The organism is Rhizobium sp. R693, from assembly GCF_002211315.1.
Lineage (GTDB): Bacteria > Pseudomonadota > Alphaproteobacteria > Rhizobiales > Rhizobiaceae > Rhizobium.
The window spans coordinates 169,236-225,506 of sequence record NZ_LOKY01000034.1 but is presented as its reverse complement, the minus strand read 5'-3'; the positions used below and the strand labels follow the sequence as shown (position 1 = coordinate 225,506).

Below are 56,271 nucleotides of genomic sequence, written 5' to 3'. Positions count from 1 at the left end.
AGGACTCCTGGAAGCGCGTCGAGAAGGTGCTGACGTCGATCGCCGCCAAGTACAACGGCGATCCTTGCGTTGCCTGGCTCGGCAATGACGGTGCCGGTCACTTCGTCAAGACGATCCACAACGGTATCGAATATGCCGACATGCAGATGATTGCCGAGATCTATGGCATCCTGCGCGACGGCGTCGGCAAGAGCGCCAAGGACATCAGCGGCATCTTCGGCGAATGGAACAAGGGTCGCCTGAATTCCTATCTGATCGAAATCTCCGAAAAGGTGCTGGCCGCGACCGATCCGCTCGCCGGTGGCTCGATGGTCGACATGATCCTCGACAAAGCCGGCCAGAAGGGCACCGGCAAGTGGTCGGCGATCGAAGCCCAGAACATGGGCATTCCGGCAACCGCGATCGAGGCTGCCGTCGCCGCCCGCAGCCTGTCGTCGATGAAGACCGAACGCGAAGCCGCCGAGAAGATCTTCGGCAAGCCGGAATACAAGTTCCCGATCGCTTACGGACCGGAACTCAACAAGGATCTGGAACTGGCGCTGTTTGCGGCCAAGATCGGCGCTTACGCGCAGGGCTTTGCGGTCATGGCGGAAGCATCGCGCGAGTTTAACTGGTCGCTTCCGATGCCCGTTATCGCCAAGATCTGGCGTGCCGGCTGCATCATCCGCTCGCAGTTCCTTGACGAGATCACCTCGGCCTTCACCAAGGCGCCGGATGCGGCCAACCTGATCGTGACGCCTGCCTTCTCCGAGATGGTCAAGGAATCAATCCCGGCGCTACGCCGTGTCGTCACGGCGGCCCTGCAGGCCGGCCTGCCGGTTCCGGCGCTTACCTCGGCGCTGACCTATTTCGATGCCTATCGCCAGGGTCGCGGTACGGCCAACCTGATCCAGGCGCAGCGCGACTTCTTCGGCGCGCACGGCTTCGATCGCCTCGACGGCAAGGATTTCCACCACGGCCCTTGGGGCAGTGGCGCGTCAACGTTCTAAAAGCTGCTGAAAAGGCCGGCCGGGTGGTTTCGGGCCCGAAGGCGTCGCTTCAGAAGCGAATATCCTCGATCGGTCGAACCAGGATGCGGGCGTTGCCAGCATCGAAATCGTCAAGCGTTTCGTTGTGATGCGCAACGATATCAGCGAAGTTCAGTGTTCCCGAATCGGCCGTCGCGTGGCCGTCGGCAACCAGCGTGACATCATAGCCAAGCGAGACCGCGCGCCTGACAGTCGTGTCGACGCAAAACTGCGTCATGCAGCCGCCGACGATCAGGTGCGTGACGTTCCGTTCTGCCAACCTGTCGGCGAGGTCCGTTTGGAAAAACGAGTCTGAGCTCTTCTTGTGAACGACGGTGTCACCCTTGTCCGGCGACAGTTCCGGCCGGATGGCCCAGCCGTCGGTGCCGACCGCCAGTCGATGACCTGGGTCGCCATCGTGCTGGACGAGGATAACAGGCGCGCCCGCGCGGTGGGCCTCGTCACGAAGTGATTGCAGCCGCGAAACGGTCTCGTCCAGCGCCGCATCGATGATGGGTTGGCGATCGGGCGTGCTCTTGCCTCTGAGAATGGCGTTCTGAACGTCGATGATCAGCAGTGCCGTCGTCATATCCAGTGCGTCTCCGCTGTGATTGGTTGTGCCTCTGCCGCCATCAATAAGGGTTGGCGTGGCGATGTCTACCTGCTCTTCCAGACAGGCTGGCTGATGCTTTGCAACAGTTCCGGTTCGACGCCGTCGATGCGGGCGATGACTGCCTTCGCCATTTCGCGTCCTGCATGGCGGACGTCCTCGTAGGCGGTGATGATCTCGGGACGGATCCAGTTGAGGATCGGCGCCGATTCCTTGGAGACCATGTCGACATCCCGGCCAAGCCGCTTGCCGGCGGCCTCTATACCGGCGTTGACGGCGATGGCGGCGCTTCCGGCCGAGCAAACGATTCCATCCGGTGCGTTCGATGCGCGCATCATGACTTCTACGGCGTTGCGGATTTCCTCCAGCGGATTGTCGATCGTGACGCGCAACGGCACTTCCTCGGCGCCGTAGTCATGTAGTCCGGTCTGAAATCCGATCCGCGTGTGCGTGTAATAGGTCAGCTTGCTTGGAGGCTGGAGCAGGGCGATGCGTTTGCGTCCCCGTCCGACCAGCTTCTCGACAGCCTGATGGGCGAAAGCCTCGTTGTCGAAGTCGTGAAACGGATGGGTGAGACCGGCATCGGTGCGCCCGTGCGTGGCAAAGGGCATGTTGTGCTCGGTGAGCAGGCGGACTCGGGGATCGTCGGGCTCGATGCGGGAGATGATGACGCCGTCGGCCGACCCTGTTTCCAGGATGTAGCGCACGGGCAGCATCGGATCCTTGCTGTGCGAATGCGGCGTGACGACGATGTGATAGGGCGTGCCGGTCAATACCTCCGAGATGCCGAACACCATCTGGCTGCTGAAACCCATGATCTCTTCATCAATGCTGAGTACCAGCGCAATGACGTTGGTCTTGCCGGTGCGCAGGCGTACGCCGGCCCTGTTCGGCTGGTAGCCGAGCTGGCGGGCGACCATGCGAACCCGTTCCTTGGTTTCCGCGCCGATGTCAGGAGCATCCTTGAGCGCGCGCGACACTGTCGTCACGCCGAGCCCGGTCATGAAGGCAATTGTTTTCAGTGTTGGCCGCTCGCGAGTTGCCTCTGCGGTGGCTCCTGCAAAATTCGCTTTGTTTTCCATCCCTCTAGGCCGTCCTGCGCAATTTGGTCCCGCTTATAGTGTCTTTTCGAAGCGCTGTAAGCACAAAGAACGCTAGCTGCTCCTCCTCTGAAGAAGCAAAATCTGTAACGATACAGTTGAAATGTCGAGGGTCTTTTTTCGCGATGGTGTTGTCTGTGCTCGCAATGGTTGAAATTGTGAATTTTGCCCGGATTTTTTGCAGGTGCGAGTGAACGATTAGACGGTCGCTCTAAGCCTATTATAAATAATACATATAGATCAATAGTATATGTTTGATTGTGCAGCTGCTCAATCGGTCGCTCATCATTATGGCATGCTGTCGAAAAACGCTGCGTTTTGACAGGCAATGGTAGCAAATGGCAGCCAAAGGGAAAATTATCGAGGCGGGCTGTTGCACCCAAATATCGATTGAACTAAGTTTTTCCGGCAACGTTTCAGTGAGGGAGGAGAACTCATGAATTTTCGTTTGATGGCGGCTGCGCTTGCCGCTTCCGTCGTGTTGCCGCTCGGTGCGGCCAACGCGACCGATCTTGAAGTCACCCATTGGTGGACATCCGGCGGCGAAGCTGCTGCCGTGGCGGAACTCGCAAAGGCATTCGATGCGACCGGCAACAAGTGGGTTGACGGTGCAATCGCCGGTTCCGGTGGTACCGCGCGTCCGATCATGATCAGCCGCATCACCGGCGGCGACCCGATGGGTGCCACGCAGTTCAACCATGGTCGCCAGGCGGAAGAGCTGGTCCAGGCTGGCCTGATGCGCGATCTGACCGATGTCGCCACCGCCGAGCACTGGAAGGACATCATCCGTCCGTCAAGCCTGCTCGATTCCTGCACGATCAACGGCAAGATCTATTGCGCCCCGGTCAATATCCACTCCTGGCAGTGGCTGTGGCTCTCGAACGCGGCCTTCAAGAAGGCCGGCGTCGAAGTGCCGAAGAACTGGGATGAATTCGTCGCCGCTGCTCCGGCGCTTGAAAAGGCCGGCATCGTTCCGCTCGCCGTTGGTGGTCAACCATGGCAGGCCGCAGGCGCATTCGACGTCCTGATGGTCGCGATCGCCGGCAAGGATACCTTCCACAAGGTATTCAAGGACAAGGACGCCGAAGTCGCTGCCGGTCCCGAGATCGCTAAGGTCTTCAAGGCCGCGGATGATGCGCGTCGCATGTCGAAGGGCAGCAACGTTCAGGACTGGAACCAGGCAACCAACCTCGTCATCACCGGCAAGGCCGGCGGCCAGATCATGGGTGACTGGGCGCAGGGCGAGTTCCAGCTTGCTGGTCAGAAGGCCGGTACCGACTACACCTGCCTTCCGGGCCTTGGCGTGAACGAGATCATCTCCACCGGTGGTGATGCCTTCTACTTCCCGCTGCTCAAGGATGAAGCCAAGTCGAAGGCGCAGGATGTCCTCGCCAAGACGCTTCTCGATCCCAAGACGCAGGTTGCCTTCAACCTGAAGAAGGGCTCTCTGCCGGTTCGCGGCGACGTTGACCTCGGAGCCGCGAACGACTGCATGAAGAAGGGCCTCGATATCCTGGCCAAGGGCAATGTGATCGAAGGCACGGACCAGCTTCTGTCGGCTGATAGCCAGAAGCAGAAGGAAGACCTCTTCTCCGAGTTCTTCGCAAATCCGTCGATGACGCCGGAAGCCGCTCAGAAGCGCTTCGCTGAAATCATCGCTTCTGCCGACTGATCGTCGCATTCCGATGCTGTTGCGATCCGGCTCCGTTTGACGGAGCCGGATTTGCCCGGAACTCCCATCGTGATCCGGGTGGCGGCAGCGCTCGAGGCTGACGCGCTGATGCGCAATCGCCGGTCTCGATATGGGAGTGAGAGGAGGAGGCGACCGTCAGACGGTTCGCCGCTCTGGATCACAGAGGAATTGCGATTCAGGAGGAATTACAATGACGGGTCAAGCGAAAGCAGGCCGGCCAAATCAGTTACTGCGCAATCTGAATTCGAAGATTGCTTCCATCCCCATGATCCTTACCGCCCTTGTTATCTTTCTCGGCGGCACGGCTTGGACGGTGGTCTATTCATTCACCAACTCGAAGCTCCTTCCTCGGTTGAGCTTCGTCGGTTTCGATCAGTACAAGCGCCTCTGGGCTGCTCCGCGCTGGATCGTTTCGATTGAGAATCTGGCCGTTTACGGTGTTCTCTCCCTAATTTTTAGCCTCGTGATCGGCTTTGTCCTGGCGGCTCTGATGGATCAGAAGATCCGGTTCGAGAATACGTTCCGTACGATCTTCCTGTACCCATTCGCCCTGTCGTTCATCGTGACGGGCCTCGTCTGGCAGTGGGTGCTCAATCCCGAGTTCGGCGTGCAGTCCGTCGTCCGCTCGCTCGGCTGGTCGAGTTTCACCTTCGATCCGCTCTATACGCCCGAAATCGTCATCTATGGCATCCTGATCGCCGCGCTTTGGCAGGGAACCGGCCTTGTGATGTGCCTGATGCTGGCCGGTCTGCGTGGCATCGATGAAGATATCTGGAAGGCTGCGCGCGTCGACGGCATCCCGATGTGGAAGACCTATCTCTTCATCGTCATTCCGATGATGCGGCCGGTGTTCATCACGACGCTCGTCATCATCGCGAGCGGCATCGTCAAGGTCTACGACCTCGTCGTGGCGCAGACATCAGGTGGTCCCGGCATCGCGTCGGAAGTGCCCGCCAAATACGTCTACGACTACATGTTCCAGGCTCAGAATCTGGGGCAGGGTTTCGCCGCCTCCACCATGATGCTGATCACCGTCGCGATCATCATCATTCCCTGGGCCTATCTGGAATTCGGAGGGCGTAAACGTGCCTGATGCTATTGCTCTCAAGACCGCCGATGGCCGCGCGTCCGGCAAGTCCGCCTCGGGGCCGAGTGGCCCGAAGCCCAAGCGGGTCATTTCTCCGCGCAACATCATGCTCTACGGCACGCTCTTCGTTGCCGCAGCATATTACCTGCTTCCGCTCTACGTGATGATCGTCACGTCGCTGAAGGGCATGCCGGAAATCCGGCTTGGCAATATCTTCTCGCCGCCGGTCGAAATCACCTTCGAACCCTGGGTAAAGGCCTGGGCAACTGCCTGCACCGGGCTCAACTGCGACGGTCTCTCTCGCGGCTTCTGGAATTCGGTCCGTATCACGGTTCCCTCGGTGATCGGTTCGATCGCCATCGCCTCGGTGAACGGTTATGCGCTCGCCAACTGGCGTTTCAAGGGTTCCGAGCTGTTCTTCGCGATCCTCGTCGTCGGCGCATTCATTCCCTATCAGGTAATGATCTATCCGATCGTTATCGTGCTGCGTGAAATGGGGATCTACGGGACTCTAACCGGCCTGATCATCGTGCACAGCATCTTCGGCATGCCGATCCTGACGCTGCTGTTCCGGAACTACTTCGCATCGCTGCCGCAGGAACTCTTCAAGGCGGCTCGTATCGACGGGGCAGGATTCTGGCAGATCTTCTTCAAGATCATGCTGCCCATGTCGCTGCCGATCTTCGTCGTCGCCATGATCCTGCAGGTCACCGGCATCTGGAACGACTTCCTGTTCGGCGTCGTCTTCACCCGGCCGGAATATTACCCAATGACCGTGCAGCTCAACAACATCGTCAATTCTGTCCAGGGCGTGAAGGAATACAACGTCAACATGGCCGCAACGATCCTGACGGGTCTGGTGCCGCTCGTTGTCTACTTCGTATCGGGACGACTTTTCGTCCGTGGCATCGCCGCCGGCGCAGTGAAAGGCTGATCCATGAATTCCAGTGTTTCCATCCGCGATCTGTCTTTGAATTTCGGCGCGATTAGCGTTCTCAAGGACCTCAATCTCGAAATCAATGACGGGGAGTTCCTCGTCCTTCTCGGCTCGTCCGGTTGCGGCAAGTCCACGCTGTTGAACTGCATCGCCGGCTTGCTCGACGCCTCCGACGGCCAGATTTTTATCAAGGGCAAGAATGTTACCTGGGAAGAGCCCAAGGATCGTGGCATCGGCATGGTGTTCCAATCCTACGCGCTCTATCCGCAGATGAGCGTCGAGAAAAACCTCTCCTTCGGTCTTCAGGTCGCCAAGGTGCCGCAACAGGAGATCGACAAGCGCGTGGCGCGCGCCGCGGAAATTCTGCAGATTCAGCCGCTCTTGAAGCGCAAGCCAGCCGAACTTTCGGGCGGTCAGCGCCAGCGCGTCGCAATCGGTCGCGCACTGGTACGCGATGTGGATGTGTTCCTGTTCGATGAACCGCTGTCGAACCTCGACGCCAAGCTGCGCTCGGAACTGCGCGTCGAAATCAAGCGCCTGCACCAGTCGCTGAACAACACGATGATCTACGTCACACACGACCAGATCGAGGCGCTTACCTTGGCTGACCGTATCGCGATCATGAAGAGCGGCATCATCCAGCAGCTTGCCGATCCGACCACGATCTACAACAAGCCGCGCAATCTCTTCGTTGCCGGCTTTATCGGTTCGCCGTCGATGAATTTCCTACGCGGTGAGATCACCAAGCAGGGGGATCAGACGTTCTTTGCCGCGAACGGCGTGAACTTTTCGCTGGCGCACTACGACACACCAGAAGTGCTGCAGGCGGGCCGCAAGGTCATTCTCGGTGTTCGTCCGGAACATGTGAAGGTTAACGAGAACCTCGGCGCTGAAGTCCACGATGCTACGGTCGATATCGAAGAGCCGATGGGCGCCGACAACCTGCTGTGGTTGAAGCATGCCGGCCACACAATGTCGGTACGCATCAATGGCGCGCGCCGCTTCAGCCCCGGCACAGCCCTCAAGCTCGGCTTTGATATGTCGCTGGCGTCGATCTTCGATGCGGAAACCGAGCTTCGTCTTTAGACCGCAATGCGGGCGGAGCTATCGTTCCGCCCGTTCTTTTAATCGGCCATCTGGCCACCAAGTTCGGCTGCGGCTCGCTGGTGCGGGCATTCCCAAGCGTAGCCCGATCGGGATAATGTTATGACATCCTTGCCGAAAAACGGGTTCAACCTCGACCTCTCCGGATCGTGGACGCTTAGCTCCGCCGATGGGGACATCACGACGTCGATCACGCTGCCGGGCGATGTGCACACGGCGCTGCATGCTGCCAAGCTCATTCCCGATCCCTATTTCGGCCGCAACGAGGAAGTCGTTCAGTGGGTGGCGCATCGCGACTGGGTGCTTGAGCGCAGCTTCACGCTGTCGGAGCCTGATGGCGATTGGTATCTCGATATCGACTATCTCGATACCGTGGCTGCCGTCTTCATCAACGGCTCGCCGGTTCTGCTCGCAGATAACAGCTTTCGGCGCTATCGGCCTGATGTTGGCGGCCAGCTGAAAACCGGCGACAACATTATCCGTATCGTCCTGCATTCGAGCATTGCCGCCGGTGTCGACCGGCAGGCCAGGCAGCCCTTTTACATTCCATATCATCCCGGCAACTCGCCGATTGCGAATGGCAACATGCTGCGCAAGCCTCAGTGCCATTTCGGCTGGGACTGGAACATCGCGATTGGCCCCCTTGGGCTCTACGGCACGATCGCGCTGCGCAAACTCGAGACGGCTCGCATCGAACACGTGACGACGCGGCAGGTGCACAATCTGAACGGTTCCGTGGATCTGCAGGTTACTGCGACACTGTTTGCGAAGAACCCCGGTATCGTGCCGATCCATTTCTCGCTTGATGGTGAGCGCGTTCGCCTGGACGTCGGCGTCGGAGCCGGAGAAACGGTCGTCAATCATGTTTTCGAGATCGAGAAGCCGCGGCTCTGGTGGCCTTCCGGCAGCGGCGAGCAGGCGCTTTATGCACTGACGGTCGATCTGCCAACGGATGCGGTGACCAAGCAGATTGGTCTTCGCACCCTCGAACTCATCACGACGCCTGACGCTGCCGGTAGCCGTTTCGCGCTGAAGGTCAACGGCCGCGAAATCTTCTGCCGCGGTGCCAACTGGATCCCCGCGGACGCGCTCTTCTCGCTGTCGTCGCCCGAAAAGACCGAGGACCTTTTGCAATCGGCCAAGTCCGCCAACATGAACATGATCCGCGTTTGGGGCGGCGGTTTCTACGAGCATGATCATTTCTATGATCTTTGCGACCGGCTCGGCCTGATGGTCTGGCAGGACTTCATGTTCGCCTGCAATCTCTATCCGTCGACCGAGGACTTCCTCGACAACGTCACGCTTGAAGTCGACTATCAGGTTCGCCGCCTGAATTCGCATCCGTCGATCGCGCTCTGGTGCGGCGATAACGAACTGGTGGGCGCGCTCACCTGGTTCGAGGAATCGCGCAAGGACCGCGACCGCTATCTCGTCTCGTACGATCGCCTCAACCGGACGATCGAGCAGGCGATGAAGAAGGCGGCGCCGGATGCGATCTGGTGGCCGTCGAGCCCGGCTTCCGGCTATCTCGATTTCGGCGATGCCTGGCATGCCGATGGGTCCGGCGACATGCATTATTGGTCGGTCTGGCACGAGAACAAGTCGTTCGACAATTACCGCTCGGTGCGGCCGCGCTTCTGCTCGGAGTTCGGTTTCCAGTCCTATACATCGCTGCCCGTCATCAAGACCTATGCCGACGCCAAGGACATGAACGTCGCGTCGCCGGTCATGGAACTGCACCAGAAGAACGCCGGCGGCAACGAGCGCATCGCCGGCACGATGTTCCGCTATTTCCGCTTCCCGAAGGATTTCCCTAACTTCGTCTATCTCAGCCAGATCCAGCAGGGTCTCGCGATCAAGACGGCAGTAGAATACTGGCGGTCGCTGAAGCCGCATTGCATGGGCACGATCTACTGGCAGCTCAACGACACATGGCCGGTGGCTTCCTGGTCGAGCCTCGATTATGGCGGCCGCTGGAAGGCGATGCACTATCTGGTCAAGCGCTTCTTTCAGCCGGTGGCGGTCGCCGCCATCCCATCGGAAGACAGCAAGCAGATCCGCTTCTCGCTGGTCAACGATACACTTGCCGAGGTCAGCATCGATTTGTCTCTCTCGGTCCTCGATATGAAGGGCGAGCGCAAGCACCTGAAGGATGTTCAGGCGGTCTGCACACAGGATGCCGCGGTCACTGCTGCAACGATCGAGGTGGTTGACCTTCCGGCAGGCACGCTGCTCGCCTGGCGCTTCACCGCCTCGAACGGCATGGGCGGCGAGGGGCACTATGTGCACGGCACCTACAAGGCGCTGGAGCTCGAACCCGCCGGCCTGATGGTCACGCACGAATATGTCGAGGAGGACGGCTCCGTCTGCGTCAACGTCACCGCTAAGGGACTTGCGCTCTTCGTGATGATCGAGACCGATACCGACGGCAAATATTCCGACAATGCCTTCGATCTGGCGGCGGGCGAGACGCGCCGCATCACCTTCACCCCGGCCACACCGCTTGATGGCGGCTCACTGCCGGATTTCCGTTTCTACGACCTGCAATCCTGTCAGTCCGTGGATTGATGCTGACTGAAATGTAATGGGCACGAGGCCCGAGGAGGAATAATGACGAAACTGAGTTTCCAGCTTTATAGCGCCCGCAATTTCCAGCCCTATTCGGCGATCTTCGAAAAGCTCGGCAGGGCCGGCTACCAGGAAGTCGAAGGCTTCGGCGGTATCTATGCCGATCTCGACGATGCCGGCCTGAAGAGCCTGCGCGCCGAACTGGACAAGAACGGCCTTGTCATGGCGAGCGGCCACTTCAGCCCGGATTTCCTCGACGGCGAAGTGCAGAAGTCTCTGAACATTGCCAAGATCCTCGGCATGGACTCGATCTATGCCCCGCATCTGGCGGCCGATCAGCGCCCGACCGACGGTGCCGGCTGGCTGGCATTCGGCAAGCGCCTGCAGGAAATGAGCAAGCCTTACAAGGACGCCGGCTATGAATTCGGCTGGCACAACCACGACTTCGAATTCGTGAAGCTTGCCGACGGTTCGTTGCCGATCGAGCTGATCTTCGAAGGCGCGCCTGACATTTCCTGGGAAGCGGATATTGCCTGGGTCGTTCGCGGCGGTGCGGATCCCTTCGCATGGATCGAGAAGCTCGGATCGCGCATCACCTCGGCGCACGTCAAGGACATCGCGCCTGCCGGCGAAAACAAGAACGAAGACGGCTGGGCGGATGTCGGCCACGGTACGCTGCCCTGGGCAAAGCTCATCACGGCGCTGAAGGGCACCAAGACCAAGCACTATGTCGTCGAACATGACAATCCCGCTGATGTCGATCGCCTGATCACCCGCTCGATCGCATCTTTCAAGACCTACTGAGGCACATCATGACCAAGGAACTTGGCGTCGGCATCATCGGATGCGGCAACATCTCCACTACCTACTTCTCGCTGGCCCCGCTCTTCAAGGGCCTGAAGGTTCTGGCTTGCGCAGATATCAACGTGCAGGCCGCCCAGGCCCGCGCCGAGGAGTACGGCGTGAAGGCACAGACGATCGACGAGCTTCTCGCCAATGACGAGATCGACGTCATCGTCAACCTGACCATCCCGGACGCGCATTTCCCGGTTTCGAAGGCGATCCTCGAAGCCGGCAAGCACGTCTATTCGGAAAAGCCGCTGGTTCTGACCCTCGAGCAGGGTGAGGAACTGCGCCGCATCGCCAAGGAGAAGAACCTCTCCGTCGGTTGCGCGCCTGACACCTTCCTCGGCGGCGCGCATCAGCTCGCCCGCAAATACATCGACGAGGGCGGCATCGGCCGCGTCACCTCCGGCGCATGCTACGTCATGAGCCCGGGCATGGAAATGTGGCATCCGAATCCGGATTTCTTCTTTCTGCCCGGCGGCGGCCCGATCCTGGATCTCGGTCCATACTACATCGCCAATCTGATCAACCTGATCGGCCCGGTGAAGCGCGTCGGCGCCATGACCTCCATGGCGTCTGATACCCGCACGATCACCAGCCAGCCGCGTCATGGCGAGGTTATCCCGGTCAAGACGCCGACGACGATCCAGGCGATCCTCGAATTCGTCAGCGGCGCGACGATCACGCTGACGGCGAGCTGGGATGTCTGGTCTCATCGCCATGCCAACATGGAGCTCTACGGCACCGACGGTTCGCTCTACGTGCCGGATCCGAACTTCTTCGGCGGCGTGGTCGAGGCCAGCGGCCGCGACAAGGATGTCAAGCCACTCGACGGCTGGGAGCATCCTTTCGGCATCTTCAACCAGGAGAGCCCGCAGGGACCGCGCGCCAACTATCGCACGGCCGGCCTTGCCGACATGGCGATGGCGATCATCGAGGGCCGCGATGCGCGTTGCTCGCTCGATCGCACGCTGCACGGCGTCGACGTCATGACCTCGATCCTGAAGTCGGGCGAGGAAGGCCGCTTCATCGAACTGACGACGACCTGCACGCAGCCGGCCGCACTCGGCATCGAAGAGGCCCAAGCGCTCCTGAAATAGTGGGCGCTCTTGAAGTAAGCGTCCAAAGGACTATGGTCCGGCGCGGGCGACGAGCCCGCGCCTTTTTGCTTAAAGGATCAGAACGATGAGCTGGCAACCGGCTTCCGACCGCTATTCGAAGATGAAGTACAACCGCACGGGCCGTTCCGGCCTGAAGCTGCCGGCCGTTTCGCTCGGCCTCTGGCACAATTTCGGCGGCGACACGCCCCATGACCGCAAGATCGACATGTGCCGCACGGCCTTCGATCTCGGCATCACCCATTTCGACCTCGCCAACAATTACGGCCCGCCTCCCGGCAGCGCCGAGACCGCCTTCGGAGAGATCCTGCGCACCGAATTTGCCAGCCTGCGCGATGAACTGATCATCTCGTCCAAGGCCGGCTACGACATGTGGCCGGGTCCTTACGGCGAGTGGGGCAGCCGCAAGTATCTAATCGCCTCCTGCGACCAGAGCCTGAAGCGCATGGGTCTCGATTATGTCGATATCTTCTACTCGCACCGCTTCGATCCGGATACGCCGCTCGAGGAAACCTGCGGCGCGCTTGATCATATCGTGCGCTCCGGTCGCGCGCTCTATGTCGGCATCTCGTCCTACAACTCGCAACGCACCCGCGAAGCTGCCGCCATCCTCAAGGATCTCGGCACGCCGTGCCTGATCCACCAGCCGAGCTATTCCATGCTCAACCGCTGGGTTGAGGACGACAAGCTGCTCGACACGCTCGACGAGGTCGGCATGGGCTCGATCGTGTTCTCGCCGCTGGCACAGGGCATGCTGACGACGAAGTACCTCGGCGGCATCCCTCAGGACAGCCGTGCGGCGCAGAACCACTTCCTCAAGAAGGACTTCATCCGCCCTCAGATCATCGACAACATCCGCAAGCTCAACGAGATCGCGGAACGTCGTGGCCAGACGCTGGCACAGATGGCGATCGCCTGGGTGCTGCGCGGCGACCGCGTGACCTCGGCGCTGATCGGCGCGAGCCGCTCGTCGCAGATTGTCGATTGCGTCAAGGCGCTCGACAATCTCGACTTCACTGCCGAGGAGCTCAAGGAGATCGACGTCTACGCTCGCGAGGCGGACATCAATCTGTGGGCCAAGTCTGCAGAACGCGAATAAACCGAAGCGCCCGGAACGACCTTCCGGGCGTTCTTTCTTGGAATTTGATGTACGTAACGCAAGCTGTGCGCATATCTCAGGGAGGAGATTTCAGCATGATCCGCAACCCGATCCTACCGGGCTTCAACCCGGATCCGTCCATCTGCCGTGTCGGGGACGATTATTATATCGCCACCTCGACCTTCGAATGGTATCCCGGCGTCCAGATCCATCATTCACGCGATCTCGTGAACTGGACGATGGTGCGGCGTCCGCTCGAGCGCCAGTCGCAGCTCGACATGCGTGGCAATCCCGATAGTTGCGGCGTGTGGGCGCCCTGTCTTTCCTATGCCGACGGGGTGTTCTGGCTGGTCTATACCGACGTCAAGCGCTTCGACGGCAACTTCAAGGATGCGCACAACTACATTGTGACTTCGCCAACGATCGAGGGCGGATGGTCCGAGCCTGTCTACGTGAATTCTTCCGGCTTCGACCCGTCGCTGTTCCATGACGATGACGGCCGCAAGTGGTTCCTGAACATGCAGTGGAACCACCGCACCGAGAGCTTCGGCGGCGCGCCGAAATCGCCGGCCTTCGACGGCATCCTCATGCAGGAGTGGGACGCGGCTACGAAGTCGCTGAAGGGGCCAATCAAGAACATCTTCGCCGGCAGTTCGCTCGGCCTCGTCGAAGGACCGCATCTCTTCAAGCGCAACGGCTACTACTACCTGACGACCGCCGAGGGCGGCACCGGCTACGATCATGCGGTGACAATGGCGCGTTCACGTGACATCGACGGTCCCTATGTGATGCATCCGAACAAGCACCTCATCACGTCGAAGGACCATCCGGAAGCCGTTCTTCAGCGGGCAGGGCACGGCCAGTATGTCGAAACGCCGGATGGCCAGGTCTATCATACGCATCTCTGCGGCCGGCCGATGCCGCCGAAGCGCCGCTGTACGCTCGGCCGCGAAACCAGCCTGCAGAAGTGCGTCTGGAAGGAAGATGGCTGGCTCTATCTCGAAAATGGCACGACCGTTCCCGATGTCACCGTGCCGGGACTGGCAGGTGCCGTGCCGGTCGAGAAGTCCATGCGCAGCGAATACAGCTTCGATGGCGTCAGCCTGCCTGCCGACTTCCAGTGGCTTCGCACGCCGAAGCCGGAGCGTATCTTCAACCTGACCGACCGGCCCGGACACCTCAGGCTAATCGCGCGTGAAAGCATCGGCTCGTGGTTCGAACAGTCTCTCGTCGCGCGCCGCCAGGAGCACCACAGCTTCCGGGCGGAGACGGTGGTCGAATTCGATCCCGACACCTACCAGCAGGTCGGCGGCCTGACCCACTATTACAACAGGCACAAATTTCATGCGATCGGCGTGACCCTGCATGAAAAGCTGGGACGGTGCGTCACGATCTTCTCCTGTGATGGCGACTACCCGAACAGCCGCCTCAGCTTCCCGGCAGGCAGCGGTGTGGCCATTCCGGCGGAGGGGCGTGTACAGCTTTCCATGGAAATCAGGGACAACGACCTTCAGTTTTTCTGGCAGACGGAAGGCAAGGGGGCGTGGCAGCCAATTGGTCCGGTCCTCGATGCGGGCGTCGTGTCAGATGAAGGCGGGCGTGGCGAACATGGCTCGTTTACGGGCGCCTTCGCCGGCGTCTTCGCCTTCGATACGTCGGGGCGTGCAAAGACGGCAGATTTCGACTGGTTCAACTACGACGAACTTTGATCGATGGCCCGATATCGCCCGGAAATCCGGGCGATATCGCATTTCGAAATTTAGGATATGCTTTTAAGCATCTGTTATGATTACAGAAGTTTAACTTAAGTTTCAGTTTCGGTTCATTTCTTCTGGCCTAGGTTCGTGGCGTGTTCAACACGAGGAACCTCCCAATGAAAAAGCTCACCACCATCCTTCTTGCCGCTACCGTGATTGCCGCTCCGCTGCTGGCAACGACTGAAGCGAGCGCCCAGGATCATCGTCGGCCGGTTGTTGTGGAGCGCGATGTTCACGTCAAGAAGTACAAGTGGACGCGCGGCCATCGCATGACGCCCACCGAGCGCCGCCACATGCGCGACGTGCGCGACTATCATCGCTACCGCCTGTCGGCTCCACCGCGCGGCTATCGTTGGGTACAGGTCGATAACGACTTCCTGCTCATCGGCTCGGTCAACGGCGTGATCGCGAATATTGTCATTCGCTAGGCACAACGCCGAATATGTGGAAGGGCGGCTTGAATGCCGCCCTTCTGATTCAATCGGGCGCCTGTTTGCGCAGGAGCCGCTGCATCGCGGCGGCCACCCGAGCAATGGCGCCGGTATCCGCTTCCGCTTGTCGCGGTGCAGCCAATCCCTCGATCGGCGGCAGAGGGTCACATTCCTCGCAGTGACAGCGATAGGTTTTCGGAGCTTGCGTCGTCACGCTACGCGCTCTTCCCAGCTCGCGAAGGTATCCGGCAGCACGCGCCATTTCTCGGGTGCAAAGGTCTCCTCCGGCACGAGGCAGGCATCGAGTTGCCGCCGTATCCAGTCCTCGTCCATCGGATCGCTGCCAATGAAGACGATCTCCTGCCGGCGGTCGCCCCAGATGGGATCGAGATAGGGCGATAGCGCTGTCATGAAGCGTTCGTCGTCCGGCCATCGCTCGCGCGGCACGGACGACCACCAGAGCCCCATCTTGCCTGTCCGCAGCAGTGCTCCGGCCTGGCTGACTTCGCCGACGTGATGCGGGCGCGTCGCCAGCCAGAAAAAGCCCTTCGCTCTGACGACCCCGGGCCAACCAGTATCGAAGAAGCGCTGCAGTTTGGCAGGTTCGAAGGGCCGCTTTTCCCGATAGACAAAGGAGCGGATGCTGTATTCCTCTGTCTCCGGCACATGGTCGGAAAAGCCGTGCAGTTCCTTGTACCAGAGCGGATGCGTTTCAGCGCGCTCGATGTCAAAGCGTCCTGTTCCCAGTACGTCGCGGAGGTCGACCTGGCCGAAATCGGTTTCAAGAAGCCTGGCGTCCGGGTTGAGCCCCACGATGATCTGCCGTGCTGCCTGACATTCAGCCGGCGTCGCAGTGCCGATCTTGTTGAGGATGATCACATCGGCGAATTCTATCAGTTCGACCAGGAGATCGATGATAGTGCGATTGTCGCCATCGCCTGCGGTTTCACCGCGATCGGCCAGAAAGTCCGCGGACGCATAATCGGAGAGCAGGTTGGCCGCATCGACCACCGTGACCATCGTATCGAGCCTGGCGATGTCGGAGAGGCTTGCACCGTTCTCGTCGCGGAACTCGAAGGTCGTCGCGATCGGCAGAGGTTGGGCATCCTGTTGATTCGATCAGGAGATAATCGAAGCGTCCCTGTTCCGCCAAGTGGCGGACTTCCTTTAAGAGATCGTCCTGCAGCGTGCAGCAGATGCAGCCGTTCGTCATCTCCACCAGCTCTTCGTCGGTCCGCGAGAGGTTGGCGCCACCATCGCGTACCAGGGCGGCGTCGATGTTGACCTCGCTCATGTCATTGAAACGGCGACACGCAGACCCGGACGGTTTCCAAGGATATGGTTGAGCAGCGTGGTCTTGCCGGCGCCCAGAAAGCCCGACAGCACCGTTACGGGAAGCTTCGTATTCATTCAGTTCTACGAGATGTTATATAATTACATGCTGAAAAAAGGCGGACTGCGAGGTCCGCCTTTGCCGTCTTCCTCAGCTTTCTCTCGAAAGGCAGTCCTTCATGCTGTTGGCAATGCCGTACATGAGGTTGAAATAGAGGTCCGGCCCGGCATCGAGCGTGGCGGCCTCGGGATCGAGGACGCCGGCTTTCGCCTTCGTCCCCTCGATCACCACATCGACCAATCGCGGCTGGAACTGCGGTTCGGCGAAGACGCAGGTGGCGCCGAGTTCGCCGACCTTCTTGTGGATCTCCGCGATGCGTTCCGCACCGGGGATGGTTTCGGGGCTGACGGTGATCGAACCGGCGACCCGTACGTGATAGCGGTTCTCGAAATATTGGTAGGCATCGTGGAAGACGATGAACGGCTTGTCCTTGACCGGTGACACGATACCGGTGATTTCCTTGTCCAGCGCGTCTAGTCGGTCGTCCAGCGTCTTGGCGTTGGCCTGGTAGGTGAGGGCATTGGCGGGGTCGGCTGCGACGAGGGTGGTGGTGATCTCGGCAGCCATCGCCTTGGCATTTTGCGGGTCAAGCCAGAGATGGGTGTCGAATGCCCCATGATCGTGGTCATGATCTGCGTCCGCATGGGCATGATCGTGCCCATGGCCGTCATGATGATCGTCGCCGTCGTGGTCACCGTCATCGTGCGGCTCGAAGGCGCCGCCTTCGCGGAAGTTGAGCTTCGTGAGGCCGGGCGCCTTGTCGAGTTCGGCGACGATGGCATCGGACCCGATCGCCTCCAGCGGCTTCTCCAGAAACGCCTCGAGCCCCGGGCCGACCCAGAATACCACTTTGGCGTTCTGTAGCGCGCGTGCGTTTGACGGCTTCATATTGTAGGTGTGGGGCGAGGCGGCACCATCGACGATCAGTTCGGCCGTGCCGACGCCCTGCATGATCGCCGATACGAGCGAGTGAACCGGCTTGATCGAGGTCACCACGACAGGCGCATCTGCCGTTCTGCCCGCCTCGGCAAAGAAGATGGCGGGGACTGCGAGGGTAAGGGCCATCGCGAATTTCATCCGTGTACTCCGCTTGAATTGCAATTGTTATGTTATTACATCAATTGCGTTATGCTATAACGTGTGCGATAGCAAGTCGCAACAGCACATTCGGAAAAATGATGTTCTCTCCCGCAAATTCCGAAGCGAAGCCCTTGGTCTCGCTTTCCAATGTCGGCGTTCGAAGAAACGGCCGCTGGCTCGTCCGCGGCGTGGATTTCTCCGTTTCGCGCGGCGAGATCGTGACGCTGATCGGGCCCAACGGCTCGGGAAAATCGACGACCGTCAAGACGGCGATCGGCGTATTGAAGCCCGACGAGGGAAGGGTGGAGCGCGCCGCCGGCCTCAAGGTCGGCTATGTGCCGCAGAAGCTGGCGATCGACTGGACGCTACCGCTCACAGTCCGCCGGCTGATGACGCTGACCGGACCTCTTTCCGACGCCGATATGGCGGCTGCTCTCGAAGCTGTGGGGCTGTCGCACATGCTCGGTGCCGAAGTGCAGCACCTGTCCGGCGGCGAGTTTCAGCGGGCCTTGATGGCGCGCGCGATCGCCCGCAAACCTGACCTCCTGGTGCTCGACGAACCGGTGCAGGGCGTTGATTTCTCGGGCGAGATCGCGATCTACGATCTGATCCAGTCGATCCGCAATACGACCGGCTGCGGCATTCTGTTAATCTCGCACGACCTGCATGTCGTCATGGCGGCAACCGATACGGTGATTTGCCTCAACGGTCACGTCTGCTGCCGCGGCACCCCGCAGGCGGTCACCCAGAGCGCGGAATACGTCCGCCTGTTCGGCAGTCGCGCGGCGCAGGCGCTCGCGGTCTACAGCCACCACCACGACCACACGCATCTGCCCGATGGTCGGGTGTTGCATTCCGATGGCTCCGTCACCGATCACTGCCACCCCGACGATGGCCATCATCATGACTATGATGGGCACGACCACACCCACCACGACCACGCAGGGCATGATCACGCCGGTCATAGCCATGACCACAGCCATGTCGGCGGTGATCATCATCATGCCGACGACCATATGCACGATCACAAGCAGCCCGCAGGAGAGCGCCATGTTTGACGATTTCTTCGTCCGCGCTATCCTTGCCGGCGTCGGGCTGGCGCTGACAACAGGCCCGCTTGGCTGCTTCATCATCTGGCGGCGCATGGCCTATTTCGGCGATACGATCGCCCATTCAGCACTGCTCGGCGTCGCGCTGTCGCTGCTACTGCAGTTCAACCTGACGCTCGCGGTGTTCCTAGTTGCGGCGACGGTGTCGATCCTCCTGCTGTTCCTTCAGAAGCGCCAGGCGCTGTCCGCGGATGCGCTGCTCGGTATCCTCTCGCATGCGACGCTGGCGATCGGTCTCGTCATGGTCGCCTTCATGAGTTGGGTGCGCATCGATCTCATCGCCTTTCTGTTCGGCGACATTCTTGCGGTCTCGAAGACTGATATCGTCATGATCTGGGGTGGCGGCATCCTCGTTCTGGCGGCGATTGCCTGGCTCTGGCGGCCGCTTCTGGCCTCCACCGTCAACCCCGAGCTTGCCGAGGCCGAAGGGCTGCAGCCGGAGCGGGCGCGGCTCTTCTTCATGCTGCTGATGGCCGTCGTCATCGCCATTGCCATGAAGATCGTCGGCATCATGCTGATCACCTCGCTTCTGATCATCCCGGCGGCGGCTGCTCGGCGCTTCGCCTCGACGCCGGAGGTGATGGCCATTTTCGCCTCGCTGATCGGCGCCGTTGCTGTGGTCGGCGGGCTGTTCGGGTCGCTGACCTACGACACGCCCTCCGGCCCGTCGATCGTCGTCGCAGCCTTGATCCTCTTCGTTTTGAGCCTGCTGCCGAAGCGCGGGCGCGGGCAGGCCTTGGAAGGACAACGTTCATGAATGCACCTGCTTTGACCAAGAACCAGACTCTCGTTTTCGAGGTTCTCGAAAAGGCCGACGGACCGCTCAGCGCCTACACGATCCTCGACAAGCTGCGCGATCACGGTTTTCGCGCGCCGCTGCAGGTCTACCGGGCGCTGGAGAAGCTGCTCGAATACGGTGTCGTGCACCGGCTCGAAAGTATCAATGCTTTCGTTGCCTGCGCGCATCCGGAGCAAAACTGCCACAGCCACGGCATCGTTGCGTTTGCGATCTGCGAGAGCTGCGGGCATGTCATGGAGTTCCATGACCACGAGGTCGATCACCGCCTCATGGATTGGACGCGCGGCAAGAAGTTCAAGGCAGAGAAGACCACAATCGAAATCCGTGGCCTGTGTGAGGCGTGTGCCGCTTAGACCAACGCCACGCTTACAACCGATATCCCGCAGCGATTGCGTATTTGATTGAATGTAATTATTGATTGTATCTTTGGCTGACTTATGATGTGCGGGGGGGCTGAGGGCTGCGGGATTGCAAAGACGATGGAAGCTCATTGAAGTATGGGAAACATCCATGCCTGTTGACGCGACTTTCGCACCAAAATCTGTAGACGAACTTCTTGAAGGCCTGCTGTCCGTCGCGGCCGGGACGGCAAGGGACCAAGGGACCGCCATTCGCGACGAGATGACCGACCAGCTGGGTTTCATCGCGCAGAAGACCGCCAAGGTCATGGCGCAGCTTGCGGCAAAATCACCGTCAAGGCTGCGGACCTGACGCTGCATCTTCTCGAACTCAATCTCAACAGCGCGCTGGCGGAGTTCGAGTTCCTGCTTTACGCAGCCGCGCAGAAAATCCTCAATGCCGTCTTCGATCTCGTGAAGACGGCCGTCAAGAACGTGACCGGCGTCGGTCTGCTGTTCTGACGCTCAGAGAGGGCGTAGGTCCCGCGCGAAACGCTGCCAGTTGCCGACATACTTCTCAGCGGAGCGGCGTAGCCCGGCGATTGCCGCCTCGTCGAGCGTACGGATAACCCGTGCGGGCGAGCCGACGATCAGAGAGTTATCGGGAAACTCCTTGCCCTCGGTGATCAGCGCATTGGCGCCGACCAGGCAGTTGTTGCCGATCTTCGCGCCGTTCAGCACCGTGGCGCCCATGCCGATCAGGGAATTGTCGCCGATCGTACAGCCATGCACGATGGCGTGATGACCAATCGTGCAGCCTTCGCCGATCGTTACCGGAAACCCCGGATCGGTGTGCAGCATTGCGCCTTCCTGGATATTCGTTGCCGCGCCAACCGTGATCGGTTCATTGTCGCCGCGCAGAACCGAGCCGAACCAGATGCCGACGTCGACGCCAAGTGAAACCTGACCAATGACGTGGGCGTCGGGCGCGATCCAATAGGTGCCCGATGGCGGCAGGTCCGGCGTCAATTCGCCAAGCGCATAGACGGGCATGACGTCTCCCCCTCAGGCCACGTTGACCGAAAGCGTGGCGATGCCGTCGATGCCGCAATCGACGCGGTCGCCCTTCTTCACGGCGCCGACGCCGGCCGGTGTGCCGGTCATGATGACGTCGCCGGGTGCCAGAATAAAGAGCTTCGACAGTTCGGCGATGATCTCCGGCACCTTCCAGATCATCTGGTTGAGGTCGCCATCCTGCGCGCGCTTGCCGTTGAGCTCCAGCCAGATCCTGCCTGACGAGGGGTGACCGAGCCTGGCTGCCGGGACGATCGGTGACACCGGTGCCGAATATTCGAAGGCCTTGGCGACCTCCCAGGGGCGGCCGAGCTTCTTCGCCTCTGCCTGCAGATCGCGACGTGTGAAGTCGATGCCGACCGCGTAGCCGTAGACGCAGCCGAGCGCCTTGTCGGCGGCGATATCCTGGCCGCCGGCCTTCAGCGCCAGCACGCACTCGACCTCGAAATGCACATCGCTTGACAGCGGCGGGTAGAGGAAATCCTTGCCTTCAGGCAGTAGGTTATCGGCGTTCTTCTGGAAAAAGAAGGGCGGCTCGCGGCTTGGATCATGCCCCATCTCGATCGCGTGGTCGGCATAGTTGCGCCCGACGCAATAGACGCGGCGCACGGGGAATGCCTCCGCTGTGCCCTCGACGGGAAGCAGGACGGGGTGCGGAAGCGGGATGACGGTGGCGGGAAGGAACATTGCAAGCTCTTGCTGTTCGTGAGTCCTGGCATCTTAAACGGAAACCAACGGCGGGGGAAAGCGTCGTTCGGCAAAGCAACCGTCATCGTTGCCTTGCATATCCTAACATTGCTGCCTTGCGCGGGGAAAACTGGCGTTTCGCCCGCCTTTAGGCTATGAGCGCGGCATGATGACATCCAATTTCTACGCCGAGGCCTTAAAAACCGGCCGGCCGATCTTCGCCGTTGCGCCGATGATAGACTGGACCGATCGGCATTGCCGCTATTTCCACCGGCAGATCAGCCGCAAGGCGCTGCTCTACACGGAAATGGTCGTGGCCGACGCGATCATCCATGGGCCACGCGAACGGCTGCTGTCCTTTGATGCGGCGGAGCATCCGGTGGCCCTGCAGCTTGGCGGATCGGATCCGGCGAAGCTTGCCGAGGCGGTCAGGATCGCGGCACCTTACGGCTACGACGAGATCAATCTCAATGTCGGTTGTCCCTCCGACCGGGTCCAATCCGGTACTTTCGGCGCCTGCCTGATGCTGACGCCCGACACCGTGGCGGCCTGCGTGGCGGCGATGAAGGCAGTGGCCGACGTGCCAGTGACGGTGAAGTGCCGGATCGGCGTCGACGAGCAGGATCCGGAGGTGACATTGCCCGATCTTCTGGACCGGGTGCTCGATGCCGGCGTCGATGCCGTCTGGATCCATGCGCGCAAGGCTTGGCTGAAGGGCCTGTCGCCGAAGGAGAACCGCGAGATCCCGCCGCTCGACTACGAGATCGTCTACCGCATGAAAGAGGCGCGGCCCGATGTCTTCGTCGGCATCAACGGCGGCATCCAGACGCTCGACGAGGCAGCTGATCATCTGAACCACATCGACGGCATCATGCTCGGGCGCGCGGCTTACCAGAATGCAGCTCTTCTCGCCGATGTCGACCATCGCTTCTACGGCGCGGCGGCGGAGACGGCCGACTGGGGCGCGATCCGCGACTGGATGATGGCCTATGCCGAGCGCCATATCGCCAACGGCGGCAGGCTGCAGCAGGTGGCACGGCATATGGTGGGGCTGTTTACCGGGTTGCCGGGTGCGCGGCGCTATCGGCAGATCCTCTCGACCGATGCGGTCAAGACGGGGGCGGGGCCCGAGGTGATCGCGGCCGCCTTTGCCGCGGTGGATTTCGAAGGCGCACGCGAAGCGGTCGGCGCCTAGCTTGGTGCTGCGCGATGCGCCGCTGACCTGTGAGCAGCGGGCGGCGAAGCTGTGCCCTGGCTGCCGGGCTGGACTCCGTTCGAGATGGCATTCTCACGCCGGCTAAAGAAAAGCTGGCGACGCGCGCCCTTGCGCGGAAAAAGCCTCTTCGACGTCTGTACTCATGCGCCCGTCTCATCTCCTTCGCCTTGGTCCGCACCTGGTTCCCGGACGTGCGGAAGTGCGGATCTTCGGAGCAAGTATCGCACCGTTGCGGAGAGCGGGGATATTCGTGTCCGCGAGGGCATGTCCGTGGAAGGCCGCCTGGAGCATCCCTTGCCGGCCGATCCGGCCACCATGCCCGCAAACGAAAACGGCGCCCCTCGCGGAGCGCCGTTCCATCCTGCCGAAACAGGAAATCTCAGATTAGTTAGCCGAGATGTTGACGGCCTTCGGGCCCTTGCCCATGCGATCCGGCTCGGTGTCGAAGGTGACCTGCTGGCCTTCGCGCAGCGACTGGATGCCCGAAGCCTGCAGCGCGGAGATGTGGACGAAAACGTCCTTCGCGCCGCCTTCCGGCGTAATGAAACCAAAACCCTTGTCCTGGTTGAAGAATTTTACGGTGCCCTTAGTGGCCATTGGGATAGTCCTTTTCCCTTAGTCTGTCTGGTATCCATCCCCCCGAGAGGAAATGAACGGCTTTAGCTTTCGCGCGTTCTCATTGAAAAATCGACGCGCGAAGGGTCAGTCGAGTAGTTCACGAACGGGGAAAGAACGTCTACGCACGCGGGTACCCCCACGCCGCCTTCCTGCCGGAAAGCTTTACCACATCAGTCCAGTCACCGGCATGCAAATGCCCGAGAGCCGCATTTGGTGACAGCATTCGAAGCAAAAGGCAAGCGGCAATATTGTGGCACGCGATTCTGGGCAGCGGGAATCGCCAAAGATTCAGACACTTGACGATTGGTAACCATGCACAGATGTTGCTGTCCCGTTTCCGGAAACTGTGCCGGAACGGCACTGCCGCGCCGCGAGCCCTTTCTCGGGCGTATCCGCAAGACGTGTGCAATCCTAACGGGCGGCGCCGCCGCCAAGCTTGTGCTGCACGAAATCGGCGCTGCCGCGGACGTGCGAGACCACCGGTTTGCCGCCGGCATCGGCGACGGCGTAGGCTATGATGGTGACATCTTCCTCGAAGGCCGAGACGTAAAGGACCTGCGCCGGATTGACATAGATCGCGTTGTTGTGGGTGTTCTTGAAGCCTACGAATGCCATGCATGTCTCCTTTCGCATTGCCGGGGCAGATATGCCACGCAGGGATTGATGCAAGTTTAACGAGCCGCCGCCCATCAGGCGCGTGGCGGCCGGCCGGGACGGTGTCAGGGGGCGTCGTGCGGCCGCTGCCCGGCCGCAATCCCGGCGCGAGGGGCTGCGTTGGCAATCTGCGCCTCGATCCTCTCGATCGCGTCGAGGCCACCATGGGCGCGATGGCCGGGCGGCAGGGCGTGGCGGACGATCTCGGTCACCGATTGGTGATATTCCGGCCTGTGCTTCAGCAGCAGGCGGTAGAGGTGGCCGGACTGCGCCGCCTCGTAGACGCTGGCGGCGAAATCGAAGAACTCGTCATGCGCCTTGCGTTCCTCGTCGGTCAGCATGGTGTAGCAGAGCGGCAGCCTGTTGTGGGTGAAGACGAGCAGGCAGGATCTCTTGCGGCGGCAGTTGCGCACGCCGCAGACCCTCGCCGGCAGACCGAGCATCTCGGCGGTGCGCAGGCGCAGGCTCAGCGTGCCGTAGTCGCCGATGCGGTGTTCCCGTTCGCTCATCGTCCCTTCGCCCGTTTTGTCTGCGGATCCCGTCATGTCTGCCCCTCCATCTCTGCGCCCGTCCGCCGGCGGCGGCGCGCGGCTTTGCCTTCACGCGGCTGGTTTCACCCGTGGTTTGATCCTTGCATCGGTTTGCCGGCCCTCGCGGGCGGTATAGTTCGGACGGCGCGCTCGAAAGAGCCTCATCTGAAAAGTGCAAAATGGCGCTGTCGAGCGCCCCGTTCGGCGGTTTATGCCCGCAACTCCGGTCCCTCTGCGGCCTTGCCCGAGGAAGCTTCGCTTCCGCTGGGGGCCATGTGTGCCACACAGGCCGTCCTGGGCTCAACTCGACGCCGCATTCGCGCGGGCGCCGCCGTCCCCGGAGGGAGACCATTTTCTGCGGACCCGGTGTGTGAGTTTTTGCGTCCTACCCTCTCACCCCGCGCCGGTCCCGACTCGGCGCAACGCCTTGCGGTGTATCCGTGACGGGACGAGGGGATGATGGCATGGGGGTGAGGGGCGGGGATGGAATCTTGAGTGAACGACTGATTTTTCTGGAAGAATAGTGCGCGCTATCCGCAATCACCGGCGTCCGCTTCGCGCCGATACCGTTGAAAAACTCGGCATTGCCGGTGCTTGAGACGCGTGATTCAATCCTCTGAGTGATTTGCAGAGGATTAGGCGAATGATGGGATGTCAGGTGGCTCCAGCGCGGCTCTTCTACGACTTCTGCCTTGATGATCACGTTCCCGCCAACCACCTGCTGTGCGCGGGATCGACCGGCATCTCGAACTCGACAGCGTCCGAGCACAGTTGAGACCTTTCTACAGCGGCACCGGTCGTCCCTCGATTGATCCGGAGCTGATGATGAGGATGCTGATCATCGGCTACTCCATGGGTATCCGCTCGGAGCGGCGCCTTTGCGAAGAGGTTCACCTCAATCTTGCCTATCGCTGGTTCTGCCGCCTCGGACTGGACGGTAAGGTGCCGGATCATTCCAGCTTCTCGAAGAACCGCCATGGCCGGTTTCGGCAGAGCGACATCCGGCGGCATATGTTCGAGACAGTGGTCGAGCGCTGCCTTGCGCAGGGACTGGTCGGCGCGGAAGGATTTGCGGTCGACGCCAGCCTGATCGCAGCGGACGCCAACAAGCAGCGCTCGGTGCCCGGCTCTGAATGGGAAGCCAAAGAAGAGAGCCGCTTCGGCTTGAGGCCGGGCTATATTGCCGCCGACAGCGCCTACGGTTCCGCCGACAATCTCGCTTGGTTGGTCAAGGAGAAGAAGATCGCCCCGCACATTCCCGTCTTCGACAAATCGAACCGGACAGACGGCACCTTCTCGCGTTCCGACTTCACCTGGGAAGCCGAAAATGATCGTTACATCTGCCCGGCAGGCAAGGAGCTGAAGCAGTTCCACCGCACCTACGCAACGCCCAGATCGGGTATCACAGCCAAGGGGACGCGGCTCTACCGCGCCAGCAAAAGGGACTGTGATCACTGCGAACTGAAACCCCAATGCTGCCCGAACATGCCTTTACGCAAAATACCGCGTGATCTCAACGAAGATGCCCGCGATGTCGCCCGAGCGATTGCTGCCACACCCCAATACGAGCAGTCCCGGCATCGTCGCAAGAAGGTCGAGATGCTCTTCGCTCACCTCAGGATTCTCCGCATGGCGCGTTTGAGGTTACGAGGTCCATGTGGTGCGCGGGACGAATTCCTGCTTGCCGCAACCGCACAAAACCTCCGGAGGCTGGCCAAACTCAGGCCACTACATGGCGTGATTGCCGCATGAGAGCAGCATAGACCGATACCTTGCGCTGGGGCGCGGGGCAGAGTGGCATACCTACTCCGCCAAAAAGCAGAAGCAGGCGGATGAGCAGCCAGTCCGACGAGTTTTTCAACGGTATCCGCCAACAGGAGACATAGGCTTCGTGTGGAGCTATAACGGATTTGGGGCCGACAGCCGACCGTCAGCCAAGGGGACACTAACACTAAGAAGCGGACATAAGAGCTCTGGCCACCATGGTCAGGGCCGCAGCCAAGCCTGAGGTTTTCGCAAGCCGCCAGCGCTTGTTCCGGCGGTGGGGCGATGTCAACATAGCCCTGGCTCGTGGCTACGAAAGCCCGCATCCGCGGCTTCTATCGATGGGGATCATATGACAACAGAAGCCGCCCAGATTAGTGCAACCCTGCTGTTGTTTGCCGCCATGATCGTGCCGTGGATCACGCGAAGATGGCCGCTCTGGGCGAGAGCCGCCTGGCGGGTGGCTGTGTTCGTCGCTCTCACCTATGCGGTACTGCAAATGGGAGGCTCGCCGTTTGCCCCGCAATTTGATGCTGCCCAGCCTGGCGACCGAGTATGGCAGCAAGTCATTGAGATCGGATGGTGGCTCGTTGCCGCCCAATGCGCAATTGGCATTGTCCGATTGTTGGTGGTCTTTGAGACCAAGCCGCGAGAAACGCGGATCGTTTCCGATCTGATGGCTGGCCTCATCCATCTTCTGACCCTGTTCGCCGTTGTCAATTTCGTCTTCGCCGTGCCGGTCGGTGGCCTCCTTGCCACCTCCGGCGTCATCGCGATCGTGTTGGGCCTAGCACTTCAGAGCAGCTTGTCAGACGTATTTTCAGGGGTCGCGGTCGGGATAGAGCGCCCCTATAGTCCCGGCGATCTGGTCTGGGTGGAAGGCGGGATCGAAGGCCGCGTCGTACAGGTAAATTGGCGTTCGACACATATCGCGACGTTGAACGGGGACGTCGCCATCGTCCCCAACAGCGTGATGGCAAAGGCGCGTCTGGTGAACCACAGTTTGCCGACGAAGGTGCGTCGCGTTTCCATCACGGTGAGGGTCGCAGCAAATGAACGGCCCGATCGCTGCATGGCGGTTCTGAACGCGGCGGTCAAAACCTGCGTGTTATTATCGGCGACGCCGCCTCCAAGCGTGGCCCGCTCCGAGCTTCAGGGCGACGGCGTGGCCTATGACATCAGCTTTACAATTCCCAGCATCGAAGTGTTCGTGGAGGCTCGGACTGAACTGCTGGGCCACATCCAATCCCATCTCCGGCACTCAGGCATTGCGCTTGCCGTTCCGGGCGTCCCGATCGAAGGGCGCTTACAAGTCCCAACGGCGGCAGCCCTTCTCCAGGAATCCGATTGGTTCGGAGTCCTCGCCGATGCCGATCGAAGTCTCTTGGCGGACCAACTGGTCCAAGTGTGGTTCGCCGCCGGCGATCAGCTTATGAAGCGGGGTGACGATCCGAAAGTGCTGTTCATCGTGGCATCGGGTACCGTCGAGATTACTGATGGCCTACCGGGTTCGACCGAAGTGATCTTCAGATTGGGGCCGGGCGGAAGCCTTGGGGCAATCGGCATGATTACAGGAACGCCCTACGCAGCAACGGCTACCGCATTGACGCCCGTGACCGCTTACCGCCTCGACAGAAAGGGCGTAGGGGACGCTATTGCGGCGCGCCCGGATCTGGTCAAGAGCCTAGAAGTATTGGCTCGCAGAGGGCAGGAACTGAACCGCAGGGACGTAGTTGCGCGCCAGGCCGACTATGCTGAACCGCCCGAGATGTTTCTGTCGAAGCTTCGTAGTTTTCTGCGAAAAATTTCTGAGAGCCCGCGCGACGAAGACCAACGGCGACACCGCTCGTAACCTCGCCAGAGCATCCTCAGCGCCGTCCCGACCTTTCGCGGTGTGGTACGGCACCCGCTGGGCCGCGGGGAGTCCGACGTGTGGTTCTGCCTGCATTGCGATGGGAGGATCACAGGCACGCAGATCGCCGAAAACCTTTGGCATTGTCCGGGGTTTGGGGCGTCGCCTCTCGATATCTTTGAAACGGCGTTCTGGTCTGAAGATGAAGGCAAGTCTTTCCTGCCGGTGAAAAAAAGCGGTACAGTCAGCCAAGATAAGCCAACAAGCAGAAATCGCACGAGCTTGATCTATACTATGGAACTTCAGCACAGCGGATGATGCTCTGATTTTGTACGTTGGCGACTAATTCATCAGAACGAGACAGGAATCGGCGGAGACCCCGGATCAGGTTCGGGGTGACGGCGAGGGAGAGGTCGGCGTTCCGGCCTCAACGTTTTCCTTGGTACGCTCGTCGCTACCCTTCCGTCATGCTGGGCTGACCCGGCATCCAGCAGCGCCGCGTCTGTGGGCGCAAGAGAGTCTTTCGCTCTCAAGGACTTGAGTGCGCTGGACCCCGGATCAAGTCCGGGATGACGGGCAGGCGGATGACCCGCAGGCATGAGGGCGCTCACCGGCCCGGCCGCCCTGTTTTGCCCTTGGTGCGGCCCTTGCGCTTCTGCTCGGCCGGATCCTCGTAGCTCCCGACGCCCGTCTTGCCGCGCACCAGCGGGCGGACGTCGTCGTGGTCCGGTTGGCCTTCCAGCAGCGGTGAGAAGCGCTTCGTGCTCTTGGCGGCGTCAGGCTTGTCAGGGAGGTGGCCGGTGACCGGTTTCTCGGTGCGGCCGACGGTCATTTCGTCGAGCGTGTTGCGGCGGAAGAGGCTCGTTCCCCGGGTCGAGTCCGAGGAGGCGGGGTCGGCGACGTCGCGGCCCATCGCCTCAAGCGCGGGCTTGCGGAAGAGCGGCGTTGCGGTGTCGGTGCCCGGGCCCATGTCGTCGAGGCCGGGCTTGGCGAAGAGGGATGCCCCGCCTGCGGCCGGCTTGCCGCCCTTGCGGCCGCCGCCTTCCTGCGAGCGGGCTTCTTCCCGCGCCATCGGGTCGTCCATGACGGCGAGTTCGGCGGCCTTGAGGCGCTTGATCTCGTCGCGCAAGCGCGCGGCCTTCTCGAAGTCGAGGTCGGCGGCGGCGTCGCGCATCTGCTTTTCCAGCGCGTTGAGATGCGCCTGCAGGTTAGCGCCGACAAGGTTTCCGCCGTCGGCGAAGCCCTTGCCCGAGGCGCCCGAGATGTCGGCGCGGACGTGGTCGCGTTCGTAGACGCTATCGAGGATGTCGGAGATCTTCGCCTTGACGCTTTCCGGCGTGATGCCGTGTTCCTCGTTGTAGGCGACCTGCTTTTCACGGCGGCGGGCGGTCTCGTCCATGGCGCGCTGCATCGAGCCGGTGATGTTGTCCGCATAGAGGATGACCTTGCCGTCGACGTTACGCGCGGCGCGGCCGATCGTCTGGATCAGCGAGGTTTCGGAGCGCAGGAAGCCTTCCTTGTCGGCATCGAGGATGGCGACGAAGCCGCATTCGGGAATGTCGAGGCCTTCGCGCAGAAGGTTGATGCCGACGAGGACGTCGAAGGCGCCGAGGCGGAGATCGCGGATGATCTCGATGCGCTCGAGCGTGTCGATGTCGGAGTGCATGTAGCGGACGCGCACACCCTGTTCATGCAGGTATTCCGTCAGGTCCTCGGCCATGCGCTTCGTGAGCACGGTGCAGAGGGTGCGGTAGCCCTTGGCCGCCGTCTCGCGGATCTCGCCGAGCACGTCGTCGACCTGACTGCGGGCGGAGCGGACCTCGACCGGCGGGTCGATCAGGCCGGTCGGGCGGATCACCTGTTCGGCGAAGACGCCGCCTGACTGTTCCATCTCCCAGCCGCCCGGGGTGGCCGAGACGGCGATCGTGTCGGGGCGCATGGCGTCCCATTCCTCGAAGCGCAGCGGCCGGTTGTCCATGCAGGAGGGCAGGCGGAAGCCGTATTCGGCGAGCGTCGCCTTGCGGCGGAAGTCACCCCGGTACATGCCGCCGATCTGCGGGATGGTGACGTGGCTTTCGTCGATGAAGACGATGGCGTTGTCGGGGACGTATTCGAAGAGCGTCGGCGGCGGGTCGCCGGGGTCGCGGCCGGTCAGATAGCGCGAATAGTTCTCGATGCCCTGGCAGGAGCCGGTGGCTTCGAGCATTTCCAGATCGTAGCGGGTGCGCTGCTCCAGGCGCTGAGCCTCCAGCAGGCGGCCGGCCTTTTCCAGTTCGACGAGGCGGTGCTTCAACTCTTCCTTGATCGACTTGATGGCGGCGTTCAGCGTCGGGCGCGGGGTGACGTAGTGCGAGTTGGCGTAGATCTTCACCGATTTCAGGTCGCCGGTCTTGGCGCCGGTCAGCGGGTCGAATTCGGTGATGGCGTCGATCTCGTCGCCGAACATGGAGATGCGCCAGGCGGCATCCTCCAAGTGGGCCGGGAAGATTTCGATAGTGTCGCCACGGACGCGGAAGGAGCCGCGCTGAAAATCCATGTCGCGGCGCTTGTATTGCTGGGCGACGAGGTCGGCGAGCAACTGGCGCTGCTCGAGGCGGTCGCCGACATTCATCTGGAAGGTCATGGCGGTATAGGTCTCGACCGAGCCGATACCGTAGATGCAGGAGACGGAGGCGACGATGATGCAGTCGTCACGCTCGAGCAGCGAGCGCGTTGCCGAGTGGCGCATGCGGTCGATCTGCTCGTTGATCGAGGATTCCTTCTCGATATAGGTGTCGGAGCGCGGGACGTAGGCTTCCGGCTGGTAGTAATCGTAGTAGGAGACGAAATACTCGACCGCGTTGTCGGGGAAGAAGTTTTTGAACTCCGAATAGAGCTGGGCGGCGAGCGTCTTGTTCGGCGCCAGGATCAGGGCCGGGCGCTGCGTTTCCTCGATCACCTTGGCCATGGTGAAGGTCTTGCCGGAGCCGGTGACGCCGAGGAGGACCTGCGAGCGGTCGCCATTGTCCAGGCCCTCGACGAGGTCCTTGATGGCGGTCGGCTGGTCGCCGGCGGGCTGGTATTCGCTGTTCATGCGGATCTCGATGCCGCCTTCGGACTTGTCCGGCCGGGCAGGGCGGTGCGGCGTCCAGATCTTGCCGTTCTTGTGCAGCGGGTTGCCGCTCTCGATCAGCTTGGCGAGCGCGTCGACTGTGGCGGTGACGGCGGTGCCGGCCTGCAGCGAGGCGGCTTCCTCCAGCGTCGTATCCATGCCCGCGACCGGGTTGAGGCCGGCGGCGGCGCGGGTCTTCGGGTCGGTCGAGCCGCCCATGGACGTGCCTCTTGCCGACTTCGAGGCGGCGATCTCTACCTTCTTGCGGTGCTTTCCGGCCTTCGAGGCGATCTGGCGCTGCGTCTCGACGCTTGACGCCTCGGCATCGGCCTCCAGCTGCTTCACCCAGTCGGCGACCGAGCCGGACAGGGGAGCGCCAAAGGACGACTGCGGAGCTTCCTCGAAGCCATTCGGGGCGGTGGATTTCTTCGGAGTTTTGGCCATGGCCGGAATATGGCGAGAGTCATTGGGAAAGTGAAGAGGCAAACAGTACAAAAGGGAAACAGACTTTGCCGATTTCGCCGCGCTCGGCCTCGGTCTCGCTCTCGCAGCCTGACCCGCCGGGCACAGGGGTCAGCGGTGTTCGTACCGTGAGATCGGCGTACCTAGAGGCTGCGGAAGAAAGCCAGCGACGGCATGAAGTAGTATTCGCCGCCCTTCATGGTCACTGCCTGAGGCGGTGCCGTCGTGGTGGTCACCGTTGATCCGCCCCATTGGACCGGACAGTGGATATCGGGGCGGGGGGTCGGGCTCTGGCCGATCACCAGGTCGAGACCGGGGCTACCTGCACCTGCCGGCAGCCGGGGAAAGCCCGGATTGTTCGCCCATGCCCCCTGCGCGAACTCGAACTGCTGCGCGATGTCGGCATTGAAGGCCATGAACAGCAGGCCGACATCCTTGCTCGGCTTGTTGTCGATCCGGCCGTCATTGGGCTGATCGGTGCGCACGCCGTAGGTCTGGCCGCGCCGCGCCATGATGTGCAGGCGCTCGTCATTCACCGGTTCGAAGCCGCCAGAGCCGCGCGGGTTGACCTTGCGGATATGGCCGAAGAATGGACACTTGGCGCCGTTCGGATCGCTATTGTAGTTGAAGTCGTTGGGAACGGGATGGTGGTTGCCGTCAGCGAACTGGGCTGTCAACGGCGTGCCGTCCTCGAAGCGACCGACCAGCATGGCGCCAGCCCGTTCGGCGTCGTCGCCCTTCAGTTTCAGCCGCTTCGCCAGTGCCTTCTCCTGCTTCTTGAGTAGCGTGACGTTCTGCTCGAGCTTGCGGAACACGAAGTCGCTGCCGAAATGCTTCGCCGGATCGGGCGCCGCGGTGTCTGGGACGATGACGCGGTTCAGCCCGAAGGCCGGGTCCAAGTTGCCGGTGCCGTCGGCGGTCAGCCGCTCGTCGTCTATTTCCTCGGTGAGAAACAGCGGCTGGCTGCGGCCGTCAACATAGCCGAAGTGCTCGATGCCGTCGCCGTTCTTGTTGTGCAGGCCGTGGCCGTTTTCCTCGCCGAGGATCTGAACGCCGTGGGCGGCCTGGATCAGATGATGCACGGCCGCAAGCCTTGTTGCGCGGCCCGGACATCTGGTCGCCGACCAGGATGACGGCGTGGAAATGCGGATCCCAGCTCGCCGGGGCTGGGTCGTTCAGCGCGGCGTTCTTCATGCCCGCGAGGAACAGGCCGTCCTGCGGGATCTTCGGGTCGGGGATCTGCAGAGCCGCGTAACCGTCGCGCGTGATGCCGACGCCGATATAGGGAGTGCCCTTCGTGCCGGCGGCCTTGAACGCCTTGACCTCCATCAGGTGAGCCCGGGCGGATTTCAGCAGCGTGCGGCCGCCGGCCGGATCGGTGAATTTCAGGAACAGGATGGTCAGGAATTCGCGCGTGTGTTCCTTGACTATGTTCGGCTGGAGTTCGTCGAGCATCACGGCTGCGTCTCCTGCCGCGCTCTCTCAAGAGAGCGGCTGAGTAAGATCAAAAGACATGGCTTCTCCTCCACAGGGGCTTGCCGGCCTAGGATGTCAATGCGCATGGCGGAAACTGTTCAGACCGACGATTGATCTACTGTCGTCGTGCAACGTGTTTCAGGTCTTGATTCATCGATTTTTCGCAAGCGGTATCATCGCCGCCAGATGTCTGACGGGCACATTGCCGGTATAGCTGTGATCTATTGTGCTTGCTGTGTGGGGCTGCATATGCAACTTTTAATACTTATCTTATAGTTAACCGTTCACCGCAATAGCTATTTAGAAGCAGATGCTTGGCGGAAATTCCGTGCCAGACTGGGGGGCGTTCGCACTATATTGAACGCGATGGTTGCAACCGTGTGCGCCCACTGGACGGATTGCCGATTGGGGGCGACGACGGCAAATGGGATGGTACAGGGGTATTATTGTGGACGTTCGAGACGCAGTGCCGGCTGAAAGAGTTCAACGAAATTTCCGGACGGGTCTATCAGCAGGATCTGCGATCCGCCCGGTCCCGTGACGATGTCATTGCGGAATTGGACGCCGGCGGTGCGCAGGCGTGCCGCTTCCGCAGGCAGGTCGTCGACGATGAGATGTATACGATTCCAACCGCCGGATCGGGGCTGTGCGCCGTCCGGCATCGGTCGTGCCGCCGAACTCGTCGGTCCGCTGAGCAACAGTCGCAGCGCTCCGCGCCGCACATCTGCGAAAGCGGGGGCGTAGTTTGACAGAACTGAAAAGCCCAGATGAGTCGTGTACCATGTGATGGCTGCCTCGACATCATCGACCATGTAACGGACATTGACGGTCGTTTCCGACATTTCCTCCTCCCATCGCTGAGCAGGCGCGTCCTGCCTGAAGGCGTCGCCGTTGTACGTCACCGTCCATTTTATCACTTGAAAAGTGTCGCGGAATGGAAAAATGGAAATCATTCCGCCGAGGGCAGCATGCTGGAGGCGCTGCAACGGCCAAAAAGCTTTGGTGTTATGCCAGCCGTCGGCGGCGAACACCTCGATTGATCGCCGCAGCCTCAAGGGCCGAATGATTGAAACAGCGGTCGCCCGGTCCGTTGTTGTCCTTCCGGATCGCCGGGATGCGGGGCGGCTTGCGGGCCGCCGCCAGCGGTTGTTAATGGTATTTGTTGTCGAGCACCGGAACCCTGAGGCAGGGCGAGCCTCAAACGATGACCGGCATCAGGAAGCGAACGAATTCGGATTCTTTCGTGGCTCCGTTCATTTCGATCAACGGAAATGTCCTCTCGCAGATTGTATTGCCCTGGTTGCCGCCAAGTAGCGTTACTGCAGTGTTCGTCCAGGAGACCACGAAGCCAACATGGCCGTTGCCGGTAGCCCAACTTGGATCAGCGAAGGGTGCATAGCGGCGAACCGCAATGGCGCCTGGTTTCGGCCCCTTCAACACAAGGAATTGATTCTTCTTGTTCCGGAAGAAGGATCGTGCACCGGCGCGCGATGGTCATCCAGTCCTGCGTTGCCGACGCCGCCGACGACGCCACACTGAGGGTCGCACCGATCAGTGGTGCGGGCGGCGCATTCGGCCTGATCGTGCCTGGCTTCCATCCCTCGATGATCTGGATGAATCTCGCGATCTTGCGGAAGTCGTCCATCTTCAGGCCGGCAAGGACCACCGTCAGCGCAATGCCTGTATTGTCGTGGATGAACTGCGCGTAGTCTTCGGACTCATTCTCGTGCGGGGGCGCATAGCGGAAGATAGCGTCCTTGAGTGTCCTGGATGTAGGAAGTCGTTTGGAGCAGGGCGATGACCGCCGCCTTTCCCGTGTCCTCGTCTGGAGAAATCGCAAAACTGCCGTCGTCGCCAATGGCGCCGCAATTGATGGAAAAATCGCCCTTGCGGATATTGCCCGGGTTGCAGTTGCGCCAGGAGCGGGAGCCGCCTTCGCGGATTTCGTCGCGGCCATCCGCGTCGGTATAGAGGATCGTTTTTGGTGCGGTCGCGCGGGCGTGGACGAACGGTCCATGCGCGCCGGCGGGTGGGTGGGGCAGGGCTGTCCATGTTGGCGACGGGCGGCGTGCTCGGTAGAGTTTCGCTAAGGCTAGCTCCGTCCGAGGAAGATAATGCGAGGTCGCAGGTGACAGGTATAGGTACCGCCGGCATCGACGATCGAGCCGATCTTCATTTTCGCTTGCGCCAGAGCCGCGAGTACTCCGGTCAAACTGGTTTTGCCTATATCTGTGATTGTGTCCATGGCGCGTCCCCTCCGGCAGACGACTGGTAAAGGCGATCCGGACCGGCGACGCGGGGCGGTGTTGCGGCAATTCCTTCCGCTGCAGCGTATCGGACTGTCGGTCTGCGGATTCACACTAATCAACATCAACCACTGATTGTGTTTCGAGGGGCTTGCGAGTGCTGCCGCCGCCTGTGTGCTGCCTTGAGGCGGCAAGTCGGCGCTGCCCCTTGCAGAGTGAAAATTTGGCGATACATGCTGCCGCCAGTTTCAACTTCGGGAATCACACATGCCCTTTGTTTTCAACCCAACCGCCGTCTGGCCGGTTGTCATGCTTTTCGCGTCCAACATCTTCATGACCTTCGCCTGGTATGGCCATCTTAAGCACAAGGGCGCGGCGCTGTTTATCGCCATCGTCGTCAGCTGGGCGATCGCCTTCTTCGAATACTGCCTTGCTGTGCCGGCTAACCGGATCGGTTCGGCAGTCTATTCGACGGCACAGCTGAAGACGATGCAGGAAGTGATCACGCTGCTCGTGTTCTCGGGCTTTTCGGTATTCTGGTTGGGCGAGAGCCTGACGTGGAACCATGCCATTGGTTTCGCCCTGATTGCGATCGGCGCATCGTTCATTTTTCGCGGCTAGACCTGGCCGCTAGCTGGCGCGATGTGCCTATCGTTCCACGAAGGCGCGCAGGCGCTCGAGTGCGTCGTCCCATTGTCGTGAGACACCGTCGAGATAAGCACGCATCTCGCCGATGCGATCTGGTTGGAAAGCGTAATGGCTTTCCCGCCCGACCTTGGTGGAGCGGACGAGGCCGGCCTGTTCCAGCACATGCAGGTGTTTCGTCACCGCTTGCCTAGTGAGCACAGTGCCGACCGAAAGCCCTGCAATCGAGCGTTCGCGCCCATCGCTGAGGGTCGTCAGCAGCGACAGCCGCGTTGGGTCTCCGAGGGCGGCGAACAGGATTGCCGCGTTCTCGCGGTGGGGTTCGACGTTATCGATCGACGTATTCCTTGATGTTTTTCATCTGTTCGGCCCAGCCGCCGTCGTTCATGCGGAAGGCTTCCTCCCGGCGGTGCGGCGGGACCTTGTCGAAGCCCGATTCCGTAACCGTCAGGCGTGAACCCAACGGCGTCGGTTCGAGGCGGAATTCGACGAGTGTCGGCGGCTCACCGGAATAGTCCACATCAGGATCGATGGCGTAGGGATGCCAGGCGAAGGAAAAGAGCTCAGGCTCCTCCATGCGCTTGACGGTCGCCTGCCAGCGAATGTGCTCGTAGCCGGGATAGGTGATGTGGCCTGTCGAATTTTCGCCCGGCACGAAGGGGCCGTCCAGTTGGACGCGGAACCATTCGCCGAACTCACGGTGATCGGTGATGGCCTTCCAGACGCGTTCGACCGGAGCATTCAGTTCGATGATCTTTTCGATGCGATCAGACATATCAGCAACCTCCTGGTTGCCTTTTTATCGCATGACGGCAGCGAAATAGCAACCAAAAAGTTGCGTGTTCTTGGCCGAGGACATCGTAGATGCGGAAAATGAAGCTGACCTGGTAGACCAGTCAGCCGCCGCGCCAGGCTAAGCGAGATCACCATCCCCATCACCACCTTGATGTGGAGAAAGACCTCGGGCGAAGCGACCGCCTCCATCGCCTACTCGGCGGGGACCGGCTTCGGCTTTCCGCTCTCGTCGAGCGCGACCATGATGAAGGTCGCCGCCGTCACCTGTTCCATGTTGTTGTAGCGGGCGCGCGTCGCCCATGCCTCGACCGAGAGCGTGATCGAGGTGCGACCGACAGCCACGATCGTTGTGTAGACCGAGAGCGTATCGCCGATCTTCACGGGAAGGGCGAAGGCCATCTCCTTGACGGCAGCGGTGACAACGCGGCCCTTGGCACGCTCGGAAGCCATGATGCCCGAGGCAAGGTCCATCTGCGCCATGACCCAACCACCAAAAATGTCGCCTGCCGGATTGGCGTCGGCAGGCATCGCCACGGTGCGAAGAGTCAGCGCGCCGTTCGGCTTGGCGTTGTCGGTCATGGAGGGCTCCTGTTCGGGAAAGGGATAACGATTCCGGAAGGACCGTAGCGCAGATGGCTCGGAAGCGAAACGCGGTGCCGTCGAGAGACGGTCGGTTCGTCGCTGGATCTGCTACTATGGTTCTACGAGAAGTTACCTAGCGCGGTTTGTATCGGCTTTCCCTTATCGATAAAAATCAATGCCTTGCATAGAAAATTGGGCCGATGGCAAGAATGCTCACCCTACGGTAATTAAGTGGATTCTAATTTAAATTCACGATCCGGTAAGGCCCACATAGCAGTATTTCATTATGATCAAATTCTGAACTGCCGGGGCTCAATGCGTAACGTCAAGATTTCCACCCGCCTCTATTCTCTCGTGGGGCTGGCGCTGACCATTCTGGTACTCGCCATCACATTCTTCCTCAACTATTCACACTCCAAGCTGGAGAGCGAACGCAAGCAAGGTCTTGCACAAATGGATGCGACCGCGATCGCCATCTTCCAAAAATACTACAAGCTGGAACAGTCCGGCGCCGTGACCCGGGAGCAGGCGCAGACCGCTGCGAAGGACGTGATCTCGGCCATGCGCTACGGTGGCAACGGCTATTTCTGGATCAACGACATGCATCCGACGATGATCATGCATCCGATCAAGCCGGAGCTGAACGGAACGGACCTGTCCCAAAACAAGGATCCGACCGGTAAGTTCATCTTCGTCGAGTTCGCCAATACCGTGAAGAAGAGTGGCGAAGGCTTCGTCGATTATTACTGGCCGAAGCCGGGTGCGGCCGATCCGGTGCTCAAATATTCTCATGTGGTCGGCTTCGAGCCCTGGGGCTGGGTGGTTGGCACCGGTGTCTATGCCGATGATCTTGCAGCGCTCTATCGCCAGAACGCGATCTGGGCTGCCGGTGCCTGCATCATCGGGGCGATCATCATCATCGGCGTTGCCTTTGGTATCGTTCGTAGCGTGACGTCGCCGATCGCCCGGCTAAAGGGCGCGATGAACGCGATTGCCGAGGAACGCGACGCCGCCGATATCGTCGATCACGATCGGCGCGACGAGATCGGCGCAATGGCGAAATCTCTCCTTGTGTTGCGGGATTCCGTCCGCGAGCGGGTGCTGATGCGCGAGCGCGAGAGTCAGCACCAGTTGCAGATCGAGGAGGAGCGTCGCGGCAACGAGGCAAACTGGCGCTCGGCAGCGGATCGCCAGACCTTTGCCATCCAGTCGCTCGGTGCCGGACTTGAGAAACTGGCTGCCGGCGACCTGACCGTGTCCATCGGCGATCTCGGTGCGGACTATGCCAAGCTGCGCTCCGACTTCAACTCGGCCGTCGATGCGCTGAACGGCGTTATCCAAGCGATCGCGGAATCGACGCGCGTCGTCAACGGCAGCGCCGGCGATATCAGCGAGGCCACGAACAATCTGTCGAAGCGCACCGAGCAACAGGCGGCTGCGCTGGAAGAGACGGCGGCGGCACTCGACGAGATCACCGCGACCGTGCGGACCGCCTCGGAACGTGCAGCGGAAGCCCGCGAGATGGTGGCGGAAACCAAGACCAGCGCCGGCAAGTCGGGCGACATCGTCCGCAATGCGGTCACGGCGATGAACAGGATTGAGGATTCATCGAACCGTATCAGCCAGATCATCGGCGTTATCGATGAGATTGCCTTCCAGACGAACTTGCTCGCGCTCAATGCCGGCGTCGAAGCCGCACGTGCAGGCGAGGCGGGACGCGGTTTCGCCGTCGTCGCACAGGAAGTGCGCGAGCTTGCGCAGCGGTCCGCCAATGCCGCGAAGGAGATCAAGGTGTTGATCAGCACCTCGGCAAGCGAAGTCGGCAACGGCGTGATGCTGGTGCGCTCCACTGGTGATGCGCTGCTCGAAATCGAGGAGCTGGTCAATCGCGTCAACAACCATGTCGTCTCGATCGCCACGGCGGCGCGCGAACAGGCCACGGGCCTCAACGAGATCAACACCTCGGTCAACCACATGGACCAGATGACGCAGCAGAATGCCGCGATGGTAGAGGAAACGACGGCTGCTAGCCAGACACTGGCCGAGGAAAGCCGACAGTTGAGCACCTTGCTTGCCAATTTCAAGCTGCGCGCGAGTGGCAACAGCACGAGGCGGATGTCCCGCGCCGCCTGAACGGCGGATTGGCAACAAAGCGGAGGCTCCCGGTAGTGATCGGGAGCTTTTTTGTATGGAGCCTACCTGTTCGTGCGTCCCTTGAGTTTGCGCTTTCAGATAGTAAGGTGCATGGCGTCCCGTAGCGGATCGCCTGCCGACTTTGATGGTGACGTGAGCGAGGCGGGGCGCAGGTGCAGCCGGTTGATATCGGTGTCAGAAGCGTGAGAGGGAGCGCATGAAACGTTTGCTGCTGCGCCTATTCGTGTCGCTTTCGACGCCGGGGCTGGCGCTTGGCTTCATCTTCTTTGCCGCGTCGCTGACTCCGAGCCTCATGCCACGATCCTTCTTCGTTCAAGGTGCACTGTCCGGCATCGCCGCCGCCGTCGGGTATCTGTTCGGGGTAACCTTTACCTGGCTGTGGAAATACCTGGAACTGCCGATGTCGGCCGGGCGAAGACTGCCCGGCAACCTGATCGTTTGCGGACTTGGTGTTGTGTTGTCCGTCCTCGTCCTGTGGCGCACGGCCGGCTGGCAGAATTCGATCCGCGACTTGTGGCACATGGAGCGCGTCGACACGGCTGAGCCCTTCAGCGTCGCCTTCGTCGCGATCGTTACTTTCTTCATTGCCGTTCTGGCCGGTAGGCTGTTCCGGTTGACGTGTCTGTTCCTGTCGGAATGGCTATCGCGCTTCGTGCCGCGCCGCGTCTCTCAGGTGATCGGGGGTATTCTTGCGATCGCGCTTTTCTGGTCTGTGGTGGATGGCGTCCTGCTGCGCGCGGCGTTGCATCTGGCCGATAGTTCGTTCCAGAGGGTCGATGCGCTTCTGGAAGATGGCGTCCCCAAGCCAAGCGATCCGGCCAAGACCGGAAGCGCCGCCTCGCTTGTCACTTGGGAGGGACTTGGGCGTCAGGGCCGCAATTTCATCGGATCAGGGCCGACAGCTGCGCAGATCGCTGATTTCTGGAAGACGCCGGCGCGCGAGCCGCTGCGAACCTATGTCGGCCTGAATAACGCGGAAACGATCGAAGAGCGGGCAAAGCTCGCGCTCGATGAGATGAAGCGCCAAGGCGCGTTTGAACGTTCGCTCCTGGTCATCATCGCCCCGACGGGAACCGGCTGGATCGATCCGGAGGCAATGGACACGCTCGAATATCTGCATCACGGCGATGTGGCGAGCGTCGGGCTTCAGTATTCCTATCTGACCAGTTGGTTGTCGCTGCTGGTCGAGCCGGAATACGGTTCTGCTTCCGCCAAGGCATTGTTTCGGGAAGTGTACGGCTACTGGACGACGTTGCCAGGGGACAAGCGACCGAAGCTCTACCTGCACGGCCTCAGCCTCGGAGCGCTGAATTCCCAAGTCTCGGCCGATATTTTCGACATCGTTGCGGATCCATTCCAGGGGGCGTTGTGGAGTGGGCCGCCTTTTGAAAGCAGGATGTGGCGAGACGTGACGGCGGCGCGCAATCCCGAATCGCCTGCATGGTTGCCGCGGTTCCGCGACGGATCTCTCATTCGGTTCACAAACCAGACGAACCAGCTGGATATTCCCGGCGCAAAGTGGGGGCCCATTCGCATCGTCTATCTGCAATATGCCAGCGATGCCGTGACGTTCTTCGATCCCTATTCTTTCTATCGCGAACCGGCATGGATGCGGCGTCCGCGTGGGCCGGACGTTTCGCCGAGCCTGCGTTGGTTTCCCGCGCTGACAATGCTGCAATTGCTGGTCGATCTGGCGATCGCAACGAGTTCTCCGATGGGGTACGGCCACGTCTATGCGCCGCAGCACTATATCGATGGCTGGGTTGCCGTGACGGACGCGAAGATCGATGGAGAGAAGCTCGATGCGCTGAAGCGGCTGTTCGAGACCCGGTCGGTGCAGGCAGGCGCAGGCGACTAGTTATCCACAGTCTGCGTCCCAAACCGGGAAACGCTGTGCATTAACCATGTCCGTTAGCGTTTCATTTAGCGTCTCGTATCAGTTTGCGCCGCAGTGGCTGGGAAACCACAGCATTGAGGCTCGAAACAATGACCTACAGCGGCTTGCTTCTTACTGCCATCGTGGCTGGTTTGATCACAATTCTGGCGGCCGGCAGTCGTCCGGCGACTGAGGCTGCGTCCAATTGGCCGCAGATGGACGTTATGAAGACTGATCGGATCGTTACGGGCAGTGTTCCTGCACGATAAAATGAACGTGCGTCAGATCTATCCCTTGCCTGCGCCGGTGGACGTATCAAATCGGCACCCCGGACGTCTCCCAGCGAGGCGTCGCAACTGATATTCAGACTTTGTTAGGTGTTAGCGACGCGAGGCCTTTTGCAACCTCGGCGGATGACCTAAGCCGATATCATGGGAGAGAAATCATCATCCGAGTCACGGCCGTGCCTGATCGATCTGGTGATCGTCGGAGTGGTCGCGGGACTTCTGGCTTGCCTTTTGCGCGGCGGCAATATCGGTGCAATCGCGCCGGTGGGCTTTGGAACAGCCTTGTCCTGGTATTTTCTGGGCTTCCCGATCATCAGGACAAGAAATCGCTCGCGCTAATTGGTCATTTCGAAGCAAGAGCACGTTAAGAGTCAGGGGCTTAAGCGGGTAGGGGTTCTTAAGGCAATTTACCCATGTGTAGTTCCGATCAACGTTATGATGTCATTTGCGACCCGCTCGACCTCTGGATGGTGTGGGACAACGAGACTGAAGAGCCTGCATCCTTCGGCGGGCAGATATTGCATGGCCTGACAGAAGGCCACGCCATTGAAGTCGCCAAAATCATGAACGAGTTGTACGGTAACGAGAAGCGCGATGCGGCTCGTTTATCCAACGATGACCTTGGCCAGACTACGTGTCGCGGCGGGTGCTGATGTTCTCGGGTGCCACTATTGCGCGTTATGGCGCCGTGCTGGCACGGGCGTAAGGTTCAGGTTATTCTCCGTCGCCACAGGCTTTGACAGTGATGTTGTGTGCGAATTCGGCAGGCGCACAGCATGGCGGGGAGGCGGATGCGGTGAGCACCAAGGAATTGTTCTCGATTGCCGCTGCTCATGCGGCTCGTTTTCGCGAGACGACTAACAACCGTCTCCATCGTCCTTTGCGTGACTATGACGCCGCCGTGGAAGCGTTTGGCGCCCCGCTGCCTGAACTGTCGGCGCCGATGATCGACGTACTCGACGAGCTGGTGGCAACGGCGGAACCTGGGTTGCATTTGATGACAGGGGCGCGCTTCTTCGGCTGGGTCATTGGCGGCTCCCATCCCATGGGAGTTGCCGCGGATTTCCTGACGAGCGCGTGGGGGCAGAACGCCGGCAACCACACTGTGTCGCCCTCAGCGGCGGCCGTCGAAGCCGTAGGGGCACGCTGGCTGCTTCAGCTGCTAGACCTTCCGGCGGGCTCCTCGGTGGGCTTTGTCACAGGCGCGACTGTGGCGAATTTCACTTGCCTTGCGGCCGCCCGTGGCGAGGTGCTGCTGCGGGCCGGCTGGGACGCCGACGCCAAAGGGTTGTTCGGAGCGCCGCCGATCACAGTGCTGATTGGCGATGACGCGCATACGACTGTGTTCTCCGCCTTGCAGTTTCTCGGTCTCGGCCACGACCGCGTGGTGCGGGTTGCGACGGACGATCAGGGGCGCATCCTGCCGACGGCGTTTGAGCAGGCTGCCAGCGAGGTTACCGGGCCTTGCGTCGCCATCCTCCAGGCTGGGCAAATCAATACGGGCGCCTGCGATGATTTCTGCAGGCTGATCCCCATCGCCAAATCGAAGGGCGCGTGGGTCCATGTCGATGGAGCTTTCGGCCTCTGGGCCCAGACTTCCGCACGGCGACGCCATTTGACCGCCGGTGTCGAGCAGGCTGACAGTTGGGCGACCGATGGGCATAAATGGCTTCAAACGCCCTATGATTGCGGCTATGCGATCGTGCGCGACGAGCTCGCGCATCGGCGGGCCATGACGATTTCGGCGAGCTATCTGCCGCTTGCCAGCGAGGGCGAGCGTGACCCTTCACATTATGTGCCGGAACTGTCACGCCGCGCGCGGGGTTTCGCCACATGGGCGATGATCCGACATCTGGGGCGCAGCGGCATCGAAGCTGTTGTCGATGGAGCGTGTGACGCCGCGGCAGGCGTGGCGCGAGCACTCGCAACGGAGCCTGGAATTGCGATCGGCAACGATGTCCAGCTCAACCAGGTGATCGTGTGCTTCGGAGCGGACCTGCCGCCCGAACAGGCCAATGATCTGACGAGGCGAGTGATCGGTGCCTTGCAGAGGGAAGGCGTCCTGTTTGCCGGCGGGGCAACATGGCGCAGTAGGCAGGTTATGCGTCTATCGGTCACCAACTACCAGACGAATTCGGTTGAAGCCTTGACGGCGGTCGAAGCCATTTTGAGAGCCTACCGGGAAGAACGGCGCTCTGCCGTGTGACCGCATCGTGACATGCTCTGCCGCTATGCTCTTAGTGGGTTTGGGCAATGCTCAGTCGCCGTTTGCAAGAACTGCAATGCTACCGGCTGCGGTCCCTTAGCCAGCGGTCAATCGAGAGGGCGCCGGCGCCGGTGGCCGCGAGCACAAACATGCCACCCGCGATGGCTAAATCCTTTTCGAAATGGAGGAGTTCGTTCTGATCGCTGAAGTTGGTGTGAAAGAGTGTGGCGGTCGCCACGCAAAACAGACCCAAGGCCGAAGCGCCGATGCGGGTCAAAAATCCCGTGGCGATGGATAGACCGGCGCAGATCTGGAGAGCGATCGTCGCCACCAGCAGGGGAACACTCAAGCCGAACTGTGCGGCCATATCGACCGCACCCGAAAAATTCAGTGCCAGCGAAACGCCCTCATGCAGAAAGATCCAGGCAAGCAGCAGCCGACCGATCAACAGGGCAACATCGCGTACGTTCGCGCCGACCGAGGGTTTGCTATCCGCCATCTCTTGCTCCTGTGCCCGCGCCGCCAGCGACCTCTGAGCAGCGTGGCCCCATTATAGTTCATCGACGAGGATACGTCGCCAACTCTTCAGAGAGAACGGCGCTGCTTTCACGGATAAGAACCGGGTTAGGCAGCATCCATCTTTTGATTGCCGATGCAGGCAGGATCCTGGTGCACCTTGAAGCGGTTCTTGCCGTCAGTCTTGGCCTTATAGAGCGCGGAGTCGGCACAAACGAAGATGTCGGAACGCAGCGATGGATCGAAGAAGGCTACGCCCACGGATGCGCCGACATGCATTCTGGAGCCATCCCGTTCGACGGAGCGGTTAAGGCTTTGGATAACCGTTTCGGCGAGCTTGGTGACGCTCTCGGCGCTATCGTAGCCGGTGACAATGACCGCGAATTCATCGCCGCCAATGCGGGCCACGAGGTCTGCCCCTTTACATGCCGCCTGCAGGCGTTCTGCCGTTTCCTTGAGGCACTCGTCGCCGGCCTGGTGACCGAACGTGTCGTTGATGCCCTTGAAGCCATCGAGGTCGATGAGAAGCAAGGCCATGGTGGTTTCGCCGACAGCGTGCCGGGGCAGGCGCTGCAGGGCAGTCTGAAACTGTGCGCGGTTCGGCAGGCCGGTCAGGATGTCGAATTCCGCAAGATAGCGGATCTGGTCGAACATCATCTTTTCGGCCTTGATGTCGAGTTTCATGCCGAAGATGCGGACAGGGACATCGCCCTCACATTCGACTGTAGCCGTAATGCGGATCCAACGGGTGTTGCCCTTCGGCGTGACGATCTCCGCGTCGAGTGTAAAGCCGCTTCGCTCCTCAATCGCGCGACTGCGCCGTCGCACGAGCTCGGCCAGCGATTCCTGGGAGTAGCATTTCAAGATTTCCGAGCGATCGAGCTCGGCGTGGTATGGCATGTCGAAGAGGTCGTAGACCATCTTGGTCCAGACAAGGCTGTTGTCCGGCAGGCTGCATTCCCACACACCGATCCTTGCGGCTTCCGAGGAGCGATCGAATATCTTGCGGCTGTGGGCAAGGGCGACTGCGTGCTGATCGAGCCGCTGCTGCTTTTCTGCGAGGGCGCGCTGGAGCGCCTCGATGGCGGCCTCGCTCTTGCGCCGGAATGATGGCAGGCGGTCGGCGATTTTAGCGAAAGCAGCAAAAAATTTCATGCCCAACCCAACGTTAGACGGCCTAATCCTACAATCGTTGGAATGACTTAAGATTTCGTTTTGCGCGTCGTGCGGCAACTTGCCGTGCCGATTGTGGACATGCCCAAACCGGGACATTCGAACGCCTGGGATGAACCTGTGCGTGTGTGTGTTCCGGCTCGGTTTCCGCTTCAGGACGGGGGATGGCGGTGGTCCAGGTAAGCTTTCGTTCACCGTTCTTCATTAAATTTCGGCCTAAGTTTTAGATCCCTGCCGTTCCTCGGAAGCGATGAAAGCATGGCCTTTGTATCCATTCTTCGGCAGTACGTGCTGCCAGTGTTGCTCTCGACGGCGCTGGTGACGTGTTCGACCGATGGCCTTATCCCGCCCGGCGAGGTGGACAACGGTACGCGGGTGGGGTCGATCTCTCCGCCTGAGCGTCGCGTCGCGGCGGCCCGGATGCAAACGGCACCAACTGAACAGGCCTATCCGGTTGCCAATACGCCGGTCAGCGATGCTGCCGGATCCGTCGACTATCTCAACACACCCAATCTTGCCGGAACGGGACAAACCCGCGTCCAGCGCCTGCCGCAAACGCTTCACGCGCCGGCGCAGCCTAGGCGGCTGCCGATGATCGATAGCGACGAGGCAATGGCGGGCGCACAAGGTGCGGCCGGCTCGCTTCGAAGCCAGCCTTCGACCTGGGGCGGCACGCAGCAGCTCGCCGTGCCCGAGGGCGGTGTCAACATGGATGCTGAACTTGGCGCGGAGCCCGTGGTTGGCCTTGCCGAGGAGCAACAGCAGCAGATCGCCGAGGGGCAATCCGATCAGCCCGTTGTCGACGGCATCGGTACCGAAAATCCGACCCAGCTTAACCGTGCGCGTATCCCGGCGCCCGCAGCACAGGCGCGGATGGGCAACGCGCCTGTGTGGACCGATGGAAGGCCGGTCGTCGCCCCGGCGCGCGTGCCGGAGGAGAACGAGGAGCAGGAGGTCGCCATGCTGCGACCGAACAACCCGACCGCGCCGATGATGAGCGAACCAGCGGCTCCTGTGGATCCGAGCATGATGCCGGCCTCGGAACTTGCCTGCCGTCGCGAATTGAAGCGGATGGGTGTCGTCTATACCGAGAAGCCGCCGATCTCGCAGGGGCCCGCCTGCCAGGTGCCATATCCGATCTCCCTGCAGGGCCTGTCCGGCAACATCGGCGTCCAGCCGGCGGTGACGCTGAATTGCCAGGTGACGCTCGCTTTCGCCAAATGGGTCAAGAACGAACTCGCGCCCTCCGCTCGCTTTCGCTACTGGTCCGGCATCAAGACCATTCAGCCGCTCGGTGGATATAGCTGCCGCCGTATGAACAACAGCCGGCAGCGCTACAATCCGATGTCTGAGCATGCCCGTGGCAACGCGATTGACGTCGGCAAGTTTGTCCTGAAGAGCGGTCACGCGATCGACGTGCGCAAGAAGGGGCTGTTCTCTTTCCGGGAAGGAAGGTTGCTGCAGGCCGTGCGCAGCGACAGCTGCAAGTATTTCAACACGGTGCTGGGACCGGGCAGCAATCCGGAGCACTGGAACCATTTCCACTTCGACCTGCGAGCACGCCAAAGCGGCAGGGTCTACTGCGATTGAAAAGGAAAGGCCGGCTCGAGAGCCGGCCCCAAGGCGAACGCGGCGTGGGCGGCGCCGCCCAACCGGGTCAGGTCATGTAATTACTGGTAATGCACTCTACTGCATGTCGAGGAAGCAAAAGGAGCGTAACGAGATCGCTCAGACGGCTGCTCCGCAAGGGGTGCGGCGGGACGGAGAGCGCTTGCTTGCCTCGCCGTCTTTATGGATGAGAAATATCACCGGCTGATGACATCTTGCCGCCGCCAGGTTTTCCATAGGGCCGAACGCGGGCATTTTCACGCAAGTGAATACTCTGTTCATCTTCATCGGGATGTCAAAACTACTTGAAGCGGCTATATAGCGCCCAGCAACTTCCGCCGCAGATGTCAGAAGAGCCCTTTATGGCCCCGATTATTTCCATCCGAAATCTCACCAAAACCTATGCCAACGGATTTCAAGCGCTGAAGGGCATCGACCTCGATGTCGAGCGAGGCGAGATTTTGGCGCTGCTCGGGCCGAACGGCGCGGGCAAGACGACAATGATCTCGATTGTTTGTGGCATCGCCAATCCGAGTGGCGGCACGGTCATCGTCGCCGGTCATGACGTGGTGAAGGATTTCCGGGCGACGCGCTCCATGATCGGTCTCGTCCCCCAGGAGCTAACGACGGACCAGTTCGAGACCGTTTGGAATACCGTCAGCTTCTCGCGCGGACTGTATGGCAAGCGACCCAATCCGGCGCATATCGAAAAGGTGCTGCGCGATCTGTCGCTATGGGACAAGAAGGACAACATGCTGCGGCAACTGTCCGGCGGCATGAAGCGGCGCGTGCTCATCGCCAAGGCGCTGTCGCATGAGCCGGAAATCCTATTTCTCGACGAGCCCACGGCGGGCGTGGATGTGACGCTGCGGAAGGACATGTGGCATGTGGTCGAGAAGCTGCGCAAGGCGGGCGTGACGATCATCCTGACCACGCATTACATCGAGGAGGCGGAAGAGATCGCCGACCGCGTCGGTGTCATCAATGGCGGGCAGCTGCTGTTGGTGGAAGAGAAGACGGCCCTGATGGCGAAGCTTGGCCGCAAACAGCTCATTCTGGAACTGAACGAGCCGCTGCAAGCGCTGCCGGAGTGTTTTGCCGGCAACGGCCTCTCGCTCGCCGCGGACGGCAGTCGCCTGATCTACGATTTCGACGCACAGAATGAACAGGAGAGCGTCGCCACACTGCTGACGCGCCTCGGTGAGCAGAACATTCACTTCAAGGATCTTTCGACGCAGCAGAGCTCGCTGGAAGACATCTTCGTGGCGCTCGTGGGAGGAGCGAAATGAACGTCGAAGCCATCAAATCCATCTATTTCTTCGAAATGGCGCGGACGCGCCGGACGCTCCTGCAAAGTGTCGTTTCGCCGGTCATTTCGACATCGCTCTATTTCATCGTCTTCGGCGCGGCGATCGGTTCACGGATCCAGGAGGTGGAGGGTGTGTCCTATGGCGCGTTTATCACGCCAGGGCTGATCATGCTGACGCTGCTTGGCCAATGCATCAGCAACGGCTCCTTCGGGATCTATTTTCCGAAGTTCACCGGCACGATCTACGAGGTATTGTCGGCGCCAGTGGCAATGACCGAGATTTTGCTCGGCTACGTCGGGGCGGCGGCGACAAAGGGGCTGATGATCGGGGTGATCATCCTGCTGACTGCAAACGTCTTCGTGGAGGTCAGGATCGAGCATCCCGTGATGATGGTGCTGTTCTTTCTGTTGACGGCCATCACGTTCAGCCTATTCGGCTTCATGATTGGAATCTGGGCGACCAACTTCGAGCAGTTGAACCTCATTCCCATGCTGGTCGTGCCGCCGCTGACCTTCCTTGGCGGCAGCTTCTATTCGATCAGCATGCTGCCGCCGTTCTGGCAGGCGGTGAGCCACTTCAACCCGGTGCTCTATCTGGTAAGCGGTTTCCGCTGGAGCTTCTTTGGCATCGCCGACGTCAATCCGCTGGTAAGCCTTGGGATGATCTCACTCTTCCTCGTGCTTTGCCTCGGGACGCTGGGCTGGATCTTCCGGACCGGCTATAGGCTGCGGAGCTAAACGCGGATCGGCGGAGCGCGGCCGGCCTTAATCGCGCATCCGAAGTTCGTCGGTCTGTATCTGCAATGAGCCGAGGGTAGACAGGAAGCTCATGCCGAGGAGGCTCTGATCGAGCTTGCCATCCTGCGCGACGCTGGCAGGAACGTTGTGGCGAATGATCGGGCCGATCGCGACCTCGGAAAGCGTAACGCGGGCGGCACGGGCGCGGCCATTGGCCGTCATGACGCTCATCGTATAATCGAGGTTGTCGGGCATGATGCCCACTCGCTCGGCATCCTCGCGGGACAGCGCGATCATGCTGGCGCCGGTATCGACCAGCATCGAAATGCTCTGGCCGTTGATCGTGACGTAGGCCTCGTAGTGCCCATTCAGGAGCTTGTGAAGGATCACCTCCTGACCGCCCTCGCTGGTGGTCACGACCACGGCGCGGCCCGGCACGAGACCGGCGAGCAGGCGGTTGCCGACGCCAAGCGCCTCCTGTCGGTAGAGATAGACGGTAGCAAGGCCGAGGATCAGGACGAGCCAGATCATCAGGTTGCGTAAAGTCTCGCTCGCGCTGGTGCGCCGCGCCCAAATGCCCGCGGCCAGCATCAATGCGATAGGAAGCAAATAGACAAAACGGCCGAAATCGTCGGTCCGCATACCGAAGATGCGGCTCGTGTCGTCGCTGAAGATGAGGACCGCGAAACCCAGGCCAAGGACCGCAAGAACAATCGTCAGACGGTTCATACATGCTGCTCCGCGCCGGCCTGGGTGGTCGGCTGTAATGGTATCGTCAGTCCGCTCGCGGCAAGTCGCGCGGGCAACAGGGTCATCAGTCGCCGGCGCTCCTCGTCGGAGAAGGATGTCCAGCCACCGATCTCCGGAAGCGTGCGGCCGCAACCTATGCACAGGCCGGTTCCCGGGTCGATCGAGCAGACATGGATGCAGGGTGTTTGCATGCGTTCTATATCGAGATTTCACGAAGCCATGGCAAGGGCGCAGAGGGCGGCGATTTCCGAAATCTGCTGGGTCGCGCCGAGCGTGTCGCCCGTGTGCCCGGCCAGTTTGCGACGGACGATGCGGGTGAAGGTCATGGCGGATAAACCACAGGCGAGAAGGGCACAGACGAGGGGCAGGAGACCGAAGCTCGGCCAGAGCATCAGAGCCGACAAGAGGCAGCCGGAGACGAGCGCCATATGCATCGCGCCTTCACCCGGCTGTCCGGCCGCCGCGGCGACGCCATCGGGTTTGGCCGGCGGCAGCCGATGCCAATGCCAGACGATCGCGGCGCGGCTGATGCAGGCAATCGCCGGGATAGCAAGCGCTGCGGCCAGGGGCGGCGCTGCGCGCGCGATCGCGGCGAGTGCCGCCGCTCGAAGCGCGAACGACAGGATCAGCGAGATCGCGCCATAGGTGCCGATGCGGCTGTCCTTCATGATCGACAGCGCATGATCGCGGTCGCGCCCACCACCGAGGCCGTCGGCGCAGTCGGCAATGCCATCCTCATGCAGCGCGCCGGTCAGTGCCGCCTGGACGGCAAGCGCGCAGAACGCCGACATCAGCCGGTCGGCGTGCAGGCCAAGCATGAGCAGGAAGACTAGAGCGGGCAGGAGTGCAATGAAAATGCCTGCCATGGGGAAGGTGCGGGAGGCTCTGTCCAGCTTGCCGTTGAAGCCGCCGAAGGCGAAAGACGGCATCGGAATGCGGCTGAGGAAGGCAACGGCACGAGCAAGGTCGGTCGCATAATTTCCGATGTACATTTTGACCCTGACTCCGCGACCATATGCAGCGCTTTAGGAGTTGTTCGCCTCGGCGCCTGCCTTTAAGAGAGTGGCGACGAAAGAAGCTGATTTGCAGCAAAAAAACAAGTTACCGACCAAGACAAGGAAACCGCATTCATGAGCGTTTCAGGCATGCCATTCGACGATTTTCGGGCACTTCTACGCGATCTGCCGGGACCGGATGCCAGGGCGCTGGCGGCCGCGCGCGAGCGCGATGCGCAGTTGACGAAGCCGCCCGGCGCGCTCGGACGGCTCGAGGAAATCGCCTTCTGGCTCGCAGCCTGGACGGGCAGGGTACCCGCGGTCAACCGGCCATTGGTGGCCATCTTTGCCGGCAATCACGGCGTCACCAGGCAGGGCATCACGCCGTTCCCGCCCACCGTGACACAGCAGATGGTCGAGAATTTCGCGGCTGGCGGCGCCGCGATCAATCAGATCTGCGTGGCCTATGACCTAGGTCTGAAGGTCTTCGATCTGGCGCTCGACTATCCGACGGGCGACATTACCGAAGAACCTGCATTGTCCGAGCGTGACTGTGCGGCGACCATGGCATTTGGAATGGAAGCAATTGCTGGCGGCACCGATCTTCTTTGCATCGGCGAGATGGGGATCGGCAACACCACGATCGCAGCGGCGATCAACTACGCCCTCTACGGTGGCACGGCGCGTGATTGGGTTGGTCCGGGTACGGGCTCCGAAGGCGACATGCTGGAGCGCAAGATCGCGGCCGTCGAGAGAGCGGTTGCGCTGCACAGCGATCATCTGGGCGATCCGCTGGAGATCATGCGCCGCCTCGGCGGGCGCGAGATTGCGGCGATGGCCGGGGCGATCCTTGCGGCGCGTGTCGAGCGGATCCCAGTTCTGATTGACGGCTATGTCGCGACCGCCGCCGGCGCCATCCTGAAGGCGGCCAATCCCTCGGCGCTTGATCACTGCCTGATCGGCCACGTCTCCGGCGAGCCGGGACATTTGCGAGCAATCGAGATGCTCGGCAAGACGCCGCTTCTGGCGCTTGGCATGCGGCTCGGCGAGGGGACGGGCGCGGCCCTTGCGGCCGGGATCGTCAAGGCAGCCGCCGCATGCCATTCCGGGATGGCAACATTCTCGCAAGCAGGCGTCAGCAACAAGCATTAAGCCTTCAGGCTCGTGACAGGTTGATGACAGAGTTCTTGCGGCGGGGACCGTGAACCGGTATTCGCAATTTCTGACCGATGGCGGCAATGGCCCGCCATCGAAGGACGACGAGGGCACTTGATGAAACCTGCCGTGACAAAACTCACCGGCATCAGCCACTTCTTTGCAGCCGCCAGCTATTCGCTGGGCGGTTTCAGGCGGCTTATCAAGGAGGCCGCGTTCCGGCAGGAACTGCTGTTTTTCGCGGTTTCGATGATCCTCCTGATCGCCGTTGGCGCCACGTTGGCGGAGATGATGATCGCGACCGTGCTGTTCCTCGCGCTCTTCGCCGTCGAGGCGCTGAACACCGCGATCGAGGAGGTCATCGACAGGATTTCGCCGGAGATCTCGATGGTCGGGAAGCACGCCAAGGATCTCGGCTCCTTCGCGGTCGTCTGCATGATCGCGGCGTGCGGTTTGTTCCTGGTGTTTACGATCGGGAAGCATTTGTTGTTTGGCTAACGACATCGCAACCAGCAGTAGCTTTTGGTTGTATGTCTAGCCGTGATGCATCGTGCAATTGCATTCGAAATATGACCGTTCTATCCCCGGGCGGAAAGTGGGGGATGCAATGGCGACTTTACCGGAAAAATCGGACCAATATCTTGGCGAACGGTTCGAAGCCGCAGAACGCAACAGGCATGCCGTCCTACTCCTCGAAGCGGGGGTGGGCGCAACCGCCGCAGCATTTGTCGGCGCGGGTATGGCGCAGGCAGATGGAATTCTCGGTGGTTTCGGGGTGGGCGCGCTCATCGTTTTGGCGGGGATCGCGGTTGGAGGGTTCCTAGGCTTTCTGTTTTCCGTCCCCCCGTGTTTTGGCGAGAGACAATTCGGCGACCGTAGCTGCTGCTACGGCGTCAACAAACACCCCTGCAAATCCGAAGGCCGCGGTGCTGGACTTTCAAAATGCGACGTTGCCTGCAGCCGGAAAAGAGCGGCTTCTCGGATCCAATACCAACCTGGAACGCATCTCCGAGTGGCTGAGGACGATGCTCGTTGGTGTCGGCCTCACCGAGGTTGACTCGCTGGGTGATCGATTTCGCGATTTCAGTGATTTCCTAGCAGAAAGGGTAATGATCTTCAGAGATGGATCGTCGTCTGCGGGGATTCTGCCAGCAGTGGGGCCGCTTCTTCTGGTCGCGGGCTTGGTCAGCGGCTTTATATTCTTCTATTTGTATACTCGCATCTATCTCTCACCGCTGTTCCTTTACGTTGAAAAAATACTAACTGATCCTGGGGCCGAACGGCTGAAACAGGAAATGGTGAACGAGGTCAAGAAGGTCGCCACATCACTGCCGCAGGACAGCCCAATGATAACGTATGCATCTCGGGCATCGAGCCTGTCTGTTAACGACAGTCTCAACGTTATTGCAAACTTGCTTTACCAGACAGGAGGATATCTGACGGCTACCGAACTGGGGAATAAATTGACGGCAACGCCGGCAGTGAAACTATCGCGATACTGGTTCTTGATGGCTGCTGCCTATGGTCAGAAGCATCATTATTTGCCGAACGACGCATCCCCGATGAGCGGCGGATTGCGCGAGATGCTGTCCTGCACGCTGCGCGCAAGGCGGTCGAGCTCAGCGAAGCTGCGAAACGGGCTCTAAAAAACTTGACTGATCCGACCAGCATCGACAATGACCTGCAGGACTTCGAAGATGATCCGGATTTCAACGGGATCGTCGACTAGACTTTTATGCAAAACTCCGGCGCCTGCGTGAAACCGCTGGCGCATCCTCGACGGCCGGGACGGTCTGCAGCACACGTTTGGCGGGCAGGATGGCGATGACTTCGGTGCCCTCGCGCAGCTTCGACTTGAGGATGAACTGGCCGTCGTGCTTGGCGAGGATTGCCTGAACAATCGGCAAGCCGAGGCCGGTGCCTTGTTCGGCGCTCTTGATCGCAATCGAGCCCTGGCCGAAAGCTGAAAGAACAACCGGGATCTCTTCTTCAGGAATCCCGGGACCGTTGTCCTTGATCGAGATGTATTGGCCACCGCCTGCGGTCCAGCCGACCTTGACGTGGATTTCGCCGGCTTGCGGCGTGAACTTCACGGCGTTCGAAAGCAGGTTGAGGATGACCTGTCGCAGCGACTTCTCGTCTGCCCAGACGGCCGGCAATTCTGGCTCGAACTGCTGGGAGATGGTGATGTTCTTGCCGCGGGCTCGCAACTGCACCATGCCGATGCAGTCTTCGGAGATGTTCAGCAGCGAGATTGCCTCCTCGCTGAGCTCGTACTTGCCGGCTTCGATGCGCGAGAGATCGAGGATCTCGTTGATGAGGTTCAGCAGATGTTCGCCCGATCGGTGGATGTCGCCGGTATATTCCTTGTAGGTCGGATTGTTGAGCGGCCCCATCACCTCAGCCGACATGACCTCGGAGAAGCCCAGGATGGCATTAAGCGGCGTTCTCAGCTCATGCGACATGGATGCGAGGAAGCGGGACTTTGCAAGGTTTGCTTCTTCCGCCCGGCGGCGGGCTTCATCCGACATGGACTTTGCGACTTCCAACTCGGCGATCAGATCGTCCTTCTCGGCCTGGTAGGCGAGGATCTTGAGGTTGGACTGGAACAGCCGGTCGCTGATGTAGTTGAAGAGGATGACCGTCGTGGTGAAGACGGTCGTCAGGCTGATCTCGAGCATTTCGCGGGAGAGGCCGGCCTTTGCAATCAGTCCCAGAACGACGGGTGCGAAGGTAATGAGCACCGACGGCGTCAGCATGAAATTCGACATCGCCGTGATCGAAAGCGCAATAAGCAGTGTGGCGCCCTTGTAGAGCAGGAAGCTCGAGGGCTCGCAGGCGGTGCAGTCCTGCAGGGCGAACACTACCCAGCAGCAGCCGACCATGAATTGCCCAAGCAGGAGAACGCGGCGCCATTTGCGCGCTGTCGTTGCATTGATTTCCTGGCCTCTGGCCCGGCGCGCTAGAAATACATTCGTGGCATGGCCCGTCAGCGTCAGCAGCGCCCACAGGAAGATCTGGGTGTTCTCAGTGAAATAGACGCCGAGAGCGGCCATGATCGTGACAAAGAGTGGGACGATCGATGCGCCCTGGAGGACCGCGTTGATGTACATGACGAGCACGTCGCGATCGAATGCGCCGCTTCCGGCATGGCTCGACTGGAGGCGCTCCCGCGTCAGCCGGACAGCCTTCGACACTGGCTTGTTCCGGTGACTGCGTGACTTGTCGACGATGTTCTTATCGGTCGATGTGCTAACGCCAGTACTCATTGTGTACGTTGAAACTTGATCCGCGGGTGTCTACACCCTAAACGGCAATTCTTAAGATGATGTTAGCCATCTTTGCCAAGGATTTGTTTTTTAAGGAGGCGAAAGCGTGACGCGCGGTTTGCGAGTGATGCGCGACGGCGTGACGGCGCTGGCTCTGTTGGCATTCCTGTGGTTGATCGCGGCCAAGCTGAACGACAGGGCCGAGACGGACCATGCTGGCCAATTTCATGCTGTTGACGGCGATAGTCTGAATCTCGGCAGCGAGCGTATGCGGCTCTACGGCATCGATGCCCCCGAGCTCAGCCAGACATGCGAGCGGGAAGGCGCGCGATGGGCTTGCGGTCGGGAGGCGAAGAAAGCGTTGCAAGCGCTTGTTCGACCCGGCGATACGCGCTGCGGTGGAACCGAACGGGATCGTTTTGACCGCATGCTGGTGATCTGTCATGCCGGCGGCATCGACCTGAACG

Annotated in this window: 53 protein-coding genes and 2 pseudogenes (2 of these 55 running past the window's edge); 31 read left to right on the top strand and 24 right to left on the bottom strand. The window is 60.8% G+C overall.

Annotated features, from left to right (window positions below):
• Positions 1-989: the 3' portion of an NADP-dependent phosphogluconate dehydrogenase gene (gndA, locus tag ATY79_RS21805; protein ID WP_189637231.1), read on the top strand. The gene continues 463 nt to the left of window position 1, outside the view; the window shows 989 of its 1,452 coding nt (coding positions 464-1,452); its start codon lies off the left edge, out of view; it ends in the stop codon at positions 987-989.
• Positions 990-1,038: 49 nt separating this feature from the next.
• On the opposite strand, the gene ATY79_RS21800 is transcribed toward gndA, so the two are convergent.
• Both ATY79_RS21800 and ATY79_RS21795 read right to left on the bottom strand, forming a co-directional pair.
• Positions 1,039-1,596, bottom strand: coding sequence for a cysteine hydrolase family protein (locus ATY79_RS21800; RefSeq protein WP_088694382.1), 558 nt, complete (start codon positions 1,594-1,596; stop codon positions 1,039-1,041).
• 68 nt (positions 1,597-1,664) lie between these two features.
• The gene (locus ATY79_RS21795; RefSeq protein ID WP_088694381.1) at positions 1,665-2,699 is read right to left on the bottom strand and encodes a LacI family transcriptional regulator; all 1,035 of its coding nucleotides are present in this window, start codon (positions 2,697-2,699) and stop codon (positions 1,665-1,667) included.
• A 454-nt stretch (positions 2,700-3,153) separates the two neighbouring features.
• On the opposite strand from ATY79_RS21795, the gene ATY79_RS21790 reads away from it, so the two are divergent.
• The 10 genes from ATY79_RS21790 to ATY79_RS21745 all read left to right on the top strand — a co-directional run bounded on the left by ATY79_RS21790 (position 3,154) and on the right by ATY79_RS21745 (position 15,354).
• Positions 3,154-4,389, top strand: coding sequence for an ABC transporter substrate-binding protein (locus ATY79_RS21790; protein WP_088694380.1), 1,236 nt, complete (start codon positions 3,154-3,156; stop codon positions 4,387-4,389).
• Between the two features lie 211 nt (positions 4,390-4,600).
• Entirely contained in the window at positions 4,601-5,503 is a 903-nt protein-coding gene (locus tag ATY79_RS21785; protein ID WP_088694379.1) for a sugar ABC transporter permease, read from the top strand.
• Positions 5,496-6,431, top strand: a complete 936-nt coding sequence (locus ATY79_RS21780; protein WP_088704842.1) for a carbohydrate ABC transporter permease — start codon at positions 5,496-5,498, stop codon at positions 6,429-6,431. Before ATY79_RS21785 ends, ATY79_RS21780 begins: the two co-directional genes overlap by 8 nt.
• Before the next feature lie 3 nt (positions 6,432-6,434).
• Complete coding sequence (locus ATY79_RS21775) at positions 6,435-7,520, top strand: ABC transporter ATP-binding protein (RefSeq protein WP_088694377.1); 1,086 nt, start codon at positions 6,435-6,437, stop codon at positions 7,518-7,520.
• Positions 7,521-7,640: 120 nt separating this feature from the next.
• Positions 7,641-10,106: a glycoside hydrolase family 2 protein gene (locus tag ATY79_RS21770; protein ID WP_088704841.1), complete on the top strand. Its 2,466-nt coding sequence runs from the start codon at positions 7,641-7,643 to the stop codon at positions 10,104-10,106.
• Between the two features lie 42 nt (positions 10,107-10,148).
• Positions 10,149-10,910 (top strand): sugar phosphate isomerase/epimerase, encoded by a 762-nt coding sequence (locus ATY79_RS21765; protein WP_088694375.1) that lies wholly within the window; start codon positions 10,149-10,151, stop codon positions 10,908-10,910.
• A gap of 8 nt (positions 10,911-10,918) precedes the next feature.
• Positions 10,919-12,052: a Gfo/Idh/MocA family oxidoreductase gene (locus ATY79_RS21760; RefSeq protein ID WP_088694374.1), complete on the top strand. Its 1,134-nt coding sequence runs from the start codon at positions 10,919-10,921 to the stop codon at positions 12,050-12,052.
• 85 nt (positions 12,053-12,137) lie between these two features.
• Positions 12,138-13,169 carry an L-glyceraldehyde 3-phosphate reductase gene (gene mgrA, locus ATY79_RS21755; RefSeq protein ID WP_088694373.1) on the top strand — a complete coding sequence of 344 codons (1,032 nt, stop codon included), beginning with the start codon at positions 12,138-12,140 and terminating at the stop codon, positions 13,167-13,169.
• 95 nt (positions 13,170-13,264) lie between these two features.
• Positions 13,265-14,878, top strand: a complete 1,614-nt coding sequence (locus ATY79_RS21750) for a glycoside hydrolase family 43 protein (RefSeq protein ID WP_088704840.1) — start codon at positions 13,265-13,267, stop codon at positions 14,876-14,878.
• 164 nt (positions 14,879-15,042) lie between these two features.
• Positions 15,043-15,354: an RcnB family protein gene (locus ATY79_RS21745; RefSeq protein WP_088694371.1), complete on the top strand. Its 312-nt coding sequence runs from the start codon at positions 15,043-15,045 to the stop codon at positions 15,352-15,354.
• Between the two features lie 49 nt (positions 15,355-15,403).
• Here ATY79_RS21745 and ATY79_RS31005 read toward each other — a convergent pair whose 3' ends face one another.
• The 3 genes and pseudogenes from ATY79_RS31005 to znuA all read right to left on the bottom strand — a co-directional run bounded on the left by ATY79_RS31005 (position 15,404) and on the right by znuA (position 17,827).
• Positions 15,404-15,571, bottom strand: a complete 168-nt coding sequence (locus ATY79_RS31005) for a hypothetical protein (protein ID WP_189638055.1) — start codon at positions 15,569-15,571, stop codon at positions 15,404-15,406.
• Positions 15,568-16,767, bottom strand: a pseudogene (locus ATY79_RS21740) (GTP-binding protein). The gene ATY79_RS31005 and the pseudogene ATY79_RS21740 overlap by 4 nt, the downstream one beginning before the upstream one ends.
• 73 nt (positions 16,768-16,840) lie before the next feature.
• A complete protein-coding gene (znuA, locus tag ATY79_RS21735) occupies positions 16,841-17,827 on the bottom strand; it encodes a zinc ABC transporter substrate-binding protein ZnuA (RefSeq protein WP_088694370.1) in 987 nt (328 codons plus the stop codon).
• 101 nt (positions 17,828-17,928) lie between these two features.
• Between znuA and ATY79_RS21730 the strand changes: the two genes are divergently transcribed.
• The 4 genes from ATY79_RS21730 to ATY79_RS21715 all read left to right on the top strand — a co-directional run bounded on the left by ATY79_RS21730 (position 17,929) and on the right by ATY79_RS21715 (position 20,449).
• Positions 17,929-18,888 (top strand): metal ABC transporter ATP-binding protein, encoded by a 960-nt coding sequence (locus tag ATY79_RS21730; RefSeq protein WP_088694369.1) that lies wholly within the window; start codon positions 17,929-17,931, stop codon positions 18,886-18,888.
• Entirely contained in the window at positions 18,881-19,696 is an 816-nt protein-coding gene (gene znuB, locus ATY79_RS21725; protein WP_088694368.1) for a zinc ABC transporter permease subunit ZnuB, read from the top strand. The genes ATY79_RS21730 and znuB overlap by 8 nt, the downstream gene beginning before the upstream one ends.
• Entirely contained in the window at positions 19,693-20,091 is a 399-nt protein-coding gene (locus ATY79_RS21720; RefSeq protein WP_088694367.1) for a Fur family transcriptional regulator, read from the top strand. Before znuB ends, ATY79_RS21720 begins: the two co-directional genes overlap by 4 nt.
• Positions 20,092-20,248: 157 nt before the next feature.
• A complete protein-coding gene (locus tag ATY79_RS21715) occupies positions 20,249-20,449 on the top strand; it encodes a hypothetical protein (RefSeq protein WP_088694366.1) in 201 nt (66 codons plus the stop codon).
• A gap of 152 nt (positions 20,450-20,601) precedes the next feature.
• Here the strand turns inward: ATY79_RS21715 and ATY79_RS21710 are convergent, their stop codons facing one another.
• Together ATY79_RS21710 and ATY79_RS21705 are read right to left on the bottom strand one after the other, a co-directional pair.
• Complete coding sequence (locus tag ATY79_RS21710) at positions 20,602-21,129, bottom strand: gamma carbonic anhydrase family protein (protein WP_088694365.1); 528 nt, start codon at positions 21,127-21,129, stop codon at positions 20,602-20,604.
• Positions 21,130-21,141: 12 nt separating this feature from the next.
• Positions 21,142-21,837, bottom strand: coding sequence for a fumarylacetoacetate hydrolase family protein (locus ATY79_RS21705; RefSeq protein WP_088694364.1), 696 nt, complete (start codon positions 21,835-21,837; stop codon positions 21,142-21,144).
• A gap of 166 nt (positions 21,838-22,003) precedes the next feature.
• On the opposite strand from ATY79_RS21705, the gene dusA reads away from it, so the two are divergent.
• Positions 22,004-23,032 (top strand): tRNA dihydrouridine(20/20a) synthase DusA, encoded by a 1,029-nt coding sequence (gene dusA, locus ATY79_RS21700; protein WP_088694363.1) that lies wholly within the window; start codon positions 22,004-22,006, stop codon positions 23,030-23,032.
• A gap of 405 nt (positions 23,033-23,437) precedes the next feature.
• Here the strand turns inward: dusA and ATY79_RS21695 are convergent, their stop codons facing one another.
• From ATY79_RS21695 to ATY79_RS21685, 3 genes are all read right to left on the bottom strand, one after another.
• Positions 23,438-23,650, bottom strand: a complete 213-nt coding sequence (locus tag ATY79_RS21695; protein ID WP_007533154.1) for a cold-shock protein — start codon at positions 23,648-23,650, stop codon at positions 23,438-23,440.
• Positions 23,651-24,082: 432 nt separating this feature from the next.
• Positions 24,083-24,286, bottom strand: a complete 204-nt coding sequence (locus tag ATY79_RS21690; protein ID WP_088694362.1) for a hypothetical protein — start codon at positions 24,284-24,286, stop codon at positions 24,083-24,085.
• 104 nt (positions 24,287-24,390) lie between these two features.
• Positions 24,391-24,870 (bottom strand): hypothetical protein, encoded by a 480-nt coding sequence (locus ATY79_RS21685; protein ID WP_088694361.1) that lies wholly within the window; start codon positions 24,868-24,870, stop codon positions 24,391-24,393.
• Positions 24,871-25,498: 628 nt separating this feature from the next.
• Between ATY79_RS21685 and ATY79_RS21680 the strand changes: the two are divergent.
• Together ATY79_RS21680 and ATY79_RS21675 are read left to right on the top strand one after the other, a co-directional pair.
• A pseudogene (locus ATY79_RS21680) lies at positions 25,499-26,607 on the top strand (IS1182 family transposase).
• Between the two features lie 364 nt (positions 26,608-26,971).
• A complete protein-coding gene (locus tag ATY79_RS21675) occupies positions 26,972-28,471 on the top strand; it encodes a mechanosensitive ion channel family protein (RefSeq protein WP_088694359.1) in 1,500 nt (499 codons plus the stop codon).
• 607 nt (positions 28,472-29,078) lie between these two features.
• On the opposite strand, the gene uvrB is transcribed toward ATY79_RS21675, so the two are convergent.
• The 4 genes from uvrB to ATY79_RS21655 form a co-directional block, all read right to left on the bottom strand.
• Complete coding sequence (uvrB, locus tag ATY79_RS21665) at positions 29,079-32,006, bottom strand: excinuclease ABC subunit UvrB (RefSeq protein ID WP_088704839.1); 2,928 nt, start codon at positions 32,004-32,006, stop codon at positions 29,079-29,081.
• Positions 32,007-32,167: 161 nt separating this feature from the next.
• Positions 32,168-33,106 carry a hypothetical protein gene (locus tag ATY79_RS21660; RefSeq protein ID WP_245312426.1) on the bottom strand — a complete coding sequence of 313 codons (939 nt, stop codon included), beginning with the start codon at positions 33,104-33,106 and terminating at the stop codon, positions 32,168-32,170.
• Complete coding sequence (locus tag ATY79_RS31700) at positions 32,997-33,479, bottom strand: hypothetical protein (RefSeq protein ID WP_245312425.1); 483 nt, start codon at positions 33,477-33,479, stop codon at positions 32,997-32,999. The genes ATY79_RS21660 and ATY79_RS31700 overlap by 110 nt, the downstream gene beginning before the upstream one ends.
• A 464-nt stretch (positions 33,480-33,943) precedes the next feature.
• Positions 33,944-34,342, bottom strand: coding sequence for a VOC family protein (locus ATY79_RS21655; RefSeq protein ID WP_088694475.1), 399 nt, complete (start codon positions 34,340-34,342; stop codon positions 33,944-33,946).
• A gap of 633 nt (positions 34,343-34,975) precedes the next feature.
• Here ATY79_RS21655 and ATY79_RS31000 point away from each other — a divergent pair.
• Entirely contained in the window at positions 34,976-35,209 is a 234-nt protein-coding gene (locus ATY79_RS31000) for a hypothetical protein (protein WP_189638054.1), read from the top strand.
• Between the two features lie 383 nt (positions 35,210-35,592).
• Here the strand turns inward: ATY79_RS31000 and ATY79_RS30995 are convergent, their stop codons facing one another.
• Complete coding sequence (locus ATY79_RS30995; RefSeq protein ID WP_189638053.1) at positions 35,593-35,745, bottom strand: hypothetical protein; 153 nt, start codon at positions 35,743-35,745, stop codon at positions 35,593-35,595.
• A gap of 268 nt (positions 35,746-36,013) precedes the next feature.
• Between ATY79_RS30995 and ATY79_RS21645 the strand changes: the two genes are divergently transcribed.
• Positions 36,014-36,367: a DMT family protein gene (locus tag ATY79_RS21645; protein WP_088704838.1), complete on the top strand. Its 354-nt coding sequence runs from the start codon at positions 36,014-36,016 to the stop codon at positions 36,365-36,367.
• A 27-nt stretch (positions 36,368-36,394) separates the two neighbouring features.
• Here ATY79_RS21645 and ATY79_RS21640 read toward each other — a convergent pair whose 3' ends face one another.
• The 3 genes from ATY79_RS21640 to ATY79_RS21625 all read right to left on the bottom strand — a co-directional run bounded on the left by ATY79_RS21640 (position 36,395) and on the right by ATY79_RS21625 (position 37,765).
• A complete protein-coding gene (locus ATY79_RS21640; protein ID WP_189637237.1) occupies positions 36,395-36,727 on the bottom strand; it encodes a metalloregulator ArsR/SmtB family transcription factor in 333 nt (110 codons plus the stop codon).
• Complete coding sequence (locus ATY79_RS21635) at positions 36,720-37,166, bottom strand: SRPBCC family protein (protein ID WP_088694355.1); 447 nt, start codon at positions 37,164-37,166, stop codon at positions 36,720-36,722. Before ATY79_RS21635 ends, ATY79_RS21640 begins: the two co-directional genes overlap by 8 nt.
• Positions 37,167-37,378: 212 nt before the next feature.
• Positions 37,379-37,765, bottom strand: coding sequence for an acyl-CoA thioesterase (locus ATY79_RS21625; RefSeq protein ID WP_028744706.1), 387 nt, complete (start codon positions 37,763-37,765; stop codon positions 37,379-37,381).
• A 318-nt stretch (positions 37,766-38,083) separates the two neighbouring features.
• Between ATY79_RS21625 and ATY79_RS21620 the strand changes: the two genes are divergently transcribed.
• The 4 genes from ATY79_RS21620 to ATY79_RS21600 all read left to right on the top strand — a co-directional run bounded on the left by ATY79_RS21620 (position 38,084) and on the right by ATY79_RS21600 (position 44,291).
• Positions 38,084-39,901: a methyl-accepting chemotaxis protein gene (locus tag ATY79_RS21620; RefSeq protein ID WP_088704836.1), complete on the top strand. Its 1,818-nt coding sequence runs from the start codon at positions 38,084-38,086 to the stop codon at positions 39,899-39,901.
• A 217-nt stretch (positions 39,902-40,118) separates the two neighbouring features.
• Entirely contained in the window at positions 40,119-41,780 is a 1,662-nt protein-coding gene (locus ATY79_RS21615; protein WP_088704835.1) for an alpha/beta-hydrolase family protein, read from the top strand.
• 718 nt (positions 41,781-42,498) lie between these two features.
• Entirely contained in the window at positions 42,499-42,738 is a 240-nt protein-coding gene (locus ATY79_RS21605) for a hypothetical protein (protein WP_088704833.1), read from the top strand.
• A 143-nt stretch (positions 42,739-42,881) separates the two neighbouring features.
• A complete protein-coding gene (locus ATY79_RS21600; RefSeq protein ID WP_088704832.1) occupies positions 42,882-44,291 on the top strand; it encodes a pyridoxal-dependent decarboxylase in 1,410 nt (469 codons plus the stop codon).
• 79 nt (positions 44,292-44,370) lie between these two features.
• Here ATY79_RS21600 and ATY79_RS21595 read toward each other — a convergent pair whose 3' ends face one another.
• Positions 44,371-44,790, bottom strand: a complete 420-nt coding sequence (locus tag ATY79_RS21595; RefSeq protein WP_088694350.1) for a DoxX family protein — start codon at positions 44,788-44,790, stop codon at positions 44,371-44,373.
• Between the two features lie 125 nt (positions 44,791-44,915).
• Complete coding sequence (locus ATY79_RS21590) at positions 44,916-45,962, bottom strand: GGDEF domain-containing protein (RefSeq protein ID WP_088704831.1); 1,047 nt, start codon at positions 45,960-45,962, stop codon at positions 44,916-44,918.
• A 276-nt stretch (positions 45,963-46,238) separates the two neighbouring features.
• On the opposite strand from ATY79_RS21590, the gene ATY79_RS21585 reads away from it, so the two are divergent.
• From ATY79_RS21585 to ATY79_RS21575, 3 genes are all read left to right on the top strand, one after another.
• A complete protein-coding gene (locus ATY79_RS21585) occupies positions 46,239-47,570 on the top strand; it encodes an extensin family protein (RefSeq protein WP_088704830.1) in 1,332 nt (443 codons plus the stop codon).
• A gap of 380 nt (positions 47,571-47,950) precedes the next feature.
• Entirely contained in the window at positions 47,951-48,877 is a 927-nt protein-coding gene (locus ATY79_RS21580) for an ABC transporter ATP-binding protein (protein WP_088694347.1), read from the top strand.
• On the top strand, positions 48,874-49,635 hold the full coding sequence (locus ATY79_RS21575; RefSeq protein WP_088694346.1) for an ABC transporter permease: 762 nt from the start codon (positions 48,874-48,876) through the stop codon (positions 49,633-49,635). The genes ATY79_RS21580 and ATY79_RS21575 overlap by 4 nt, the downstream gene beginning before the upstream one ends.
• A 27-nt stretch (positions 49,636-49,662) precedes the next feature.
• Here ATY79_RS21575 and ATY79_RS21570 read toward each other — a convergent pair whose 3' ends face one another.
• Genes ATY79_RS21570 through ATY79_RS21560 form a run of 3 tightly spaced genes read right to left on the bottom strand, consistent with a single transcriptional unit; the run spans position 49,663 to position 51,377 of the window.
• Positions 49,663-50,364: a TIGR02281 family clan AA aspartic protease gene (locus ATY79_RS21570; protein ID WP_088694345.1), complete on the bottom strand. Its 702-nt coding sequence runs from the start codon at positions 50,362-50,364 to the stop codon at positions 49,663-49,665.
• On the bottom strand, positions 50,361-50,576 hold the full coding sequence (locus ATY79_RS21565) for a DUF1289 domain-containing protein (RefSeq protein ID WP_088694344.1): 216 nt from the start codon (positions 50,574-50,576) through the stop codon (positions 50,361-50,363). The genes ATY79_RS21570 and ATY79_RS21565 overlap by 4 nt, the downstream gene beginning before the upstream one ends.
• 18 nt (positions 50,577-50,594) lie before the next feature.
• Positions 50,595-51,377, bottom strand: coding sequence for an adenosylcobinamide-GDP ribazoletransferase (locus ATY79_RS21560; protein ID WP_088694343.1), 783 nt, complete (start codon positions 51,375-51,377; stop codon positions 50,595-50,597).
• A 138-nt stretch (positions 51,378-51,515) separates the two neighbouring features.
• Between ATY79_RS21560 and cobT the strand changes: the two genes are divergently transcribed.
• The 3 genes from cobT to ATY79_RS21545 all read left to right on the top strand — a co-directional run bounded on the left by cobT (position 51,516) and on the right by ATY79_RS21545 (position 54,181).
• On the top strand, positions 51,516-52,532 hold the full coding sequence (gene cobT / locus ATY79_RS21555) for a nicotinate-nucleotide--dimethylbenzimidazole phosphoribosyltransferase (RefSeq protein WP_088694342.1): 1,017 nt from the start codon (positions 51,516-51,518) through the stop codon (positions 52,530-52,532).
• Between the two features lie 120 nt (positions 52,533-52,652).
• Positions 52,653-53,033: a diacylglycerol kinase gene (locus ATY79_RS21550; RefSeq protein WP_088704829.1), complete on the top strand. Its 381-nt coding sequence runs from the start codon at positions 52,653-52,655 to the stop codon at positions 53,031-53,033.
• Between the two features lie 428 nt (positions 53,034-53,461).
• Positions 53,462-54,181 carry a hypothetical protein gene (locus ATY79_RS21545; protein WP_088704828.1) on the top strand — a complete coding sequence of 240 codons (720 nt, stop codon included), beginning with the start codon at positions 53,462-53,464 and terminating at the stop codon, positions 54,179-54,181.
• An 87-nt stretch (positions 54,182-54,268) separates the two neighbouring features.
• Here ATY79_RS21545 and ATY79_RS21540 read toward each other — a convergent pair whose 3' ends face one another.
• A complete protein-coding gene (locus tag ATY79_RS21540; protein ID WP_088694338.1) occupies positions 54,269-55,804 on the bottom strand; it encodes a HAMP domain-containing sensor histidine kinase in 1,536 nt (511 codons plus the stop codon).
• A 106-nt stretch (positions 55,805-55,910) separates the two neighbouring features.
• On the opposite strand from ATY79_RS21540, the gene ATY79_RS21535 reads away from it, so the two are divergent.
• Positions 55,911-56,271, top strand: partial view of a thermonuclease family protein gene (locus tag ATY79_RS21535; protein WP_088704827.1) — the 5' portion only. It continues 176 nt past the right edge of the window; the window shows 361 of its 537 coding nt (coding positions 1-361); its start codon is at positions 55,911-55,913; the stop codon falls past the right edge of the window.

Excerpts from the sequence above, each read along its gene's own strand:
- ATY79_RS21585 (WP_088704830.1), top strand. The coding sequence starts at position 46,239 with ATGGCCTTTGTATCCATTCTTCGGCAGTACGTGCTGCCAGTGTTGCTC.
- ATY79_RS21685 (WP_088694361.1), bottom strand. The coding sequence starts at position 24,870 with ATGACGGGATCCGCAGACAAAACGGGCGAAGGGACGATGAGCGAACGG.
- ATY79_RS21605 (WP_088704833.1), top strand. The coding sequence starts at position 42,499 with ATGTGTAGTTCCGATCAACGTTATGATGTCATTTGCGACCCGCTCGAC.
- ATY79_RS21775 (WP_088694377.1), top strand. The coding sequence starts at position 6,435 with ATGAATTCCAGTGTTTCCATCCGCGATCTGTCTTTGAATTTCGGCGCG.
- ATY79_RS21765 (WP_088694375.1), top strand. The coding sequence starts at position 10,149 with ATGACGAAACTGAGTTTCCAGCTTTATAGCGCCCGCAATTTCCAGCCC.
- ATY79_RS21675 (WP_088694359.1), top strand. The coding sequence starts at position 26,972 with ATGACAACAGAAGCCGCCCAGATTAGTGCAACCCTGCTGTTGTTTGCC.
- cobT (WP_088694342.1), top strand. The coding sequence starts at position 51,516 with ATGAGCGTTTCAGGCATGCCATTCGACGATTTTCGGGCACTTCTACGC.
- ATY79_RS21785 (WP_088694379.1), top strand. The coding sequence starts at position 4,601 with ATGACGGGTCAAGCGAAAGCAGGCCGGCCAAATCAGTTACTGCGCAAT.
- ATY79_RS21595 (WP_088694350.1), bottom strand. The coding sequence starts at position 44,790 with ATGGCGGATAGCAAACCCTCGGTCGGCGCGAACGTACGCGATGTTGCC.
- ATY79_RS21625 (WP_028744706.1), bottom strand. The coding sequence starts at position 37,765 with ATGACCGACAACGCCAAGCCGAACGGCGCGCTGACTCTTCGCACCGTG.
- ATY79_RS21790 (WP_088694380.1), top strand. The coding sequence starts at position 3,154 with ATGAATTTTCGTTTGATGGCGGCTGCGCTTGCCGCTTCCGTCGTGTTG.
- ATY79_RS21710 (WP_088694365.1), bottom strand. The coding sequence starts at position 21,129 with ATGCCCGTCTATGCGCTTGGCGAATTGACGCCGGACCTGCCGCCATCG.
- ATY79_RS30995 (WP_189638053.1), bottom strand. The coding sequence starts at position 35,745 with ATGGACACAATCACAGATATAGGCAAAACCAGTTTGACCGGAGTACTC.
- ATY79_RS21645 (WP_088704838.1), top strand. The coding sequence starts at position 36,014 with ATGCCCTTTGTTTTCAACCCAACCGCCGTCTGGCCGGTTGTCATGCTT.
- ATY79_RS21730 (WP_088694369.1), top strand. The coding sequence starts at position 17,929 with ATGTTCTCTCCCGCAAATTCCGAAGCGAAGCCCTTGGTCTCGCTTTCC.
- ATY79_RS21715 (WP_088694366.1), top strand. The coding sequence starts at position 20,249 with ATGCCTGTTGACGCGACTTTCGCACCAAAATCTGTAGACGAACTTCTT.
- ATY79_RS21540 (WP_088694338.1), bottom strand. The coding sequence starts at position 55,804 with ATGAGTACTGGCGTTAGCACATCGACCGATAAGAACATCGTCGACAAG.
- uvrB (WP_088704839.1), bottom strand. The coding sequence starts at position 32,006 with ATGGCCAAAACTCCGAAGAAATCCACCGCCCCGAATGGCTTCGAGGAA.
- ATY79_RS31700 (WP_245312425.1), bottom strand. The coding sequence starts at position 33,479 with ATGCTCGACGAACTCCAGCCGAACATAGTCAAGGAACACACGCGCGAA.
- ATY79_RS21655 (WP_088694475.1), bottom strand. The coding sequence starts at position 34,342 with ATGTCGGAAACGACCGTCAATGTCCGTTACATGGTCGATGATGTCGAG.
- ATY79_RS21635 (WP_088694355.1), bottom strand. The coding sequence starts at position 37,166 with ATGTCTGATCGCATCGAAAAGATCATCGAACTGAATGCTCCGGTCGAA.
- ATY79_RS21550 (WP_088704829.1), top strand. The coding sequence starts at position 52,653 with ATGAAACCTGCCGTGACAAAACTCACCGGCATCAGCCACTTCTTTGCA.
- ATY79_RS21575 (WP_088694346.1), top strand. The coding sequence starts at position 48,874 with ATGAACGTCGAAGCCATCAAATCCATCTATTTCTTCGAAATGGCGCGG.
- znuA (WP_088694370.1), bottom strand. The coding sequence starts at position 17,827 with ATGAAATTCGCGATGGCCCTTACCCTCGCAGTCCCCGCCATCTTCTTT.
- ATY79_RS21770 (WP_088704841.1), top strand. The coding sequence starts at position 7,641 with ATGACATCCTTGCCGAAAAACGGGTTCAACCTCGACCTCTCCGGATCG.
- ATY79_RS21590 (WP_088704831.1), bottom strand. The coding sequence starts at position 45,962 with ATGAAATTTTTTGCTGCTTTCGCTAAAATCGCCGACCGCCTGCCATCA.
- ATY79_RS21695 (WP_007533154.1), bottom strand. The coding sequence starts at position 23,650 with ATGGCCACTAAGGGCACCGTAAAATTCTTCAACCAGGACAAGGGTTTT.
- ATY79_RS21560 (WP_088694343.1), bottom strand. The coding sequence starts at position 51,377 with ATGTACATCGGAAATTATGCGACCGACCTTGCTCGTGCCGTTGCCTTC.
- ATY79_RS21565 (WP_088694344.1), bottom strand. The coding sequence starts at position 50,576 with ATGCAAACACCCTGCATCCATGTCTGCTCGATCGACCCGGGAACCGGC.
- ATY79_RS21720 (WP_088694367.1), top strand. The coding sequence starts at position 19,693 with ATGAATGCACCTGCTTTGACCAAGAACCAGACTCTCGTTTTCGAGGTT.
- ATY79_RS21705 (WP_088694364.1), bottom strand. The coding sequence starts at position 21,837 with ATGTTCCTTCCCGCCACCGTCATCCCGCTTCCGCACCCCGTCCTGCTT.
- ATY79_RS21795 (WP_088694381.1), bottom strand. The coding sequence starts at position 2,699 with ATGGAAAACAAAGCGAATTTTGCAGGAGCCACCGCAGAGGCAACTCGC.
- ATY79_RS21745 (WP_088694371.1), top strand. The coding sequence starts at position 15,043 with ATGAAAAAGCTCACCACCATCCTTCTTGCCGCTACCGTGATTGCCGCT.
- mgrA (WP_088694373.1), top strand. The coding sequence starts at position 12,138 with ATGAGCTGGCAACCGGCTTCCGACCGCTATTCGAAGATGAAGTACAAC.
- ATY79_RS21570 (WP_088694345.1), bottom strand. The coding sequence starts at position 50,364 with ATGAACCGTCTGACGATTGTTCTTGCGGTCCTTGGCCTGGGTTTCGCG.
- ATY79_RS21615 (WP_088704835.1), top strand. The coding sequence starts at position 40,119 with ATGAAACGTTTGCTGCTGCGCCTATTCGTGTCGCTTTCGACGCCGGGG.
- ATY79_RS21690 (WP_088694362.1), bottom strand. The coding sequence starts at position 24,286 with ATGGCATTCGTAGGCTTCAAGAACACCCACAACAACGCGATCTATGTC.
- ATY79_RS21760 (WP_088694374.1), top strand. The coding sequence starts at position 10,919 with ATGACCAAGGAACTTGGCGTCGGCATCATCGGATGCGGCAACATCTCC.
- ATY79_RS21800 (WP_088694382.1), bottom strand. The coding sequence starts at position 1,596 with ATGACGACGGCACTGCTGATCATCGACGTTCAGAACGCCATTCTCAGA.
- ATY79_RS21580 (WP_088694347.1), top strand. The coding sequence starts at position 47,951 with ATGGCCCCGATTATTTCCATCCGAAATCTCACCAAAACCTATGCCAAC.
- ATY79_RS21620 (WP_088704836.1), top strand. The coding sequence starts at position 38,084 with ATGCGTAACGTCAAGATTTCCACCCGCCTCTATTCTCTCGTGGGGCTG.
- ATY79_RS21750 (WP_088704840.1), top strand. The coding sequence starts at position 13,265 with ATGATCCGCAACCCGATCCTACCGGGCTTCAACCCGGATCCGTCCATC.
- dusA (WP_088694363.1), top strand. The coding sequence starts at position 22,004 with ATGATGACATCCAATTTCTACGCCGAGGCCTTAAAAACCGGCCGGCCG.
- znuB (WP_088694368.1), top strand. The coding sequence starts at position 18,881 with ATGTTTGACGATTTCTTCGTCCGCGCTATCCTTGCCGGCGTCGGGCTG.